Here is a 56,294-nt window from a genome sequence, read left to right on the forward strand (position 1 = left end):
TCCTGGGCTCCCCAGCCGTTGAAGGTCCAGTCGACGGCCGCGAGTTCACCGGCGTCGTTGGTCACGAAGGTCGGGCCGATGTCGCGCATCCAGGCGTCGTCGAGCTCCTGCTCGACGAGCTGCACGTCCTGGCCGACGATCGCGCGGGCGCTCTCGGCGTCACCGGGCGCGACCACGAGGGTCACGGGCTCGAAGGCGCGCACCGCCCGGGCCACCGCGCCCCAGGCCTCGCGGGCCTCGGCAAGTTCCTGCGCGTCGGTGAAGGTCGGGTTGGGGCGGGGCCAGGCCATCCAGGTGCGCTCGTGGGGGGTCCACTCGGCGGGCATCCGGAAGCCGTGGTCGGCGGGCTTGGTCATGGCGAATCCTTACGGGCAGTGCCGGCTTACAGGAAGTACAGGCGGTTGAGGGAGACCGATTCGGCGGCTTCGGAGCGCAGGGGTTCCCCGTCGAGGGAGACCAGCCCGCTGCGCGCGTCCACGTCGACCGCGCCCACCCGGGAGTTGAGGAGCAGGTCGCCGGGGCCGATGCCGCGGGTGCCGCGGACGGCGACCCGGCGCCGGCGGGTGGGCATCTCGTCGCTGCCGAGCGCCGCGGCGGCGGCCGAGACGAAGGCGACGGAGATGTCGGCGGCGGTGGCCCCGTACGAGCCGAACTGCGGTCCGAGGACGAGTGGTTCGCAGGTGTCGGTGGCGGCATTGGGGTCGCCGGTGACTCCGTAGGCGGGGAAGCCGGACTTGAGGACCAGCTGGGGTTTGGCGCCGAAGAACTGCGGGCGCCAGAGCACGATGTCGGCGAGTTTGCCGACCTCGATGGAGCCGATCTCGTGCGACAGGCCGTGCGCGATGGCCGGGTTGATGGTCAGCTTGGCGATGTAGCGCAGGACGCGGGCGTTGTCGTCGCCTGCGCCGTCGCCCTCCAGCGGGCCGAGTTCGCCCTTCATCTTCGCGGCCATGGCGAAGGTGCGGCGGATGGTCTCGCCGGCGCGGCCCATGCCCTGGGCGTCGGAGGAGGTGATCCCGATCGCACCGAGGTCGTGCAGGACGTCCTCGGCCCCCATCGTCCCGGCCCGGATCCGGTCGCGGGCCATCGCCGCGTCGCCCGGCAGGTCCGGCTTCAGGTCGTGGACCGAGACGATCATGCCGTAGTGCTCGGCGACCGCGTCCCGGCCGAAGGGCAGCGTCGGATTGGTGGAGGAGCCGATGACGTTCGGCACGCCCGCCATCTTCAGCACATTGGGCACGTGACCGCCGCCGCAGCCCTCGATGTGGAAGGCGTGGATCGTCCGGCCGTCCAGCACCCGCAGGGTGTCCTCGACGGAGAGGCACTCGTTCAGCCCGTCACTGTGCAGGGCGACCTGCACGTCGTGCTCCTCCGCCACCCGCAGCGCCGTGTCCAGCGCCCGGGTGTGCGCGCCCATGTCCTCGTGCACCTTGAAGCCGGACGCACCGCCTTCGGCCAGCGCCTCCACCAGGGGCGCCGCATCCGAGGAGGAGCCCCGGGCCAGGAAGCCGATGTTGACCGGCCATGCGTCGAAGGCGTTGAAGGCGTGCTTGAGGGCCCACGGGGAGTTGACCCCGACGCCCCAGACGGGGCCGAACTCCTGGCCGATGATCGTGGTGACGCCTGCGGCGAGCGAGGCTTCCATGATCCGTGGGGAGAGCAGGTGCACATGGGTGTCCACCGCTCCGGCGGTGGCGATCATGCCTTCGCCGGAGACGATCGAGGTGCCCGTGCCGACCACGACGTCGACTCCGTCGAGGGTGTCCGGATTGCCGGCCCTGCCGATCGCGTGGATCCGGCCCTCGCGGATGCCGATGGACACCTTGCGGATGCCGAGGACGGCGTCGATCACCAGGACGTTGCTGATGACCACGTCGCAGGTGTCCCGTACCGCGGCGGCCTTCAGGTGCAGCCCGTCCCGGGCCGTCTTGCCGAAACCGGCCAGGAACTCGTCGCCCGGCTTCTGCGCATCCGACTCCACCCGCACGGTGAGCCCGGAGTCGCCGAGCCGCACCCGGTCCCCGGCCCGCGGGCCGAAGACGGAGGCGTACTCGTGCGGGTCGATGTGCCGGCTGCCCGGTGCGCAGTGGTCGCTGTGCGGGGTCTTCCTGCTCACGCCTGTTCTCCGTCCGCGTGCTCGGTGGTGCCGGTGCCGGGGCCGGTGCCGGTGCCGGTCACCGGGCCGCCGTGGGGGTCCCGGTGGGGGGCCGCGCCCAGGTAGCCGCAGGCGGCGGCGCGCTCCAGTGCCAGCTCCCTGGCCCCGGGAGCGTCCAGGGGGCCGTCGACCAGTCCCGCGAATCCGACCGCGATGCGCTCGCCGCCGATCGGGACGAGGCCGACCTCGCCCTCGCCGTGCGGGTCGAACCGTACGGAGGAGCCCGCCGGGACGCAGAGCCGCATCCCGTAGGCGGCGGCGCGGTCGAAGTCGAGGCGCGGGTTGGCCTCGAAGAAGTGGAAGTGGGAGGTGACGCTGACCGGCACGGGGGCCGTGTTGCGCACGTGCAGGGTCACGACTGGTTCCGGCTGCGGGGCGCCGGGGCCGGGCAGGACCGCGCCGGGGGCGTCCTCGCCGAGCGGAGCGGCGCCCCGGACGGGTGAGGAGACCACCGCGAGGCGGGACCCGTCGTCGAAGACGGCCTCCACGTGCACCTCGGTGACCACGTCGGCCACGCCCGGCAGGACGTCACCGGGGCCGAGGACGCTGCAGGCCTCCTCGATGGCCTCCGCCAGCCGCTTGCCGTCACGGGCCGCCTCGCAGACCGTGTCCGCGATCAGCGCGGTGGCCTCCGGGACGTTGAGCCTGAGGCCCCGGGCCCGCCGGGCCCTGGCCAGTTCGGCCGCGCTGCGCAGCAGCAGGCGGTCGCGCTCCGTAGGGGTCAGCCGCACGCCGATCCACCACCTCTTGAGTCAATGGGTTAGAGCATCACTCTAACTCTTCATTTCCTCGCTGGGAATGATTGACCTGGCGGCAGGGCCTGCGTCACATTGAGTGTCGCTCAAACTTCTCGTACATCCCCGCCGCCCCGCCAAGGGAGTCCCCCTATGCCCATCGAACAGCGCGGAGTCGACACCATTCCCGAGGAGGAGCGGACGAGCGGTCCCCGCGACCTGGTCTCGATCCTCCTGGGCTCCAACCTCTGTCTCGGCGTGATCGTCTTCGGCTGGCTGCCGCCGTCCTTCGGACTCGGCCTGTGGCCCTCGGTCACCGCCATCGTGGCCGGTACGCTCGCCGGCATCGCCTTCACCGCGCCGCTCGCCCTGGTCTCCCTGCGTACCGGGACCAACCTCTCCACGTCCAGCGGCGCCCAGTTCGGCGTCCGCGGCCGCCTGGTCGGCTCCGTGGTCGGCCTGCTGCTCTCCCTCGGCTACACCGCCCTCACCCTGTGGATCGGCGGCGACGTGATGGTCGGCGTCCTCTCCCGGCTCACCGGGCTCCCCGACACCGGCCTCTCACGGTCGGCGATGTACGGGGCCCTGGCCGCCTGCACCGTGGTCGCGGCCGTCTTCGGCTACCGGCTGCTGCTGCGCATGAGCAAGATCCTCTCGATCGGCATGCTCGTGCTGCTGGCCGCCGGGGTCCTCGCCTACGCCGGGGACTTCACCACCGCCGCACCGCCGCAGACCCCGTACCTGCTCGGCTCCTTCTGGCCGACCTGGCTGCTGGCCGCCGTCGCCGCCGGGCTCAGCGGCCCGGTCGCCTTCATCACCCTGCTCGGCGACTACACCCGCTACATCTCCCCGCACCGGCACGGTTCCCGTACGGTGCTGTGGGCCACCGGCTCCGGTCTGCTCGTGGGTCTGCTGGTGCCCCAGCTGTTCGGCACCTTCACGGCACTGGCCGCGCGGGCCGGTGCCGAGTACGCCGGCCCGCTCGTGGACGCCGCACCGTTCTGGTACCTGGTGCCGCTGCTGGCTGCCGCCGCGGCCGGCTCGGTGGGCAACGCGGGGCTGATGCTGTACTCGATGGGCCTCGACCTCGACGCGATCGTGCCGAGGGCGACCCGGACCACGGCCACGCTCGTCGCCGCGGCCGTCGCCACCGCCTTCGTCTTCGTCGGCTCCTTCGAGTGGGACGTGCAGTCGGCGATGACCTCGTTCGTCCTGGTGCTGACCGCGCTCGGCACCCCGTGGGCCGTGATCACCCTCATCGGCTACGTGCGCTGCCGCGGGGTCTACGATCCGGATGCGCTCCAGGTGTTCAACCGTCGGGCCCGCGGCGGCGTCTACTGGTACAGCGGCGGCTGGAACCTCCGCGCCACCGCCTCGTGGGCGGCCGGCGCGGCCGTGGGACTGGCGGCCGTGTCCTCCCCGGTGTACGAGGGTCCGCTGCTGGGCCTGACCGGCGGGGTGGACTGCAGTTTCATCCTGTCGGGGCTGGTCGGCGGTGCGCTCTACTCCGCGCTGGCGATCCGGCCGCAGGCGGCTCCCGCCGCCGGTCCGGCAGGGCAGACAGCGGTGGCGGCCGACTAGTACGGGCCACCGGGAACGACACGGGGAGGCGTCGTGGAAGAGCTCGCATATGTGGCGACGAAGATCGTCAAGGGGGTCGCAGGCCTGGCCTACGCGTTCGGTGACACCCTCACGGCCCTGGGCGGCCCCGACGCGGCGGACGCGCAGCGCCGGAAGAAGCCGGAGGGCGGGACTGCCGAGGACCACGGGCGGGACGAGGCCCAACGGCCGGACGGGCCGGACGGGGCAGGCGGGGCGGACGGGGCAGGCGAGGCGCCCGAGGCCGACCGGAAGCACTGACCCGGCGCCCGGAGGCCCCCCGGGCAGTGGGTACGCGGGGGGCCTGCGGGTACTGCGGCCGTGTGGGCCGGGCGGCTCTAGCCGAGCGGGTGCATCCAGCCGTGCGGGTCGGCGGCGTGGCCGGTCTGCAGCTCCAGCAGGGCCTTGCGCAGGCGCATGGTGACCTGGCCGGGCAGGCCGTCGCCCTGGATCCAGTCGGCGCGCTCGGACTTGACCGAGCCGACCGGGGTGATGACGGCGGCGGTGCCGCAGGCGAAGACCTCGGTCAGGGTGCCGTTCTCGTTGTCGCGCTTCCAGTCCTCGGTGGTGATGCGGCCTTCCTCGGCGGTGTAGCCGAGGTCCCGCGCGATGGTGAGGAGGGAGTCGCGGGTGATGCCGGGAAGGAGCGAGCCGGTCAGCTCGGGGGTGACGATGCGGTCCCCGTACACGAAGTACAGGTTCATGCCGCCCATTTCCTCGATCCAGCGGTGCTCGACGGCGTCGAGCCAGACCACCTGGTCGCAGCCGTGCGAGGCGGCCTGGGCCTGCGCGACCAGGGAGGCGGCGTAGTTGCCGCCGGTCTTGGCCGCGCCGGTGCCGCCCTTGACCGCACGCACGTAGTCCTCGGACAGCCACACGGAGACGGGCTTCACGCCGCCGGGGAAGTACGCGCCGGCGGGCGAGGCGATGACGATGAAGAGGAACTCGTTGGCCGGGCGGACGCCGAGGCCGACCTCGCTGGCGAACATGAACGGCCGCAGGTACAGAGAGGCTTCGCCCGAGTCCGGGACCCAGGCGCGGTCCTGCTTGATGAGGGCGTCGCAGGCCTCGATGAACAGCTCGGCGGGCAGCTCCGGCATCGCCATGCGGCGGGCGGAGGTCCGGAAGCGCTCCGCGTTGGCCTCGGGGCGGAAGGTGGCGACGGTGCCGTCGGGCTGTCGGTAGGCCTTGAGGCCCTCGAAGATCGTCTGCGCGTAGTGCAGCGTCATGTTCGCGGGGTCGATCGACAGCGGGGCGTACGGGACCAGCTCGGCGTCGTGCCAGCCGCGGCCCTCGGTCCACTTGATCGTCACCATGTTGTCGGTGAAGTGGCGGCCGAAGCCGGGGCTGGCCAGGATCGCCTCGCGCTCCGCGTCGGACAGCGGGTTCGAGGAGGGCTTGAGCTCGATCGTGGGCGTCGTCATGAGTGCTTGTCCTTCACCGGTTGTGTATGGCGGACCGCGCTCACGGCGTACCAGGACGTCCGAGCTTCCCCGCATTCCGCGGCCTCGCGTTCGATTATCGCGCGCAGGGAGGCTTCGGTGAAACGGGGGATGCGGCCCAGGGGAGATGGTGGCACCCGGGGCCGCACAGGAAAAGCCGCCGGGCAATTTGTTGCCTGGCGGCTTTCCCGAGGTGGAGCTGCCAGGGTCAGCCGGCTACTCGCGCGGCGAGGGCGTCGCCGATCTCGTCGGTGGAGCGGAAGCTGCCGTCGCGTGCGGCCAGGTCCGCGGAGACCGCGTCCTCGATGCGGACGGCCTGCTCCTCGTAGCCGAGGTGGCGCAGCAGGAGGGCGACCGAGAGGATCGTCGCGGTCGGGTCCGCCTTGCCGGTGCTGGCGATGTCCGGGGCCGAGCCGTGGACGGGCTCGAACATGGACGGGAAGGCGCCGGTCGGGTTGATGTTCCCGGAGGCGGCGAGGCCGATGCCGCCGGTCACGGCAGCGGCGAGGTCGGTGAGGATGTCACCGAAGAGGTTGTCCGTCACGATGACGTCGAAGCGCTCCGGCTGGGTGACGAAGAAGATCGTCGCGGCGTCGACGTGCAGGTAGTCGGTGGTGACCCCGGGGTACTCCCGGGCGACCTGGTCGAAGGTGTTCTTCCACAGGTGGCCGGCGTACACGAGGACGTTGTTCTTGTGGACCAGCGTCAGCTTCCTGCGGGGGCGGGCGTTCGCCCGCTCGAAGGCGTCGCGGACGACGCGCTCCACGCCGTAGGCCGTGTTGACGCTGACCTCGGTGGCGACCTCGGCGGGGGTGCCGGTGCGCAGGCTGCCGCCGTTGCCGGTGTACGGGCCCTCGGTGCCCTCGCGGACCACGACGAAGTCGATCTCCGGGCGGCCGGCGAGCGGGGTGGCCGTGTTGGGGAACAGCTTCGACGGGCGCAGGTTGATGAAGTGGTCGAAGGCGAAGCGGAGCTTGAGCAGCAGGCCGCGTTCCAGCACGCCGGACGGGACCGAGGGATCGCCGATGGCGCCCAGGAGGATCGCGTCGTGGTGGCGCAGGGATTCGAGCTCCGCGTCCGGGAGGGTCTCGCCGGTGCGGTGCCAGCGCTGGGCGCCGAGGTCGTACTGCCGGGTCTCCAGCTTCACGTCCTGGGGCAGGACCGCGGTAAGGACCTTGAGGCCCTGAGCCACGACTTCCTGGCCGATGCCATCACCGGGGATCACTGCGAGATTGATGCTGGTCGACATGGCGAAACCGTACTCCGTGTATCAGCCCTCAGACACATGGCGTCCACTATTCGGACCAACGGGTCCTGCGGCCGGCGCTGCCGACGGGCCCGGGAGGCTGTGGAAGCGGGGAGCCGCACGGCCCGCGGGATCCGGTGGATCCCGCGGGACGCAGGACGTCGGGGCGGCCGGGTGGTGGGTCAGTGGCCGGTCGAGCCGCCGTTGTCACGGCGGTCCAGGGCCCGCTGGAGGGCGGCGGCGGCGTTCTTGCGGTCGGCGTCGGCCGTGGAGGAGTGGCGGATGCGGCGGACGGCAGCGGTGGTGGGGGTCATGTGGATCGACTCCTTGAGATCACGGCGTGGCGGGGCCACGGATGAGGGGTTCCTTCAAGGCGCCGGAAGAGGCGGGGAGCCGTGCGCCGCAGGGGTTGCCTGCCAGGGGCGCGCGCTCTCGACCGCCATTCGCCTGATCGGCGAGACGTTCGGCTTCTACCAAGCTAGGCCAGGTCCTGCTGGATGTCCTCGCAATTACTCGGACTTCCTACTATCTGAGACGCGGATCGCCCCGGAACGACCCCTTCCACGGCTCCTCTTACCCCCACTTCGAGGGTGAATTCGCAGGTCAGACCCGGTCCAGAGGAAGTCGACCCGGATTCCACCGCAGTGACGTATCCCACCCGTCCCGGGCGCCCCGAGCGGCCCATGGCGGCGGTGCCGGAGGCCTGCGGGCGCGGTGCCCGGGCCGGCTCGCAGCCGCGGCTACAGCACGTCCCCGTTGCGCCAGTCGAAGTCGAGCCGTCCCGCGGGGTCCAGCCGGATCCCGCCGGGCGGGGCCCACACATAGGTGCTGCCCTCCTCCTCGGGGAGCCGCAGCGGCCCGTCCGGCGAGAGGGTCCCGATCCGCCCGTCCCACGGCCGCCAGCCGCGGCTCTCGTAGAGGGCCGCGCCCGCCTCCGAGGCCGACAGCGCGCCGAGTTCGTACGCCCCCGCCACGATCCGTTCGAGCGCGGCCACCACCCGTCCGCCGAGCCCCTGCCGCCGCAGGCCGGCCCGTACCCCCACCGCCTCGACGTACCCGGTCCGCAGGGCGCGGCCGCGGTGCACGACCTGACGCTGCACCACGCTGCCGTGCGCGACGAGCACCCCGCCCGCGTCGCGGACCAGCACGTGCATCCCGCCGAGTGCGTGCGCGAAGTCCTCGTCGCCGAAGTCCCCGTCGAAGGCCTCGTCGAGCAGGCCCCGGATCTCCTCCGGCTCGCCGCCGGACAGCTCCGAGGTGTGCACGGTCCGTGTGCCCATGGCTGCTCCCGCCGGTCGGTGTACCGGGCCCGGCCCGGCGCGCGCGGGGCCGCCCGTGCGGCGCCCGCGTCCCACGGGCCCGTAGCCGGACCGTACCAAGGGCCGCCGCCCGGGGGCCGGTCCCGGCATGCGGACGCCAAGGGGCATGCACCGGCCGGAATCGGCCGAAGCGGCTCTGGCGGGCCCGGGCGCGGCCTCGGCACACTCGGCCCATGTCACCCGAGACCACGCAGTGGACGCCCACCCACGGCCAGCCGTACCGACCCGTCGCCTACCAGCCCGCCCGCATGCCGGGGCCGGAATCCCTGGCGCGGGCCGCCGCGTTGCGGGCCCGGATGGACGAGCGGCGCACCGTACGCCACTTCTCGCCCGACCCGGTGCCCGAGCAGGCCGTCCGGGACGCCATCGCCTGCGCCGCGACCGCTCCCTCCGGCGCGCACCAGCAGCCCTGGACCTTCGTCCTGGTCAAGGACCCGGCCGTGCGGGCCCGGATCCGCGCCGCCGCCGAGCAGGAGGAGCTGCTGTCCTACGACGGACGGCTCGGCGACCAGTGGCTTGCGGCCCTGCGCCCGCTGGGCACGGACGCGGTGAAGACGCACCTGACCGACGCCCCGGCGCTGATCGTGGTCTTCCAGCAGCGGTACTGGCTCGGCCCCGACGGTGCGAAGCGCAAGCACTACTACGTCGACGAGTCGGTCGGCATCGCCGTCGGCATGCTCCTGTCCGCGCTCCACCTGTCGGGCCTGGCCGCGCTGGTCCACACGCCGAGCCCGATGCGGTTCCTGTCGCAGGTCCTGGGGCGCCCGGAGAACGAGAAGGCCTTCGCGGTCGTCCCGGTCGGGTACCCGTCGGAGGACTGCGAGGTACCGGACCTGCTCCGCAAGTCCCTCGACCAGGTCATCGTGGAGGTGTAGGGGCCGGGACCGACGGGGCCTCAAGCACCGCGGCCCGGGACCGGCGCCCCGGAATGGAGACCGCCCCCGCTCCGGACTTGGGGGTACCGGGGCGGGGGCGGGGCTCGGCGGGGCGGAGGTCAGCCCATGTGGGGGTAGCCGTACTCGGTCGGCGCGACCAGGGTCTCCTTGATGGACCGGGTCGAGGTCCAGCGCTGGAGGTTGGTCGCGGCGCCGGCCTTGTCGTTGGTGCCGGAGGCGCGGCCGCCGCCGAAGGGCTGCTGGCCGACCACGGCGCCGGTCGACTTGTCGTTGATGTAGAAGTTGCCCGCCGCGAAGCGGAGCTTCTCCATCGCATCGGCGGCCGCGTAGCGGTCAGCCGCGATGATCGAACCGGTCAGGGCGTAGGCCGAGACCGACTCCATCTGCGCGAGCATGGCGTCGAAGTCCGCGTCCTCGTAGACGTGGACCGCAAGGATCGGGCCGAAGTACTCGGTCGTGAAGACCTCGTTCTCCGGGTCGGTGCAGGCGATGACGGTCGGGCGGACGAAGTAGCCCTCCGTGTCGTCGTAGCTGCCGCCGGCCACGATCTCGCAGGTCGGGTCGGCCTTGGCGCGGTCGATCGCGGCCTTGTTCTTCGCGAAGGAGCGCTCGTCGATGACGGCGCCGATGAAGTTGGTCAGGTCGCGGACGTCGCCCATGGCGATGCCGTCGACCTCGGCCGCGAAGGCCTCCTTGAAGCCGTCGTTCCAGATCGAGGCCGGGATGTAGGCGCGCGAGGACGCCGAGCACTTCTGGCCCTGGAACTCGAAGGAGCCGCGGGTCAGGGCGGTCTTCAGGGTGGCGCGGTCCGCGGACGGGTGCGCGACGACGAAGTCCTTGCCGCCGGTCTCGCCGACCAGGCGCGGGTAAGACCGGTACTTCTCGATGTTGTTGCCGACCGTCTTCCACAGGTACTGGAAGGTCTTGGTCGAGCCGGTGAAGTGGATGCCGGCCAGCTCGGGGTGGTTCAGGGCCACCTCGGAGACCGCGATGCCGTCGCCGGTGACCAGGTTGATGACGCCCTTGGGGAGGCCGGCCTCCTCCAGGAGCTCCATCAGGAGGACCGCGGAGTGGGTCTGCGTGGGGGACGGCTTCCAGACGACCACGTTGCCCATGAGGGCGGGGGCGGTCGGCAGGTTGCCCGCGATGGCCGTGAAGTTGAACGGCGTGATCGCGTAGACGAAGCCCTCCAGCGGCCGGTGGTCGCTGCGGTTCCACACGCCGGCGGAGTTCGCGACCGGCTGCTCGGCCATGATCTGGCGGGCGAAGTGGACGTTGAAGCGCCAGAAGTCGACGAGCTCGCACGGGGTGTCGATCTCGGCCTGCTGCGCCGTCTTCGACTGGCCCAGCATGGTGGAGGCGGCGAGCTTCTCGCGCCAGGGACCGGACAGCAGTTCGGCGGCGCGCAGGATGATCGCGGCGCGGTCGTCGAAGGCCATCGAGCGCCAGGCCGGGGCGGCGGCCAGGGCGGCGTCGACGGCCTCCTGAGCGTCGGCCCGGGTGGCGTTGGCGTAGGTGCCGATGACGGACTTGTGGTCGTGCGGCTGCACCACGTCGAAGCGCTCGCCGGCGCCCATCCGCTTGACACCGTTGATCGTCATCGGGAGGTCGATGGGGTTCTCGGACAGCTGCTTGAGCTGTGCTTCGAGGCGCGCGCGCTCCGGGGTGCCGGGGGCGTACGAGTGGACCGGCTCGTTGACCGGCGCGGGGACCTGGGTCACAGCATCCATGGGGCTGGTAACTCCTTGAGCTAGTGGGGTGCCTAGTTCTTGGTGATCATCGAGCGGAGGAAGAACAGGAGGTTGGCGGGCTTCTCCGCGAGGCGGCGCATGAAGTAGCCGTACCAGTCCGTCCCGTACGCGGTGTAGACGCGCATCCGGTGCCCCTCCGCGGCCAGCCGCAGGTGCTCCTCGCTGCGGATGCCGTACAGCATCTGGAACTCGTACTCGTCCGGCTTGCGGCCGGCCTGCCGGGCCAGCTCCTGCGCGATGGCGATCAGGCGCGGGTCGTGGGAGCCGATCATCGGGTAGCCCTCGCCGTCCATGAGGATCCTCATGATGCGGACGTACGCCTTGTCGATCTCGGCCTTGTCCAGGTACGCGACCTCGGCGGGCTCCTTGTAGGCGCCCTTCACGATCCGGACGCGGCTGCCGGCGGCGGCCAGGCGGCGGGCATCGGCCTCCGTGCGGAAGAGGTACGCCTGGATCACGCAGCCGGTCTGCGGGAAGTCCCGGCGCAGCTCCTCGTGGATGGCGAACATGGAGTCGAGGGTGGTGTGGTCCTCGGCGTCCAGGGTGACGGTGGTGCCGATCGCGGCGGCCGCCTCGACGACGGGGCGGACGTTGGCGAGGGCGAGCTCGTGGCCGCCCTCCAGCGCCTGGCCGAACATCGACAGCTTGACCGACATCTCGACGGTCTCGCCGAGGCCCAGGGCCTCCAGGCGGCCGATGAGCTCCAGGTAGGCGTCGCGCGCGGCGTGCGACTGCTCCACCGTGGTGATGTCTTCGCCGACGACGTCGAGGGTGACTTCGAGGCCCTTGCGGGTGAGCTCCTCGACGATCGGGATCACCTGGTCAACCGTCTCGCCGGGGATGAACCGGGTCACCACGGGCTTGGTCACCGGGGCGGCAGAGACGATGCGGCGCATCTTGTCGCTGCGCGAGGCGGCGAGGATCACGGGACCCAGCACGGGGGCACCTCCAACGGGTGGCAGAAGCGGGCGGACGGTCCGCCGCCGGTCGGGCGGGGCCGTCAGGGAAACGCAAGTAAAACCACCGTGAAACCTAAGGATCGCTTTGATCCTCTGCCATCGACAGCTGTCACGCATCCGTGGTCGCGATCTCATACACATGTCTGAAGGGGCCCGCGGCGGATGGGAGAATGGCCGGGTGAAAGGCGATTACCAGGACCTGGTGGACGAGATCTCGGCGCTGCTGGGCGCGCCGGCGACGCTGGAGAACCGCGACTTCCGCCTCATCGCCTTCGGCGCACACGACAGCGACGACGACGCCGTCATGGACCCCGTCCGCACCCGCTCCATCCTGACCCGGCAGTCGACGGCCGCCGTCCGGTCCTGGTTCGAGGCCTTCGGCATCGCCCGGGCCACCGGCCCCGTGCGGATCCCCGCCGCCCCGGAGGCCGGAGTGCACCGGGGACGGATCTGCCTGCCGGTGCGCTTCCGCGAGGTCGTCCAGGGCTACGTGTGGCTGCTGGACCAGGAGCCCGGCCCCGGGCCGCAGGCGCTGGCCGCGGCCATGGAGGTGGCGCGGCGGATCGGGGTGCTGCTCGCCGAGGAGGCGAAGGCGGGGGCCGACCTGTCGCGGGAGTTCCTTGCCGTGCTCACGGCGGGGCGGGGCTGGCAGCAGGACATGGCGGTGGCCGCGCTGCGGGTCGCGCTCGGCGCGGGCGGCGAGGGCACGCACGCGGTGGTGTGCCTGGCCCCCTGGTCGGGCGAGGCCCTGCAGTCGGTGCCGGGGGCCGCAGCCGTGTGCGTGGCGCCCTGGCGGGCTTCGGGCGGGGCGGAGGCCGGCCCGGGCCAGGAGGGCGGCCGCGGCGCCGGACGGGCCCTCGCGGTCCTGGTCAGGCTCCGCTCGACGGACACCCTCACCCCGGCCGTGAACCTGGCCTCGCGGCTGCTGTCGCAGGCTGCACCGGCTGCCGGCGGCGTACCGGCAGCGGGGGGCGCGGCCGGGATCACGGCAGGGGTCGCGGAGCCGGTCAGGGCCCTCACGGAGCTGTCCGCCGGATGGCGGCAGGCCGCGGCGGCTGCCCGGGCGGCTGCGGCGCAGCCCCGGCTCGGCCCCGTCGCCCAGTGGTCGGGGATCGGCCCGTACCGGATGCTGGCCGACCTCGCCTCGGACCCGGCCGGCGACCCCTCGGCCCGCCCCCTGCTGGCGCCGGCGCACCGGGAACTCGCCCGGACCGCCGAGGTGTTCCTGGACTGCGCCGGCCAGGCCGGCCGCGCGGCCGCCGCCCTGGGCATCCACCGCCAGACCCTGTACTACCGGCTGGGCCGGGTGGAGCAGCTGACCGGCCTCGACCTGGACGCGGGCGAGGACCGCCTGCTGCTGCACATGGCGCTGAAGGCCTCCCGCCTCCAGGCCTGACCGGGCGCGGCCTGCCCGGGCCCGGTCAGGTCTGCTGCGCCGGGTCCGCCGGGGTCCGTCCGGCCAGCTCCACCGCCCGGCGCATGCCTTCGGTGAACTCCTCCGCGCCCGCCGCCGACGAGGGGTCGAACAGCCACTGCATCATCAGGCCGTTGAGCAGCGCCTGGTAGAAGGCGCCCAGGGTGCGCAGGTCCCGCTCGGTGAGCTCCTCCTCCGGCGTGCCGGTCAGCATGGAGACCAGCCCGCGGCGCCCCTCCCCCTGCGAGGCGGCGAGCTGCGCCCGCAGTTCCGGCATCCGCTCCCCGCTCAGCGCGACCTCCAGGCCGGCCGCCCAGACGGGCCCCGAGGCCGGCTGCCGGGCCACGACGGCCTCCCAGAACGCGCGGAACCGCTCCAGCGAGCCGCCCTCCCCGGTCAGGCCGGCCTGGAAGCTCTCGCCCCACTCCTCCACCAGGGCGACGTACGCCTGGGCGAGCAGTGCGTCCTTCGAGCCGTAGTGGTAGCCGATGGAGGCCAGGTTCGTCCCCGAGGCGCTGACCACGTCGCGCGCCGTCGTCCGCGCGAACCCCTTCTCCAGCAGGCACGTCTTGGCACCTTCGAGCAGATCTTCACGATGTCCCATGCCGTCACGGTAGCAAGACAGCTGTCCTAGACGGTAGTTCAATACATTCGTCATAGACAGCCGTATTAAACGGCTGTACATTCCTCTCCATGACGCACCCCGCCGCCACGGCGCACCTCGCCGGCCGCCGCGAATGGACCGCCTTCACCGTCCTGCTGCTGCCCCTGCTCCTGGTCTCCATGGACGTCTCCGTCCTCTACTTCGCCGTCCCCGCCATCTCCCGGGAGCTGGACCCCAGCGCCACCCAGCAGCTGTGGATCTTCGACAGCTACGCCTTCGCGCTCTCCGGCCTGCTGATCACCATGGGTTCGCTCGGCGACCGGATCGGCCGGCGGACCCTGCTGCTGATCGGCGCGGCCGCCTTCGGCCTGGCCTCGGTCGGCGCCGCGTACGCCACCAGCGCCGAGATGCTCATCGCGGCCCGCGTCCTGCTCGGCGTCGGCGGCGCGACCCTGATGCCGTCCACGCTCGCCCTCGTACGGAACCTCTTCCAGGACGACGCACAGCGCAGCCGGGCCATCGCCCTCTGGTCCGGGGCCATGACGGGCGGCATCGCCCTCGGCTCGGTCATGAGCGGACTGCTGCTGAACCACTTCTGGTGGGGTGCGGTCTTCCTCGTCAACGTTCCGGCGATGCTGCTCCTGCTGGTCCTCGTGCCGCTCCTGGTACCGGAGTTCAAGGACCCGGCCCCCGGCCGCTTCGACCTGCTGAGCGTCCCGCTGTCGATGGCCGCCGTCCTGCCCGTGGTCTACGGCCTCAAGGAGATCGCCGCCGACGGCTTCACACCGCTGCGCGCCGGCTTCCTCGCCGCCGGACTGGCCTTCGGGTACCTGTTCGTCCGCCGCCAGCGCACCCGGGACGACGCCATGGTCAACCGGGTCCTCTTCGCGAAACGCGGATTCGCCGCGGGCGTCGGGCTGAACACCGTCGCCGCCTTCGCCATGATGGGTTCGGCCTACTTCACCACCCAGTACCTCCAGTCGGTGCTCGGCATGGGCACCCTGGAGGCCGCCCTGTGGAGCCTCGCCCCTTCGGTGGTCATCGGCGCCGCGGCCCCCGCCTCCGCCGCCCTCGCCCGGAAGGTCGACCGGGCCCGGGTCATCGCCGGCGGATTCGTCCTCGCTGCGGCCGGGTTCGCCCTCCTCGCCCTGGTGGACACCGACGCACTCTGGCTGCTGCTGGCCGGCGCCGGGGTCCTCGCCTCGGGGATCGTCGCCGTCATGTCCCTGGTCTCCGACATGGCCCTGGCCTCCGCCCCCGCCGAGAAGGCCGGCTCCGCCGCCTCCCTGCTGGAGACCGGCACCGAGTTCGGCGGCGCCCTCGGCATGGCCGTGCTGGGCAGCCTGGGCGCCGCCGTCTACCGCTCGGACCTGGCCGGCGAAGAGCCCGCCGTACGGGAGACGCTGGGCGGGGCCGTCGCCACCGCCCGGCAGCTCGGCGGCCCGGCGGGCAGCCACCTGCTGGCCCTGGCCCGCGAGGCCTTCGTCCACGGCATGCAGTACGCGGCCTGGGGCGGCGCAGCGCTGCTGCTCGGGACGGCGCTGCTCGCCGCGGTCCTGCTGCGCCGGCCGGGGACCCCGGACCCGGCCCCGGACCCGGCCGATCACGCCCCGTCCGCCGGAGTCCCCGCGCAGCAGGGCGCGCTGCACCGGGCGGGGTGAGCGCCGCAGACGGCATGCGAAAGGGCCCGGGGTCTCCCCCGGGCCCTTCGCCGTCCTGCCCCGCCGCGCGGGTCAGCCGAGGGTGACCGTACGCGCGGAGACCGCGCCGATCTCTGCGGCGATGTCCGCGAGGACACCGCTCGGGACCTCGGCGTCGACGGTGAGCACCGCGAGGGCCTCGCCGTGCGCCTCGGCGCGGGCGACCTGCATGCCGGCGATGTTCAGACCGGCCTCGCCGAGCAGCTGGCCGACCTTGCCGACCACGCCCGGGCGGTCGGCGTAGCGCAGCACGACCATAAAGTCGGCGAGCGCCAGGTCCACGTCGAACTCGCCGATGCCGACAATCTTCTGCAGGTGCTTGGGACCGGCGAGGGTGCCGGAGACCGAGACGTCCTGACCGTCCGACAGGGTGCCGCGCACGGTCACCACGTTGCGGTGGTCCGGGGACTCCGAGCTGGTGGTCAGGCGGACTTCGACGCCGCGCTCCTGCGCGAACAGCGGGGCGTTGACGTAGGAGACCGTCTCGTCGACGACGTCCTCGAAGACGCCCTTGAGCGCGGAGAGTTCGAGCACCTTGACGTCGTGCTGGGTGATCTCGCCGCAGACCTCCACGTCGAGGCGGACCGCGACCTCGCCCGCGAGGGCGGTGAAGATGCGCCCGAGCTTCTCGGCGAGCGGCAGGCCCGGACGGACGTCCTCAGCGATGACGCCGCCCTGGACGTTGACCGCGTCCGGCACGAGCTCGCCGGCCAGCGCGAGGCGCACCGACTTGGCGACCGAGACGCCGGCCTTCTCCTGGGCCTCGTCCGTGGACGCGCCGAGGTGCGGGGTGCAGACGACCTGGTCCAGCTCGAAGAGCGGGGAGTCGGTGCAGGGCTCCTTGGCGTACACGTCGAGCCCGGCGCCCGCGACGCGGCCCTCCTTGATGGCCGTGTACAGCGCGGCCTCGTCGACGATCCCGCCACGGGCGGCGTTGACGATGCGGACGGACGGCTTGACCTTGTGCAGGGCCTCGTCGCCGATGAGACCGAGGGTCTCGGGGGTCTTGGGCAGGTGCACGGTGATGAAGTCGGCGACCTCGAGGAGCTCGTCCAGGGTCAGCATCTTGACGCCCATCTGGGCGGCGCGCGCGGGCTGGACGTAGGGGTCGTAGGCGACGATCTTCATGCCGAAGGCCGACATGCGCTGGGCGACCAGCACGCCGATGCGGCCGAGGCCGACGACGCCGAGGGTCTTCTCGCTGAGTTCGACACCCGTGTACTTGTTCCGCTTCCACTCGCCGTTCTTCAGGGCGGTGTTGGCCTGCGGGATGTTGCGTGCCGTCGCGACGAGCAGGCCGCAGGCGAGCTCGGCGGCGGTCACGATGTTCGATGTCGGGGCGTTGACGACCATGACGCCGGCCTTGGTGGCGGCGGAGACGTCGACGTTGTCCAGACCGACGCCGGCGCGGGCGACCACGCGCAGCTTCTTGGCGGCGGCGATGGCCTCGGCGTCGACCTTGGTGGCGGAGCGGACGAGGATCGCGTCGACGTCGACGATCGCGGGCAGCAGCTCCGCGCGGTCGGCTCCGTTGACGTGCCGGATCTCGAAGTCCGGGCCGAGCGCGTCCACCGTGGCGGGCGACAGCTCTTCGGCGATGAGTACGACAGGTTTCGAGCTCACGTGGGTCCTCACAAGTCCAGTGCGGACGGCCGTCCCGACGGCCGCAGGCGGTGGAGGGGGTAGCCGCGTGGAAGACGCACGACACTGTGGGCCTGACGCGTATGTGTTGAGCAGTGTAGTGGCGCGGACGGTCCGGATTTCCGCCTGTACGGAAGGATCACCCGTCCGTGGTTGGCCGAGGTGGACAAGGAGGGTGCGGCGGGCGCCCCGTTCCGTGCCTCCGGGCGGCCCGCGGCGGTCGGGCGCCCGGGCGCGGCGGGGCCGGGGCACAGTGCCCCGGCCCCGCCGCGCACGCGATCAGCTCTCGTCGTTGTCGACCCAGCTCATCAGCTTGCGCAGCTTCTTGCCGGTGGTCTCCAGCAGGTGGGCCTCGTCGGCCTTCTTGTACTCGTTGTACTTCGGCAGGCCGGCCTTGTACTCGGCCATCCAGGTGTTGGCGAACTCGCCGGACTGGATCTCCGCGAGGACCTTCTTCATCTCGGCCTTGGTGGCGTCCGTGATGATGCGGGGACCGGTGATGTAGTCGCCCCACTCGGCGGTCTCGGAGACCGACCAGCGCATCTTCTCCAGGCCGCCCTCGTACATGAGGTCGACGATGAGCTTCAGCTCGTGGAGGCACTCGAAGTAGGCGATCTCCGGCTGGTAGCCGGCCTCGGTCAGGGTCTCGAAACCGGCCTTGACCAGCGCGGAGGCGCCACCGCAGAGGACGGCCTGCTCCCCGAAGAGGTCGGTCTCGGTCTCCTCGGTGAAGGTGGTCTTGATGACGCCGGCGCGGGTGCCGCCGATGCCGGCCGCGTACGAGAGCGCCAGCTGGAAGGCGGAGCCGGAGAAGTCCTGCTCGACGGCGGCGATGCAGGGCACGCCGCGGCCTTCCTCGTACTGGCGGCGGACCAGGTGGCCCGGGCCCTTCGGGGCGACCAGGGCGACGTCCACGTTGGCCGGGGGCTTGATGAAGCCGTAGCGGACGTTGAAGCCGTGGCCGAAGAAGAGCGCGTCGCCCTCCTCGAGGTGCTCCTTGACGGACTCCTCGTAGATCTCGGCCTGCAGCGGGTCCGGAGCCAGGATCATGATGACGTTCGCCCAGGCGGCGGCCTCGGCCACCGGGACGACCTTCAGGCCCTGCTCCTCGGCCTTGGCCTTGGACTTCGAGCCCTCCTTCAGACCGACGACGACGTCGACGCCGGAGTCACGGAGCGACAGCGCGTGGGCGTGGCCCTGGCTGCCGTAACCGATGACCGCGACCTTGCGGCCCTGGATGATGGACAGGTCGGCGTCGTTCTCGTAGAACAGCTCGGCCACTGGGATATCTCCTTGGTGCGCTGGTGTTGCTCCCACCGTACGGCGGGGAACGGAATCAGAGTTTCCTGGTCTCGCTATGCGAGCGGTACAGACTTGAGGCGGTCAGGCGCTGCGGTCGAGCGCCCGCAGGCTGCGGTCCGTGATGGACCGGCCGCCGCGCCCTATGGCGATCGTGCCGGACTGCACGAGTTCCTTGATGCCGAAGGGCTCCAGCATCTTCAGCATCGCGCCGAGCTTGTCCGTGCCCCCGGTGGCCTCGATGGTGACGGCCTCCGGGGAGACGTCGACCGTCTTGGCCCGGAACAGCTGGACGATCTCGACGATCTGCGAGCGGGTCTCGTTGTCGGCGCGGACCTTGACGAGGACGAGCTCGCGTTCGATCGCGTTGTGCGGCTCCAGCTCGACGATCTTGAGGACGTTGACCAGCTTGTTGAGCTGCTTGGTCACCTGCTCCAGCGGGAGGTCCTCGACGTTCACGACGATGGTGATGCGGGAGATGTCGGGGTGCTCGGTGACGCCGACCGCGAGGGAGTCGATGTTGAACCCGCGGCGGGAGAACAGCGCGGCGATCCGGGCGAGGATGCCGGGCGTGTTCTCGACCAGGACGGAGAGCGTGTGCTTGGACATGTGAGGCGTTCTCTCTCTCGGCTCTCTCGGCTCAGTCGTCTTCGTTGTCGCCGAAGTCGGGACGGACGCCCCGGGCGGCCATGACCTCGTCGTTGGAGGTGCCGGCGGCGACCATCGGCCACACCATGGCGTCCTCGTGGACGATGAAGTCGATGACGACGGTGCGGTCGTTGATCGCGTTGGCCTCGGCGATGACCCGGTCCAGGTCGGCGGGGTCCTCGCAGCGCAGCGCCACGCAGCCCATGGCCTCGGACAGTTTGACGAAGTCGGGGACGCGGGTTCCCTTGCGGGGGGCGACGGACTCGCCGAGCTGGGAGCCGACGGTGTCGTGGCCGGTCTCGTCCGCGTGCAGCACGGTGTTGGAGTACCGCTGGTTGTAGAAGAGGGTCTGCCACTGGCGGACCATGCCCAGCGCGCCGTTGTTGATGATCGCGACCTTGATCGGGATGTTGTTCAGCGCGCAGGTGACCAGTTCCTGGTTGGTCATCTGGAAGCAGCCGTCGCCGTCGATCGCCCAGACCGTGCGCTCGGGCATGCCGACCTTGGCGCCCATCGCGGCCGGGACCGCGTAGCCCATGGTTCCGGCGCCGCCGGAGTTCAGCCAGGTGCGGGGCTCCTCGTACTTGACGAAGTGCGAGGCCCACATCTGGTGCTGGCCGACGCCCGCCGCGTAGATGGTGCCCTGGGGAGCGAGTTCACCGATGCGCTCGATGACCTGCTGCGGGGACAGCATGCCGTCCGCGGGCAGGTCGTAGCCCAGCGGGTACGTCTCCCGCCAGCGGCTGAGGTCCTTCCACCAGGCGGAGTAGTCCCCGGCGTTGCCCTCGGTGTGCTCGGCCTGGACGGCCTGGATCAGGTCGGCGATGACCTCGCGGGCGTCACCGACGATCGGGACGTCCACCGCGCGGTTCTTGCCGATCTCGGCCGGGTCGATGTCCGCGTGGATGACCTTGGCGAAGGGGGCGAAGCTGTCCAGCTTGCCCGTGACGCGGTCGTCGAAGCGGGTGCCGAGGGCGATCAGCAGGTCCGACTTCTGCAGCGAGGTGACACCGGTGACGCTGCCGTGCATGCCCGGCATGCCGACGTGCAGGGGGTGGCTGTCGGGGAAGGAGCCCAGCGCCATCAGGGTGGTGCAGACCGGGACGCCGGTCAGCTCGGCGAGGACCTTCAGCTCGGCGGTCGCGCCGGACTTCATGACGCCGCCGCCGACGTACAGGACCGGGCGCTTGGCCTGGCAGATGAGCTTGGCGGCCTCGCGGATCTGCTTGGCGTGCGGCTTGGTGACCGGGCGGTAGCCGGGCAGGTCCTGGGCCGGCGGCCAGCTGAAGGTGGTCTTCGACTGGAGGGCGTCCTTGGCGATGTCGACCAGGACCGGGCCGGGGCGGCCGGTGGAGGCGATGTGGAAGGCCTCCGCGATCGTCCGCGGGATGTCCTCGGCCCGCGTGACCAGGAAGTTGTGCTTCGTGATCGGCATGGTGATGCCGACGATGTCCGCCTCCTGGAAGGCGTCGGTGCCGATCGCCTTGGAGGAGACCTGACCGGTGATCGCGACCAGCGGCACGGAGTCCATGTGCGCGTCGGCGATCGGGGTGACCAGGTTGGTGGCGCCCGGGCCGGAGGTGGCCATGCAGACCCCGACCTTCCCGGTGGCCTGCGCGTAGCCGGTGGCGGCGTGGCCGGCCCCCTGCTCGTGGCGGACCAGGATGTGCCGGACCTTCTTCGAGTCCATCATCGGGTCGTACGCGGGGAGGATGGCACCGCCGGGGATGCCGAAGACGGTGTCGCACCCCACCTCTTCGAGAGAGCGGATGAGGGACTGCGCACCCGTGACGTGCTCAACTGCGGCGGTCTGGTGTCCGCCGGAACGGGGCCGCGGCTGCGGATGGTGGGCCCCGGTGGCCTGCTCGGTCATCGGCATTCTCTTCTCGAAGCTGAGGGTTTTACAAAGGTTCGACTCTGTGCCAGTGCAACAAAAAACCCCTCGTGCCGGGAGGCAGGCGAGGGGAGCGCGTCGGGTGCGTTGAGCGGGGACATGCAGGCCCCAGCTTCAGCCGACGCGCTTTCCACGTACGAGAATTCGGGTGCGCATGACACTGACCCTCCCTCCGGCGTGAGGTGGATGTCAAGTAGGTGGGACGGGCGTCTCATTATGTGAGCCTCTGCGGATGACCATCGAGCCTCCGGTGGAGCCTCCGGCCAAGGCCGGCTGGGCTGCTCCGCCCGGTACCGGGAACGTACCGCGCACCAGCGCCCGCCGCAGCCTGTACTCGTCGAGGGGGCCAGAAAATGCCACTCCCTGCCCGTGTGTGCACCCCATCGCACGCAGTGCCATGACCTGCTCCGGCAGGTCGACCCCGTCGGCCACCGACTGCATGCCCAGGTCGTTCGCAATCCGCAACAGCCCCGCGGTGATCTTGTGGAGGCGGGCGGACTCCGCGACCCCCTCCACCAGGCCCCGGTCGAGTTTGAGCATGTCGACGGGGAGGCGGCGCAGGGCGCTGATGGCCGCGTACCCGCTGCCGAAGCCGTCCAGGGCGATTCCCACCCCGAGCCGGTGCAGGGCCGCCAGGCGCCGCTCCAGGTCCTCGAAGGGCACCCTGGGGTCGGAGACGGCAAGCTCCAGGATCAGCGCGCCGGAGGGCAGCCCGTGCCTGGTCAGGAGGGCTTCCACGGAGCCCGTGGGTACGGCCCGGTCCAGGAGCCGCTGGGCGGTCATGCGGACGGACACCGGTACGTCGTGCCCGGCCCGGTGCCGGTCGGCAGCCTGCTCCACGGCCTCCTCCAGCAGCCAGCGCCCCAGCTCGGCGGTCCGGGAGGCGTCCGGTCCGGCGGGGGCGCAGCCGCCGCCCTCGGCGACCCGGAGGAACTCCGCGGGGGTGAACAGGATCCCCTGGGCCGACCGCCAGCGGGCCTGCGCGGCGACGGCGGAGACCTCACCGGTGGCCAGCGACACCACCGGCTGGTGCAGCAGGGCGAACTCCCCCTCGTGCAGGGCGGTCCGCAGCCTGCCCGCCAGCTCGGCCCGGCGCACCACCTCGGCCTGCATCTGCGGGGCGTACATCTCGACCCGGTTCTTGCCCCCGGCCTTGGCCCGGTACATGGCCAGGTCCGCGTTGCGCATCAGGTCCGAGGGGGTGATGCCGGGGTCGGCGAAGGCCACGCCGATGCTGGCGGCGACCCGGACCTCGCTGCCCGCGATCCTGTACGGCTGGGACAGGGTGGTGCGCAGCCGGTCGGCGATCTCGTGGACCTGGTACTCGCGGGCACTGCGGTCCCGGCTGCCGTCGCCGAGGATCAGGGCCGCGAACTCGTCCCCGCCGAGCCGGGCCGCGGTGTCCCCGGCCCGGACGGAGTCCTGGAGGCGGCGGGCGGCCTCGACGAGCAGCTCGTCGCCGGCCTGGTGGCCGATCGTGTCGTTGACCGCCTTGAAGCCGTCGAGGTCGATGAAGAGCACGGCGGTGCTGTGGTCGCCGGCCCGGCGCCCGGTGAGGGCCTGGCGGACGCTGCGGGTGAACAGGGCCCGGTTGGGCAGGTCGGTCAGCGCGTCGTGCTCGGCGCTGTGCTGGAGCTGCGCCTGGAGCCGGACCCGCTCGGTGACGTCGCGGCTGTTGAGGATGAGGCCGCCCTGGTGGCGGTTGACGGTGGACTCCACGTTGAGCCACTCGCCCTCGCCGGACTTGAACCGGCACTCGATGCGGGTGGTGGGCTCCTCGGCCGGCGGGGCGGCGAGGAAGCGGCGCACCTCGTGGACCACCCGGCCGAGGTCGTCGGGGTGGATGAGGGCGGCCAGCTCGGTGCCGACCAGCTCCTCCGCCTCGCGCCCGTACACCCCGGCGGCCGCAGGGCTGACGTAGCGCAGGGTCCCGGTGGGCGCCGCGATCATGATGACGTCGCTGGAGCCCTGCACGAGCGAGCGGAAGTGGTTCTCCTTCTGCGCCAGCTCCTGGGTCAGGGCGATGTTGTCCAGGAGCATGATGCCCTGGCGGATGACGAGGGCCAGCACGACGGTGCAGCCGGTGAAGACGACCATCCGGTCGACCTTCCGGCCGTCCACGACGTTGTAGAGGATGCCGAGGGTGCAGACGGCCGCCGCGAGGTACGGGACGAGGGCGGGCAGGGAGCCCGTGATGGGCCGGCTGTGCCCCCGCTCCCCGCGCGGGTGGCCGAGGGGTTCGAGGCCCGGGTGGAGCCGGCGGGCACCCCAGGGCGCGTAGGCCAGCAGCAGGGAGCCGGCGAACCAGCCGGCGTCGAGCAGCTGGCCGGACTGGTACTCGGCGCTCAGCAGCGGGGAGGTGAACAGCGCGTCGCTGAGCACGGTCAGCGCGAGGGCCGCGATGGCGGTGTTGACGGCGGAGCGGTTGGTCTCGGAGCGCCGGAAGTGCAGGACCAGGACCATCGAGACGAGCGCGATGTCGAGCAGCGGGTAGGCGAGCGAGAGGGCGGCGCGCGGAACGCTGCCGGGGGCTCCCGACTGGGCGGTCTGCGCGGCGTGCGCGAGGGCCAGGCTCCAGGAGAGGGTGAGCAGGGATCCGCCGATGAGCCAGGAGTCGAGCCCCAGGCAGACCCAGCCGGCGCGGGTCACGGGCCGTTTGGCGAGGACGAGGAGGCCCACGATGGCGGGCGGGGCGAAGCACAGGAAGGCGAAGTCGGCGACGGAGGGTTTGGGCACTTCCACGCCGAGGACGACCTCGTACCAGCCCCAGACCGCATTGCCGGAGGCCCCCATGAGGGAGGAGAAGGCGAAGAGCAGCCAGGCGGGCCGTTCGCGGCTGTCGATCGACCGCGCATAGGAGTAGCAGGAGACCGCGGCGAGCAGTCCCGCCGCGCTCAGTCCGAAGTCGCCCATGACCTCGGCGACTTCCTCGGAGCCCCAGTTGAGGGCGGCGCCCACCGCGTACCCGCCGCTGACCACGGCGAGGAGCAGCTGCATCGCCAGTCCCCTGCCGCCGGTCGCGCCGGGCGGCCGGTTCAGGAGCGCCGCCCCCGGGGCACTCACCGGTCCCCCTCGCCTACGGGTTCGGGGGCACCCCATCGTCGCCTGCGGCGGCTGTGCCGCGTCGGATCCTTCGTCCATTGGCCGTGCATCGCCCGTCGCCCCCCAAAGTGTCCGATCACTCCCCAGCGCCAGACGTTCGCGGCGCAGCCCCTTCTTCCGGACGATACACCACTTTCGTCACTCAGGGACATACCTTCTCTACTCTCCGTTACCACGCGGGGAGTTGGGGGCACAGCGTGCATCCGGATGACTGCGGAGCGTACCGGCTGCGGGTGTCAGCCGGTGGTCAGCACCGTGTGCTCCACGGGTTCTCCCTGGGCGAACCGGGTCAGCTGGCGGGCGAGGAGGCGCTTGGCCCGCGGCTCGAACGCGGTGCTGCTGCCGCCCACATGGGGGGTGATCAGGACGTTCGGTGCGTGCCAGAGCGGATGGCCCGCCGGGAGCGGTTCCGGGTCGGTGACGTCGAGGGCGGCGCGCAGCCGGCCCGATTCCAGCTCCGCCAGCAGGGAGTTGGTGTCGACGACGGGTCCGCGCGCGACGTTCACCAGCAGGGCGCCGTCCTTCATGCGGCTCAGGAAGCCGGTGCCGACCAGGCCGCGGGTGTCCTCGGTGAGGGGGGTGCACAGGATCACCACGTCGGCGTACGGGAGCAGTCGGGGCAGCTCGGCGAGGGCGTGCACCGGACCGCGCGCGGTGGTGCGCGCCGTGCGGGCGACCCGTGCGACGGGTCCGCACTCGAAGGGCACGAGCCGGTCCTCGACGGCCGAGCCGATCGACCCGTACCCGACGATCAGGACGGACTTGTCCGCGAGGGCGTCGTAGAACCCGCCCCGCCACTCCTCCAGGTCCTGGCCGCGGACCATTGCGGGGATGCCGCGCAGGGAGGCCAGGACCAGGGTGAGGGCGAGTTCGGCCGTGCTGGCCGTGTGCACACCCGCGGCATTGCACAGCCGTACGCCGGGACGCAGGCCCCCGAGGGCGCCGCGGACGTGGTCGATGCCCGCGGTGAGGGTCTGGACGACCTCGACGGCGCCCATCGCGGCCAGCGGCCGTGCGGTGACCTCGGCGGACTTCATGTACGGGGTCACGTAGAAGACGCAGTCGGCCGGATCGGCGGGGAACTCCTCCTCTCCGTCCCAGTGGCGGTACCGGAAGGAGGCGGGGAGGCCGGGGACCTCGGCGGCGGGGAAGGGGAGCCAGACGTCCCCGGTGGTTGCAGTCATGATCGAGAGGCTATGCGAGGCCGTCCGGGGCGAGCCGTTAGTTTGGGGGCGGCAGCGGGAGGGGGACGCAGGAGTGGAGCGCAGGTCGATCGGGGCCGGGGCCTTGTCGGTGGGGGCCGTCGGGCTCGGCTGCATGCCGATGAGCTGGGGGTACGCACCGTCGTTCCGGCAGGGCCATGAATCGGTGGCCGCCGTGCACGCGGCGCTGGACCTGGGGGCGAACCTCCTGGACACGGCGGACCTGTACGGGCCCTACACCAATGAGCTGCTGCTGGGCCGGGTGCTGCGCGGACGGCGTTCCGAGGCGTTCGTCTCGGCCAAGGTGGGGCTGCGGGCGGGCGACCAGCACGTGGTGGCCGACGGCAGGCCGGGGTACGTGCGGCGGGCCTGCGACGCCTCGCTGCGGCGGCTGCGGACCGATGTCATAGACCTCTACCAGCTGCACCGGGTGGACCCGGACGTGCCGGTGGAGGAGACCTGGGGCGCCATGGCGGAGCTGGTGGGCGCGGGCAAGGTCCGGGCGCTGGGCTTCTGCGCGCTGGGCGCCGGGGCGGGCCCGGGGGCGGGGCGGCGCGGGGACCGGGCGTACGGGACCACCCTGCGGCACCTGGAACGGGTGCAGCAGGTGTTCCCGGTGAGCGCGGTGCAGGCGGAGCTGTCGGTGTGGTCGCCCGAGGCCGCGTGGCAGCTCCTGCCGTGGTGCGCGGCGCGGGCGGTCGGGTTCCTGGCCGCGATGCCGCTGGGCAGCGGGTTCCTGACCGGGACGCTGACGCCGGGCCAGGGTTTCGAATCCCAGGACGTCCGAGCGCGCCACCCCCGGTTCACGGCGCACGCGATGGCCTCGAACCAGGAGCTGGTGGCGGGGCTGCGGCGGGTGGCCCGCAGGCACGGGGCCGAGGTCACGGCGGCGCAGGTGGCGCTGGCCTGGGTGCTGGCGCAGGGGCCGCAGGTGGTGCCGGTGCCGGGGGCCGACCGGGCGCACTGGGCGGCGGAGAACGCCCGGGCGGCCGAGGTGCGGCTGACGGCCGGGGACCTGGCCGAGATGGCGGCCCTGCCGGCGGCGGTGGGAGCCTGGGACTGACGGGCGCCGCCCCAGGACCACTCGATCGGGTGTACGAGTGGCGGAACTTCGCGATGCGCTCCAGCGGTTGAGACGGATGAGGGGCAGGTTCGGAGGACCGGAAGGGAGCAGGGCGATGCGATACGGACGGATGGTGCGCACGGGGCACGGGGCGGCGGGGGCTCCGGTCCCCGGCGGTGCGGGCGGCGGCAGTGCGGGGGCGGGCGGCGGCGCGGGCGGGTCCGGCGGGTCGGGTGTGCGGCGCCGGAGTGTGCTGGCCGCGGTGGCGCTGGCCGGGTGCGGCGCCCTGCTGGCCGGGTGCTCGCAGGGGGCGGGCGGCGCATTCGACGGGGGCGGGCCACCGGGCACGGCGCCACCGGGGAGCGGTTCCCCGGCTCCCTCCGGGAGCGCCTCCGCCTCAGCCGGGGCGGCCGCCCCGCCGGCCAAGGGCTCGGTGACGGTGACGGGCGAGGTCGCCAAGGGGCTGGAATCACCGTGGGGGGTGGCGCCGCTGCCCGGCGGGGACCTGTTGGTCGCCTCCCGGGACAAGGGGACGATCAGCCGGGTCGCGACGGGGTCGGGCGCGGTGACGCAGATCGGGAAGGTGCCCGGGGTGGCGCCGGGCGGGGAGGGCGGCCTGCTGGGCCTGGCCCTGTCCCCCTCCTTCGCCACGGACCATCTGGTCTACGCGTACTTCACCACCGAGTCCGACAACCGCATCGCGCGGCTGCGCTATGACGAGAAGAGACCGGCCGGGCAGCAACTGGGCGCCCCCGACACGGTGTTCCGGGGCATCCCGAAGGGGCTCGTCCACAACGGCGGCAGGATCGCCTTCGGCCCGGACAAGATGCTCTACGCGGGCACGGGCGAGACGGGCGAGACCGGGCTCGCGCAGGACAAGGGCTCCCTGGGCGGGAAGATCCTGCGCATGACCCCGGACGGCGAGCCGGTGCACGGCAATCCGGAGGCGGATTCGGTCGTCTACTCCCTCGGGCACCGCAATGTGCAGGGGCTCGCCTGGGACCAGGACAAGCGGCTGTGGGCGGCGGAGTTCGGCCAGAACACCTGGGACGAGCTGAACCTGGTGGAGCCCGGCGGGAACTACGGCTGGCCGGAGGCCGAGGGGAAGGCGGGCAGGCCCGGCATGCGGGACCCGGTGGCCGTGTGGAAGACCGACGAAGCCTCGCCGAGCGGGATCGCCGTGGCGCAGGGCTCCGTGTGGATGGCCGGTCTCAAGGGCAGCCGGTTGTGGCGCATCCCGCTGGCGGGAGCCGTGCCGGTGGCCGAGCCCGAGGCCTTCCTGGAGGGGAAGTACGGCCGGCTGCGCTCGGTGGTGGCCCTGGGGGGTGACGCGTTGCTGCTGGTCACGAGCGAGACGGACGGGCGCGGGTCGCCGGAAGCGGGCGACGACAGGATCCTGACACTGACGGTGCGGTAACCGGCACGGCCCCCGGACGGGGGGCGGAAGGCGCGTGGTGCGGTGTTCAACATGATCGAGCAGTTGTTCAGTCCGGGGCGGGGGCACACGGAGGAGGAGAAGAAGCGGCTGGAGCTGACCCGGGTCGACCTCAGCGACGGGGACCCGGGGCGGGGGCCGATAGACCTCGAGTCCGGCACGGTCGTCATACGCCCTGCGGAGCAGCCTCCGGCCGACGGCTGACGGGCACGGGCGCCGGGGCGAAGAGGCGCAGCCGGTGGGCGAGGGCGGCCGCCTCGCCACGGCCGGAGACGCCCAGCTTCGCCAGGATGTTCGAGACGTGCACGCTGGCGGTCTTCGGTGAGATGAAGAGCTCCTCGGCGATCCCGCGATTGGTGCTGCCCGCCGCGACCAGGCGCAGCACGTCCCGCTCGCGGCTGGTCAGGCCGAGTGCCTCGACGGGGTCGGTCGCGGGCGGGGCCGGGGTCTCGTCGGCCGCGGTGAGGGAGATCCGGGCGCGCTGCGCCAGCAGGGCCAGGTCCTCGCACAGCCTGCGGGCGCCGAGCCCGTCGGCGGTGGCGTGCGCCTCGCGGAGCAGGCAGGCCGCCGGCTCCCGGTCGGCGCCGGCGGCCAGCAGGGCCTCGGCGAGCCGGTGCTGTACCCGGGCCAGCAGGTAGGGGCGCTCCAGCGGCCGGACGGCCTGCTCCACGCCGGTCCAGTCGGCGACGGTGTCGGCGGCTTCGGCCCGCAGCAGTTCGGCCCGCAGGTATGCGGCGTGGGCGGTCCACAGCGGTCCCGGGGCGGGCAGCGGGCGGGCTGCGGTGCGCAGCAGGTCCAGGGCCTCCCCCCGGCCGGCTTCGGCGGCGGGCAGGCCGCGGGCGTCGGCCTCGGCGGAGGCGGCGGCGAGCAGCAGGGGCCAGGCGTAGCGGTGCTGTCCGAGGGCGAAGCCGAAGGCGACGGCCCGGGCGGCCTCGATGCGGACGTCGCCAAGCCGGCCTTCGCCCGCGGCCACGCCGACCGCGAGGCGGAAGAGCGGCAGGCGGTGCTGGGGCTGGGTCTCGTGGGTGCCGAAGTGGGCGTGCGCGGCGTCGAGTTGCTGGGCGGCCTCGGCCAGTTCACCGCGGGCCAGGGCCAGGTAGGCGAGTCGGGCGGAGGCGGCGCCGCGGGGCGCGGCGCTCTGGCCGACGAGCAGGGTGCGCCGGGCCGCTTCGGCTGCCTCGTCCCAGCGGCCGAGGCTGTACAGGCTCTCCGCGAGGTTGCCCCGCACCCAGGCTTCCGAGTCGAACAGCCGCGAAGTGCGGACGAGTTCGGCTCCGATCTCGGCCAGCTCCACGGCTTCGTGGGAGCGGCCCATGCTTTCCAACTGAGAGGTGAGGTTGATATGAGCACGTCCCGCCAGCGCCGTGAGGCCCAGTTCGGCGGCGCGGTCCTTGACCGCGTGCAGCTCGGCGATGCCGCCCTCTGCGTCGCCCGCGTCGGTGAGCAGGGCGCCGACCGTGATCCGCGCATTGAGTTCGATGTCCTCCGCACCGAGCATCCGCGCGTACTCGACGGCGCGTTCGGCGGCGGCGAGGTTCCCGGGCCCCGGGTCGTGGAGCATCCCCCAGCCGGCGGCCCGCACCAGGACCTCGGCGTGCACCTGGGACGGGGGAAGCCCCCGGACGAGCTCCTGCGCCCGGGCGATCTCCTCCCAGCCGTCGCCGCGGGCCAGGCTGGACACCAGCCGGGAGCGCTCGGTCCAGAACCACGCGGCCCGCAGCGGGTCCGGGTCCTCCTCCAGGTGCCGCAGCGCCATCTTGGTGATCTTCAGGGCGCGTTCGCGCTCCCCTCCGTAGCGGGCGGCCACGGTGGCCTCGGCGAGGAGGTCCAGGCGCCGCAGCGGGGTGGTGGCCGGATCGCAGCCGCACGGCGGGTACACGTCGGTGTAGTCCGCCGGGCGCAGCGACGCGCGGATCTCTGGCGGGACGCTCTCCCACAGGTCCATGGCCCGTTCCAGCAGGCGCAGCTGCTCGGAGTAGGCGTGCCGGCGGCGGGCGGCCACGGAGGCGGCGAGGACCGCGGGCAGGGCTTTCGCCGGGTCGTTGGCGTGGTACCAGTAGCTGGCCAGCCGGATGGTCCGCTCCTCGGCGCGGATCAGGGTGCCGTCGGCCTCCATCGCCTCGGCGTAGCGGCGGTTGACGCGGGCGCGTTCGCCGGGCAGCAGGTCGTCGCTGACGGCTTCGCGGACCAGCGAGTGCCGGAAGCGGTAGCCGTCGCCGTCCGGGGTCGGAAGCAGGATGTTGGCGCCGACGGCGGCCCGGAGCGCCTCGATGAGCTCGTCCTCGGTGAGCCCGGCGACGGCGCGCAGCAGGGGGTACTCCACGGTGGAGCCGCCTTCGGCGACGATGCGCACGACGCGCTGGGCGGCGTCGGGCAGCACCTCGACGCGGACGAGGAGCAGGTCGCGCAGGGATTCGGTGAGGCCGGCCCGGCAGCCGTTCGCGCGGGAGGCGACGAGTTCCTCGACGAAGAAGGCGTTGCCGTCGGAGCGGTCGAAGACGGAGTCCACGAAGGCCTCGTCGGGCTGGGAGGCGAGGATGCCCGCGAGCTGGCGGCGTACCTCGGCCCGGTTGAACCGGGGCAGCTCGATGCGCTGGACGGTGCGCAGCCGGTCGAGTTCGGCGAGGAGCGGGCGCAGGGGGTGGCGGCGGTGGACGTCGTCCGCGCGATAGGTGGCGACGACGACGAGCCGGCCGCTGGCGAGGGTGCGGAAGAGGTAGGAGAGCAGGTGGCGGGTGGAGGTGTCCGCCCAGTGCAGGTCTTCCAGGACGAGGACGACCGTGCGGTCGGTGGCGAGCCGTTCGAGCATGCGGGCCGTCAGCTCGAAGAGGCGGGCGGTGCTCTCCTCGTCGTGGGGTCCGCGCGGGGTCTCGCCGAGTTCGGGGAGGATGCGGGCGAGTTCGTCCTCCTGTCCGGCGGCCGCGGCGGCCAGTTCCTGCGGGAGGTGGCGGTGCAGGGTGCGCAGGGCCGTCGAGAACGGGGCGAAGGGAAGTCCCTCCGCCCCGATCTCCACACATCCTCCGACGGCGACCACGGCGCCGCGGCGGGCCGCCTCGCAGAGGAACTCCTCGGTGAGGCGGGTCTTGCCGACCCCGGCCTCTCCCCCGACGAGCAGGGCCTGCGGCTCCTGTCCGGCAGCGCGGGTCAGGGCGTCGGTGAGTACGGCCAGTTCGTCGGCGCGGCCGACGAACACCGGGCTGACAGATCTGGTCTCCACACCGCCGAGGATCGCACAGGCGTCCTGGTCGGCGGCACCGGATTTCCGTACGCCGCTCATCACGGGTCAGTCCGCGCGGATCGCGACGCGGGTCACGCGGCGGGGGTGAAGCGGCTGTGGACTCCCCTCACCGACCCTTCGGGTTCCTGGCTGCGCGAGGCGCGGCCCGCCTTGCGCGCCTTGCGGGCCTCGCGGACCATGCGGTACGCGTCGGCCTCGCGGATCAGCTCGGCGCGGCGGACGGCGGCCATCTCGTACTCGAACATCTCGTTCTCCCTCGTTGCTCTTCCCGGCACCTCGTTCGGTGTGATCCAAGATTCGCTTCCCAGGGGGTCCCGGCACATCGGGAGCATGCCGCATCTGCGGGCGGCCGGGGGCCTTAGTCCGGGGCCGCACCGGCCCGTATGGGCCCTAAGGCCCCTCACAGGTGGCCCGCCCGGCGGGCTGCGCGGGCCGGCGGCCGGCCCGGGGCAGGTCGTGGGTGAAGGCGTAGGCGACGGATGCCTCGCCGTGCCGGGCGGTGAAGGAGCCGGAGCCCGTGAGGCCCGCGAGGTCGCCGGTGGCGCTGCCGGGGACCACCTCGAATGTGCAGCGGGTGGTGCCGGAGGCGTCGAAGGTGCCGCGTTCCTCCAGGACGAACGCCCCCGTGCGGCCGCCGACAGAGCCGGCGACCAGTTCCATCCCGGCGAAGCTCCCGCTGTTCCCCGCGGCGTAGGCGATGGTGTAGGCGCAGTGCGTCCGCGCGGCCTCGATGCCGCCGGTGAACGTGTTGCGGACCTGGGCGCGGGCGAGGCGCGGGGAGGCGTCGGCCGCGCCGACCGGGGACTCCTCCCAGTCGGCGAAGGTGAAGGTACCGCTCGTGGAGGTGGGCATGCCGGTGCTCCTGGTTCTCGACGCCGGGCGGGACCTCCGCCCGGCGTCCCCACAGCTTCGGCGCCGTACCTGACACCTCCTGTCAGGTATGGGCCACGATGGCCCCATGCGCGCCGACCGCCTCCTGTCCCTCCTGCTCCTGCTGCAGAACCGCGGCCGGATGACCGCACCCGGTCTCGCCGCCGAGCTGGAGGTGTCCGTCCGCACCGTCTACCGGGACATCGAAGCCCTCAGCGCGTCCGGGGTCCCCGTCCGCGCCGACCGGGGGCCGGCCGGCGGGTACCGGCTGATGGACGGCTACCGGACCCGGCTCACCGGGCTCACCGACGCCCAGGCCGGCTCGCTCTTCCTCGCCTCGGTCCCGGGGCCCGCCCATGACCTCGGCCTGGGCGCGGACCTGGCCGCCGCCCGGCTCAAGCTCCAGGCCGCGCTGCCCGCCGGGATGGGCGCGCGCGCCCGGCAGGTGCAGGACCGCTTCCACCTCGACGCCCCGGCGTGGTTCCGCGACGCCGACCCCGTACCGCACCTCGGCCCGATCGCCCGGGCCGTGTGGGAGGAGCAGGTCCTGCGTGCCCGCTACCGGCGCCGGGGCGGTGAGGCGGACCGTGAGCTGCATCCGCTGGGCCTCGTCCTCAAGGGCGGCATCTGGTACCTCGTCGCGCGGGGCGGCGAGGCCGTGCGCACCTACCGCGTCAGCCGGTTCCTGAGCGTGGAGGTCCTGGCCCAGGGGTTCGAGCGGCCGGCGGGTTTCGTGCTTGCGGCCCACTGGGCGGAGTCCGCCGGGCGTCTGGAGGCCGCCGCCCTGCCGACGCGGATGGCCCACCTCAGGCTGTCGCCGCGCGGCCGGAAGCTGCTGCCCATGCAGTTCGGTGCGGCAGGGAGCCGGGCCCTGGCGGAAGCCGAGGCGGCAGGGGAGCGCGCGGATGCCGAGGGCCGGCTCAGCGTCCGGCTTCCCGTCGAGGCGGGCGCGCTCGCCGTGGGCGACCTGCTCCGCCTCGGCGGCGAGGCGGAGGTGCTCGGCCCGCCGGAGCTCCGCCGGGCCGTGGCCGAGGCGGTCGCGGCGCTGGCGGAGCTGTACGGGCCCCCGGCCCGGGGCGCGTAGCCCGACCCCGCCCGGCCGGGCCGGGCCCGCGCTGCCCCGCCGGGACGGCCTAGGCGGGCACCTTCGGGAGGGGGAGGAAGTAGAGGAAGCCGAAGACCAGGACGCCGACGGCGCCGAGTACCACCGCGGCCCAAGCGACGGCCCGGACCCAGGCGGGGAGGGTGCGGGCGGGCGTGCCGAAGGCGGGGCGGGCCAGGACGAAGACGGCGATCAGCAGGGCCACGGTGGACACGGCGCCGTTGACGAGGGCGGTGAGCTGCCAGCCGTCGCCGTAGAGGGCCGCGATCTGCTCGGCGGGCGGGGCGGTCTTGTCCCCGCCGATCTGGCCTACGAGGCCCTGCCGTTCGGCCAGGAGGCGGGCGGCCCAGCTGCCGCTGAGGGCGATGAGGGAGAGTCCGGCGGCCACGATCGCGGAGGCGGCGGCGCCGACGCCGCCGGTGCGCTCCGCCCCGTCGGCCGGGTCCTCGTCGACCTCCTCGTCGAACTCCTCGTCGAAGTCCGCTCCGTCCGGGTGTTCGCCGGCGGCTCCGTCCGCGGGTTCGGTGCCGGGCGCCGGCTCGGTACGGGGCTCGGGCGCGCCCTCGGGTTCGGCGGACGGGGCGCCCCCGGTCTTGCGGAGGTCGGCCGGGGTGGTGTCCGCCTCGGGGGCGTTCGGGGCAGGGGTCTTCGTGGTGTCCATGCCTGGCACCGTAGGGGTCCCGGATGAGAGGTTTCTGAGAACGCGGTGACGGGAGGGACACGGGCCTCGCCGGTGCCGGGTCCGTCCCGGGACTGCGCGGTGCGGGCGGGTCCCGTGCAGGCCGCCCCGGCAGGCCGTCCGCGCCCGCCCGGCCCGGGCGGTACCCCCGCCCCGGGCCGCGCCCGGGCGCCCGGGCGTCACCGGAAGCGGGTGGCAGCCCCGGCCCCGGCTCCGTCCTCGGCCCCGTCCCCGGCCCCGGTTCCGTCCTCGGCCCCGCCCCCGGTTCCGTCCTCGGTCGCGGTGGGGTGCGGACCGGGACGCTGGGGCGGGATCGCCGCGGACGGGCGGAGTTCCGCGGGCTCGATGCTGATCCTCGGCAGGAGCCGGTCGAGCCAGCCGGGCAGCCACCAGTTCGCGCCGCCGAGCAGGTGCATCAGGGCCGGGACGAGCAGGGTGCGCAGCACGAAGGCGTCCAGGGCCACGGCTGCGGCGAGCGCGATGCCGAACAGGGCGATGATCCGGTCGCCGCTCAGCACGAAGGCCAGGAAGACGCAGATCATGATGACGGCCGCGGAGTTGATCACCCGGCTGGTCTCGGCGAGGCCGACGCGGACGGCCCGCCGGTTGTCGCCGGTCTCCAGCCACTCCTCGTACATCCGGCTGACCAGGAAGACCTGGTAGTCCATGGACAGCCCGAAGAGGACCGAGACCATGATCACCGGCAGGAAGGGCTCGATCGGCCCGGCGCTGCCCAGGCCCAGCAGCTCGCTGCCCCAGCCCCACTGGAAGACCGCCACGACGACGCCGAAGGAGGAGGCCACGGCCGCCACGTTCATGGCGGCGGCCTTGACGGGGATGCCCAGGGAGCGGAAGGCCAGCAGCAGGAGCAGGCAGCCGAGGGCGATGACCACCCCGACGAACAGCGGCAGCTTCCCGACGACCACCTCGGCGAAGTCGTCGTAGCCCGCGGTGACCCCGCCGACGTACGCCTGCACGGAGCTGCCCCGCAGGGCGTCCGGGACGACCTGCTCGCGGAGCCGGTCGACGAGTGCGCTCGTGGCCCGGGACTGCGGGGCGGAGTCCGGGACGACGGTCACCACGGCCGTGTCCCCGCTGCGGTTGAGGACGGCCGGTCCGGCGGAGGCCACGCCCTCGGCGGTACGCAGTTCCCCGGCCAGGCGGTCGACGGCGAGCCGGTCCCCGGCTCCTTCGAGGCGGGCGACGACGGCCAGCGGGCCGTTGGTGCCCGGCCCGAAGCCCTCGGCCAGCAGGTCGTAGGCCTTCCTGGTGGTGGAGGTGGCCGGGTTGTTGCCCTGGTCGGAGGTGCCCAGGTGGAGGGAGAGCGTGGGCAGCGCCAGTACCAGCATGACCGCCGCGGCGAAGGCGCCGAGGAGCTTCGGGTGCCGCTCCACGAAGGCGGACCAGCGGACGGCGAAGCCGGTGGCCTCCTCGGGTTGCGGGCCTTCGGCGGCGAGTCGGCGGCGTTCGCGGCGGGACAGGGCGCGCGGCCCGATGTACGAGAGGAGGGCCGGCAGCAGGGTGACCGAGGCGGCGACCGTCAGCACGACCGTCACGGAGGCGGCGATCGCAACGCCGTTGAGGAAGTTCAGCCGCAGCACCAGCATGCCGAGGAGGGCGATGCAGACGGTGGCCCCGGCGAAGACCACGGCCCGGCCGGTGGTGGCGACGGCGCTGACGGCCGCGTCCGCGACGGGCAGGCCGCGCAGCAGGGCCTTGCGGTGGCGGGTGACGATGAACAGGGCGTAGTCGATGCCGACGCCGAGGCCGACGAGGGTGCCGAGCATCGGCGCGAAGTCGGCGACCGGCATGGCGTGCCCGAGGAGGGTGATGCCGAAGTAGGCGGTGCCGACGCTGACCAGGGCGGTGGCGATGGGCAGCAGGCTCGCCGCGAGCGAGCCGAAGGCGAGGAAGAGCACGAGCGCCGCCACGGCCACGCCGATGACCTCGGCGAGGTGGGCGGTGGGGGCCTCGGTCAGGCCCACGGCGCGGCCGCCGAGTTCGACCCGGAGGCCGTCGGCCTCGGTGGCCGGGTTCTTCGCCGCGTCGACCACGGCCCGGGCCTGGGCCCCGGGTACGGCGTCGGCCTGCCGGTCGAAGGTCACCACGGCGTAGGCGGTGCGCCCGTCGGGGCTGATCTGCGCGGCGCTCTGCGGGCCTGGCCCGTACGGGCCGGCGACCGATCCGACGCCGGGGAGCGCCGCGATGGTGTCCAGGGCGCGCGTCATGCGCTGTTCGACGTCCGGGGTGCGCACGCCCTGCGGGTACCGGCTGCCGTCCCGCCCCGCGCCGCCGTCCCGGCCCGCGCCGCCGTCCCGGCCCCCGCCGCCGTCCCGGCCCCCGCCGCCGTCCCGGCCCGCGCCGTCGGTCTGCGTCCCGGCCGGGCGGTCGGGGACCCGCCACACGACGGTGTCGGTGTCCCCGCCCTGGCCGTGGAAGCCCTGCCGCAGGAGGTCGGCCGCCTTGCCCGACTCGGTGCCCGGGACCGCGTAGTCGTTGGAGAAGGCCGCCCCGGTGGTCCCCGCGGCGGCCGCGGTCGCGCCGAGGGCGAGCAGCCAGATCAGGACGGCGAGGAGGCGGTGGCGCAGGCACCACCGCGCGATTGTTGCCAACGGACGTGCTCCCTGGGTGGTTCGGATCTTTACCGGGAGACAGCCCGTCGCAAAGACGCGTGAACGCGTGCAGACCCGGGCCGGCGGCCGGGGGATTGCCCCGGGGTGGCGGCCCTGGGTCTGCATCCTCAAGGATTCCAGCGAACCGTGATCGTCGGCCCCTTTCGTGTGCATCGTCACAGGGGCGCGGACCGGTCCGGGACCTGCGTCAGGGCTGCTCGGGCTGATCGGCCCGGTAGCCCGGGACGGAGGGCCAGCGGACGGTGAGGACCACCGCCTCCTCCTCCGCGTACCAGGAGTGGTCGACGCCGCGTCCCCACAGGACGTAGTCCCCCTGTTCGGCGAGGACCACGGTCCGTCCGGGGAACTCCAGCCGGAAGCGTCCGCTGATGAGCACCAGCAGCGCGGTGCGCCGCTCTCCCGTCGCCCAGCGCTCCCGGGCGTCGCCCTTCGGATGGACCCCCCATTTGATCTCCACGTCCTCGCTGTGGCGGGGGTCGCCGGGATCCTTGAAGTGGCCGAGGAGCCAGCCGCGGTCGGCGGCGGCGTCGGGGCCGGCCTTGCCGGTGTAGATGGTGGAGTCGTCGTTCACGCAGGTGAGGCTAATGCAGTTGTGCAGCCGGTCCGGACCCTGTCAGCTGGGCCGATGACGATGCGCGCAGACGAGCTGCTGAGGATACGGGAGCGCTACGACGCCGAGATGCGCCGCGGCGCGCAACCCGACGCCGAGGGGGCCCGGGTGGAGCGGGTGGGCGCGGTCGTGCGGCAGACGGCCCCCGGAGCCGGCGGGAACACCGTCCTGTGGTCGGACCTCGGCGAAGAGGACGCGGACGCCGAGATCGCGGCGCAGCTGGCGCACTTCGCCGGCCGCGGGGGCCCCCGCGGCTTCGAGTGGAAGCTGTACGCGCACGACCGTCCGGCCGACCTCGGGCAGCGGCTGCGGGCGGCCGGTCTCGTCCCCGAGCCGGCCGAGACGCTGATGGTGGCGCGGGCGGCCGATCTGGCGGGGCCGCCGGTGGAGCCGCCGGAGGGGATCACGCTGCGGGTGGTCACCGACGCGGCGGGGGTGGACCTCATGGAGCAGGTCCACGCGGGGGCCTTCGGCCGCAGGAGCCCGCACATCGCGGAGCAGGTCCTCAGCCTCCTCACGCACCGGCCCGGGACCATCGCCGCGGTCCTCGCGATGGCGGGCGACACCCCGGTGAGCGCAGCCCGGATGGAGATGCCGCCGGGCGCCTCCTTCGCCGGCCTCTGGGGCGGCGGCACGCTCCCGCAGTGGCGGGGCAGGGGCATCTACCGGCTGCTGGTCGCGCACCGGGCGCGCATCGCGGCCGCACGCGGCATCCCTTACCTCCAGGTGGACGCGTCCGAGGACAGCCGTCCGATCCTGGAACGCCTCGGCTTCGGCGTCCTCGGCGTGACGACCCCGTACGTGTGGACCGCTCCGTAACCGACCCGACGGGCGGTCTCGGACCCCCGCCCCCCTGTGCGCGCCACGCGCCGAACGACAAGGACCTTCCGATGGAACGCACCGGACCGCCGCTCACCGGCACCGAACGCGAGACCCTGCGCGCCTACCTCGACTTCCACCGGGCCACCCTCGCCTGGAAGTGCGAGGGCCTGACCGACGAGCAGCTGCGGCGCGCGGCGTCGCCGCCCTCGACGCTGACCCTGCTGGGCCTGGTCCGGCACATGGCGGAGGTGGAGCGGCACTGGTTCCGACGCGTCCTGGACGGCGAGGACCTGCCGCACCTGTGGTCGGACGACCACGACTTCCAGGCCGCCTACGACGCCTCCGGCTCCACCCGCGCGGAGGCGTTCGCCGCCTGGGAGGCCGAGGTGGCCGAGGCCCGCCGGGTCGAGGCCGCGGCCGCGTCCCTGGACGTGACGGCTTTCGTACCGCGCTGGGAGAGGGAGGCCTCGCTGCGGGTGGTGATGCTGCACCTCATCCACGAGTACGCCCGGCACAACGGGCACGCGGACTTCCTGCGCGAGGCGATCGACGGAACCACCGGAGCCTAGTGCGGTGACCGCCGCGCCGTGCCCGGCGAGGCCGGGCACGGGCGAGGGGCCGTGCCCGGGTCTCCCCGGGCACGGCCCCTCGCCGTCCTGTGCTGCGGGATCAGCCCTCGGTGACGCCCAGGCGCTCCAGGATGAGCTCCTTGACGCGCGCGGCGTCGGCCTGGCCGCGGGTGGTCTTCATGACCGCGCCGACCAGCGCGCCGACGGCGGCGACCTTGCCGCCGCGGATCTTGTCCGCGATGGCCGCGTTGCCCGCGATGGCCTCGTCCACGGCCGCGCCGAGCGCGCCCTCGTCGGAGACCACCTTCAGGCCGCGCTTCTCGACGACCTCGTCCGGACCGCCCTCGCCGGCGAGGACGCCTTCGAGGACCTGGCGGGCCAGCTTGTCGTTGAGTTCGCCGGCCGCGACGAGCGCCGCGACCCGGGCCACCTGGGCCGGGGTGATGGGCAGCTCGTCGACGACGACGCCCTGCTCGTTGGCGTTGCGCGCCAGCTCGCCCATCCACCACTTGCGGGCGGCCGCCGAGTCGGCGCCGGCCTCGATCGTGGCGACGATGGAGTCCACCGCGCCCGCGTTGAGGATCGACTGCATGTCGTGCTCGGTGACGCCCCAGTCCTCGCGGAGCCGGTTGCGGCGCACGCGCGGCATCTCGGGCAGGCCGCCGCGCAGTTCCTCGACCCAGGCGCGGGCCGGGGCGACGGGGACCAGGTCGGGCTCCGGGAAGTACCGGTAGTCCTCGGCGTTGTCCTTGATGCGGCCGGCCGTGGTGGAGCCGTCCTCCTCGTGGAAGTGCCGGGTCTCCTGGACGATGGAGCCGCCCGAGGTGAGCACCGCGGCGTGCCGCTGGATCTCGAAGCGGGCGGCGCGCTCGACGGAGCGCAGCGAGTTGACGTTCTTGGTCTCCGAACGGGTGCCGAAGGGCGCCTCGGGGCTGGGGCGCAGCGACAGGTTCACGTCGCAGCGCATCTGGCCCTTGTCCATGCGGGCTTCGGAGACGCCGAGCGCCTTGATGACCTCGCGCAGCTCGGCCACGTACGCCTTGGCGACCTCGGGGGCCCGCGCGCCGGCGCCCTCGATGGGCTTGGTGACGATCTCGATGAGCGGGATGCCGGCGCGGTTGTAGTCCAGCAGTGAGTGGGACGCGCCGTGGATGCGGCCGGTGGCGCCGCCGACGTGCAGCGACTTGCCGGTGTCCTCCTCCATGTGGGCGCGCTCGATCTCCACGCGGAAGATCTCGCCGTCCTCCAGCTGGACGTCCAGGAAGCCGTTGAAGGCGATGGGCTCGTCGTACTGGGAGGTCTGGAAGTTCTTCGGCATGTCCGGATAGAAGTAGTTCTTCCGGGCGAAGCGGCACCACTCGGCGATCTCGCAGTTCAGCGCGAGGCCGATCTTGATGGCGGACTCGACGCCGATCGCGTTGACGACCGGCAGGGAGCCCGGCAGGCCGAGGCAGGTCGGGCAGGTCTGCGAGTTGGGCTCGGCGCCCAGCTCGGTGGAGCAGCCGCAGAACATCTTGGTCCTGGTGCCGAGCTCGACATGGACCTCAAGGCCCATGACGGGGTCGAACGAGGCGAGAGCGTCCTCGTACGACATCAGTTCGGTGAAGGTGGTCACGGTGAAACTTTTCCCTCTCAGCCCAGCAGGACGTCGTCGTCGCCCAGGCGCTTCAGCTCGCGGTACAGGATCGCGAGGCCGGTGACGATGGCGGCGGCGGACACGGCGGCGTCGACCAGCTTCAGCATGTCGTTCTCGCTGCGGGCCTTCCTGACCTGCTTGATCACGCTGATGGCGCCGAAGGCGGTGGTGCCGATCGACAGGTAGGTGCCGGTCTTGGACTTCTTGAAGCCCTTGGCCTTGGACAGTGCACTGGTGCTCACAGCGACGGTGCCTCCTCAAGCAGCGGGTGACCCCAGCGGGCGACGAAGGCGGCCTCGACGGCCGCGCCGACCTTGTACAGCCGGTCGTCCTTCATCGCCGGGGCGATGATCTGCAGTCCGACCGGCAGACCGTCCTCCGGGGCCAGGCCGCAGGGGAGCGACATGGCGGAGTTGCCGGCCAGGTTGGTCGGGATGGTGCACAGGTCCGCGAGGTACATCGCCAGCGGGTCGTCGGTGCGCTCACCGATCGGGAAGGCGGTGGTCGGGGTCGTCGGGGAGACGATCACGTCTACCTGCTCGAAGGACTTCTCGAAGTCTTTCGTGATGAGCGTGCGGACCTTCTGGGCGGAGCCGTAGTACGCGTCGTAGTAGCCGGAGCTGAGCGCGTACGTGCCGAGGATGACGCGGCGCTTGACCTCGTCGCCGAAGCCGGCTTCGCGGGTCAGTGCGGTGACGTCCTCGGCGGACCTGGTGCCGTCGTCGCCGACGCGCAGGCCGTAGCGCATGGCGTCGAAACGGGCCAGGTTGGAGGAGCACTCGGACGGCGCGATCAGGTAGTACGCGGCCATCGCGAGGTCGAAGGAGGGGCAGTCCAGCTCGACGATCTCGGCGCCGAGCTCCTTGAGGAGCTCCACGGACTCGTTGAAGCGCTGGACGACGCCGGCCTGGTAGCCCTCGCCGGCGAACTGCTTGACCACACCGATGCGCATGCCGGCGACGGAGCCGTTGCGGGCGGCCTCGACGACCGGCGGGACCGGGGCGTCGATGGAGGTGGAGTCGAGCGGGTCGTGGCCGGCGATGACCTCGTGCAGCAGCGCCGCGTCCAGGACCGTGCGGGCGCAGGGCCCGCCCTGGTCGAGGGAGGAGGAGAAGGCGACCATGCCGTAGCGGGAGACGCCGCCGTAGGTGGGCTTGACGCCGACGGTGCCGGTGACGGCGGCGGGCTGGCGGATGGAGCCGCCGGTGTCCGTGCCGATGGCGAGGGGCGCCTGGTACGCGGCCAGCGCGGCCGCGGAGCCGCCGCCGGAGCCGCCGGGAATCCGGGTGAGGTCCCAGGGGTTGCCGGTGGGGCCGTAGGCGCTGTTCTCGGTGGAGGACCCCATGGCGAACTCGTCCATGTTGGTCTTGCCGAGGATGACGACGTCGGCTTCCTTGAGGCGGCGCGTCAGCGTGGCGTCGTAGGGCGGGATCCAGCCTTCGAGGATCTTCGAGCCCACGGTGGTCGGGATGCCGACGGTGGTGAAGATGTCCTTGAGGGCGAGCGGTACGCCGGCCAGCGGGCCGAGCTTCTCGCCGGCCGCGCGCTTGGCGTCGACGGCGCGGGCCTGGGCCAGCGCCCCGTCGCGGTCGACGTGCAGGAAGGCGTGGACCTTCTCGTCGGTCGCGTCGATGCGGGCCAGGTGGGCCTCGGTGACCTCGACGGCCGTCAGCTCGCCGGAGGCGATCTTCTCGGCGGTCTCGGCGGCCGTGAGCTTGATGATGTGGGTGTCAGCCATGGTGGTTAGTCCTCCCCCAGGATCTGCGGCACCTTGAATCGCTGCTGCTCCTGGGCGGGAGCGCCGGAGAGCGCCTGCTCGGGGGTGAGCGAGGGACGGACCTCGTCGGCGCGCATGACGTTCGTCAGCGGCAGCGGGTGGGAGGTCGGCGGGACGTCTTGGTCGGCGACCTCGGAGACACGGGCGACCGCGCCGATGATGTCGCCGAGCTGTCCGGCGAAGTGATCCAGCTCGTTGCTGGACAGCTCAAGGCGCGCCAGCCGAGCGAGGTGGACGACCTCCTCGCGCGTAATGCCAGGCATGCAGCGATCCTCTGGGGTGGGTGGACGTGTGGTTTCGGGCCCAATCCTAGGGGGACGGGCGCCCCACCCGTGAAACGGTTTGCCGTGACGGCGGCGCGCGGCGGCGGGGCTCCCGCCGGGGCGGTCCGGCGGAGCCCTCCCGGGCGGCCCGGCGGAGCCCTCGCGCGGGGCCCGTCAGACGGCGTCGGCCTCGGCCGCCGCCAGTTCGGCGGTGATGTCCGCCGGGCGGCGCCAGCCGCGTTCGCCGCGGGCCAGCAGCCAGGCGGTGGCCTCCTGCGGCGGCATCGCGGCGGCGACCAGCCAGCCCTGTACGGCGTCGCAGCCCAGGTCGCGCAGGCGCTCCCAGGTCTCGTCGTCCTCGACGCCCTCCGCCACGACCAGCAGTCCCAGCGAGTGGGCGAGGTCCACCGTGCAGCGGACGATCTCCGCGTCCTGGGCGTCGACCGCGAGGCGGCCGACGAAGGACCGGTCGATCTTCAGCTCGCTGACCGGCAGGCGGCGCAAGTGGACCAGGGAGGAGTAGCCGGTGCCGAAGTCGTCCAGGGACATCTTCACGCCGTGTCCGGTGAGGCCGGCCATGGTGTCGGCCGCCCGCTGCGGGTCCTCCAGGAGCACGTGTTCGGTGATCTCCAGCTGGAGGCCGCTCGCCGGCACCCCGTGCCGGGCCAGCCGGGCGGCCACCGCGCCGGCGAAACCGGGGGTGTGGACGTCGCGCGGTGAGACGTTGACGGCGACGGGGACCTTCAGGCCCTGGGCCCGCCACCGCGCGACCTGGGCGAGGGCGGTCTCCAGGACGTACTCGGTCAGGTGGGGCATCAGCCCGGAGGTCTCGGCGATGGCGATGAACTCGTCCGGCGGCACCCGGCCGCGCTCCGGGTGGACCCAGCGCACCAGCGCCTCCAGCCCGGCGACCTGGCCGTCGAAGCGCACCTTGGGCTGGTAGTGGAGCTCCACTTCGCCGGCGTCCAGGGCCCGGCGGAGGTCGCCGAGGAGGCCGAGCCGGTCGGGGGTGTTGCTGTCCCGCTTGGACTCGTACACCTCCACGCCGGTGCGGTCCCGTTTGGCCTGGTACATCGCCACGTCGGCGCGGCGCAGCAGCCCCTCCGCGTCGAGGGCGTGGTCGGGGAAGACGGCGAGGCCCGCGCTGGCCTCCAGGACGAGGGTCAGCCCGTCCAGGTCCAGCGGGGAGCTGAGTTCCGCGACGAGGTGGCGGGCGACCCGCTGGGCGCTGGTGGTGGAGTCGGCGACGGGGAGCAGGACGGCGAACTCGTCGCCGCCGAGCCGGGCCGCCTCGGCGTCCGGGGGCAGGGCCTGGCGCAGCCGGTCGGCGATCTGGAGCAGCAGCCGGTCGCCGGCGAGGTGGCCCAGGGTGTCGTTGACGGCCCGGAAGCGGTCCAGGTCGATGAGTACGAGGGCGGAGCGGGTGCCGGAGCGTTCGGCCTCGTCCAGGGCGCTCCAGGCCCGTTCCAGCAGCCACTGCCGGTTCGGCAGCCCGGTCAGCGGGTCGCGCAGCTGCTCCTCGGCGCGGGCGCGGGCGATCCACAGGGTGGAGTCCAGTGCGATCAGCGGTACGGCGAACAGCGGCAGCAGGACGGGCTGGGCGACGGCGACCACGCAGATCAGGGGGGCGATGCCGAGCAGGGCGACGGCCACCAGGGCCTGCCGGAGCAGGGCCGTACGGGCCACGGTGGGCAGGCCGCTGCCGCGCGCGGACGTCGCCAGCCACAGCAGGGCGCGGGTGACGAGCAGGTAGGCCACGGCCACCAGGACGATCTCGGGGACGGCTGCAAGGCTCCAGCCTGCGGGTCGCCAGGGGTCCTCGACGGTCGGCGCCTGCCCGAAGGCGGCGAGGACGAGGGCGCCCGCGCCGATGCCGAGGATGTCGACGGAGCCGTGCAGCAGCCCCTGCCGCCAGCGGTGCCTGCGCGCGGCGCCGACGAGGGAGACCACGGCCAGCGAGACGAGCCCGGCGGGCACCCATCCGTAGAGGAGCAGGACGCCGAGGGTCAAGGTGGTGCCCGATCCGGTGCCGCCCCACCAGCGGTCGCGGCCGAGCGCGACGAGGTGGCCGACGATGACCCCGGTGAGGAGGGCGAGTGCCCAGCCCACCGACCCGCCGGGGAACAGGGCATGACGGTCCATCAGTGCGGCGGCGATGCCCGCGGCGAGCACGGCGACGGCCAGGCCCACGAGGACGAAGGGCAGCGCGGTGGGGCGCTTTGCCCCGCCCGCGCCGGGTGCGGTCGGCCCGGCCTGCGGGGTCCTGGCACCCGGGAGGGCGAACGGGCCCGTCCGCAGGGGCGGGGGTTTCCCGCCGAACTCGGGTGACGGGTCGGCGCTTTCGGTGGGTTTCATGCCCGTCCCTCTCAGAGCCGGCGATGCCGTGTCACGCGATGGCCCCGGTGTCATGCCCTCACGGCTGGAATCGCACCACGCAGCCGTGCACGACGGGCGCACCCCTCAACAGTAGGACGCAGGAGGGTCCCAGGGGCAGCGGTCGGCGGCGGTTGCCCGAATGCGACCCGGCCATCCTCATCAGTACGGTATCCGCCGAACGGGTGAGTCCGGACCAGGACCCCGCTGTCACCCGACCGATGATCCGACAGGTCACCGCCCTGCGACCAGCCCTGTACCAGCCGTTTACCACCGGCCACCGCGCCTGGCGTGCGCCCGCCCGTACGGCCGCACGCCACGCATCCGTTCACCCCGGCCGCTCCTGCGCAGGGCTTCCCCTCGCGGGGCTACTACTCCCCCGCGGGTGCACCGTCCACCGGAAGCGCCGCCTCGCGCGCCGCGTCCGGCCCCTCTTCGAGCAGCACGGCGAAACCGGCGTCGTCGAGGACGGCGAGCTTCAGCTGCACCGCCTTGTCGTACTTGGACCCGGGGTTGTCGCCCACCACGACGAAGGAGGTCTTCTTCGACACGGAGCCGGTGACCTTGGCCCCGCGGCTCTGCAGGGCCTCCTTGGCCCCGTCCCGGGTGTGGTTCTGCAGGGTGCCGGTGACGACGACGGTCAGGCCCTCCAGGGGCCGCGGCCCCTGGTCCTCGGCGGAGCCCTCCTCCTCCATCCGGACGCCCGCCTCCCGCCACTTGCGCAGGATCTCCTCGTGCCACGGCTCGGCGAACCACTCCTTGAGGGAGGCCGCGATGATGGCGCCGACCCCGTCGGTGGCCGTCAGCTCCTCCTCGGTGGCGTTGCGGATCGCGTCGATCGAACGGAACTCGCGGGCCAGGGCCTCGGCCGCGACCGGGCCGACATGGCGGATCGACAGCCCGTTGACGATGCGGGCGAGCGGGCGCTCCTTGGCGGCGGCGATGTTCTCCAGCATGGCGAGGGCGTTCTTCTTCGGCTCGCCCTTCTGGTTGGCGAAGACCGTGACGATCTTCTCCTCGCCCGTCTTCGGGTCCCGCTTGGGCAGCCCGCTGTCCGGGTCCAGGACGTACGCCTTGATGGGCAGCAGGTCCTCGATGGTCAGGTTGAACAGGTCGCCCTCGTCGAGGAGCGGCGGCCGGGCGGGCTCCAGCGGGGCGGTCAGGGCGGCCGCAGCCACCATGCCGAAGTTCTCGATGTCCAGGCTCTGCCGACCGCCGAGGTAGAAGAGGCGCTCGCGCAACTGGGCGGGGCAGGTCTGCGCGTTGGGGCACCGGACGTCGATGTCCCCCTCCTTCATGGGCCGCAGCGCCGTCCCGCACGCGGGGCACTCGGACGGCATCGCGAAGGGCCGCTCGGTGCCGTCCCGCAGGTCCACGACGGGGCCGAGGATCTCGGGGATGACGTCGCCGGCCTTGCGCAGGACGACGGTGTCCCCGATGAGGACGCCCTTGGCCTTGACGACCTCCTGGTTGTGCAGCGTCGCGAACTCGACCTCGGATCCGGCCACGGTCACCGGCTCCACCTGGGCGTACGGGGTCACCCGCCCGGTGCGCCCGACGCCGACCTTGATGTCGATGAGCTTGGTGTTGACCTCTTCGGGGGCGTACTTCCAGGCGATGGCCCAGCGCGGGGCGCGGGCGGTGGAGCCGAGCCGGCCCTGGAGGGAGACCTCGTCGAGCTTGACGACCACGCCGTCGATCTCGTGCTCCACCGAGTGGCGGTTCTCGCCGAAGTGGGAGATGAACGCGCGGACCTCGTCGAGGGTGGAGAGCACCTTGTTGTGCCGGGCGGTGGGCAGGCCCCACTCGTGCAGGAGCTCGTACGCCTGGGACTGGCGGTCGATGTCGAAGCCCTCACGGGCGCCGATGCCGTGGACGACCATGTGCAGCGGTCGGCTCGCGGTGACCTTCGGGTCCTTCTGGCGCAGCGAACCGGCCGCCGCGTTGCGCGGGTTGGCGAAGGGCTTGCCCTCGGCCTCGACGAGGCGGGCGTTGAGCTCCTCGAAGGCTTCCATCGGGAAGTACACCTCGCCGCGGATCTCGACGAGCGCCGGAATCCGGTCCCCCCGGAGCCGGTCCGGGATCTCGGCGATCGTGCGGACGTTGGGCGTGATGTCCTCACCGGTGCGGCCGTCGCCGCGGGTGGCGGCGCGGGTCAGGCGCCCGTTCTCGTAGGTGAGGTTGACGGCGAGGCCGTCCACCTTGAGCTCGCACAGGTAGTGGTAGTCGGAGGTGTTGACGTCACGGGCCACCCGCTCGGCCCAGGCGGCGAGTTCCTCGTCGTCGAAGGCGTTGTCGAGGGAGAGCATCCGCTCGCGGTGCACGACGGCGGCGAAGTCCGTCGCATACGCCCCGGCCACCTTCTGGGTGGGCGAGTCGGGCGTGCGCAGTTGCGGGTACTGCTCCTCCAGCGCCTCCAGCGAGCGCAGCAGCATGTCGAACTCGGCGTCGCTGACGACCGGCTGGTCGTTCACGTAGTACCGGAAGCGGTGCTCCTCGACCTGCTCGGCCACGAGCGCGTGCTGCTCGCGCACCGCCGCCGGTACTGCCGTGTCCTGCTGTTCGGCTGCCATGCCGTGTCCTCCCGTGGCCCGTCCCGACCGTCACTCAGGGTTGTCGGCGAGCGACCTCGCCGCCCTGACGCAGTGCGCCTGCACCGCGCGGGCATAAGCGGGCGAAGCACCCGCCAGACCGCACGACGGGGTGACCACGACGGACTCCGCCAGAGTCCCCGGGGCCAGCCCCAGCCTGCGCCAGAGCTTCCTGACACCCATGACGCTACCGGCAGGGTCCGACAACGGGCCGTCGGTGCCGGGCACCACTCCGGCGAAGAGTTTCGTGCCGCCCTCGACGGCTTCGCCGACGGCGTCGTCCTCGCGCTCGGTGAGCAGCGAAAAATCGAACGAGATGCCCGAGGCCCCGGCCCTGCGCAGCAGACCGAAGGGCACCTCGGGCGCGCAGGAGTGCACGACGACCTCTCCGTCGTGGACGGCGAAGAGCTCGCGGAGGGTGCCTTCCACCACCTGCCGGTCCACGGCGCGGTAGGTGCGGTAGCCGCTGGCGGACCGGACCCGGCCCAGCAGGACGGCGGTCAGCGAGGGCTCGTCGAACTGGAGGACCACCTCGGCGCCGGGGATCCGCCTGCGGACGTCGGCCAGGTGCCCGCGCAGCCCTTCGGCGAGCGAGCCGGCCAGGTCCCGGCAGGCGCCCGGGTCCTGCAGCACCGCCTCGCCGCCGTGCAGCTCCAGGGCGGCGGCCAGCGTCCACGGGCCGACGGCCTGCACCTTGAGGCGGCCCGTGTAGCCCTGGGTGAACTCCTCCAGGGCGTCCAGGTCCTCACCGAGCCAGGACCGGGCCCGGCGGGTGTCGCGTCCGGGGCGGTCGCTGATCCGCCAGCCGCTGGGCTCGACGTGGGCGTACATCTCGACCAGCAGTCCGAGGGAGCGGCCGATCATGTCGGCCCCTGGCCCCCGGGCGGGCAGCTCGGCCAGGTACGGGAACTCCTCGAAGGACCCGGTCACGGTCTTGGCCGCCTCCCGGGCGTCGCCGCCGGGCAGCGAGCCGATCGCGGTGGCTCCCGTGCTCATCGGCCGGGCCTGACGCTCAGGTCGTTGACCTCGGCGTCGCGGGGCAGGTCCACGGCCATGACGACCGTGGTGGCCACCGACTCGGGGTCGATCCACTGCGCGGGGTCGTACTCCCTGCCCTCCTGGGAGTGCACCTTGGCCTGCATGGGGCTGGCGGTGCGGCCCGGGTACACGGAGGTGACGCGGATCCCGTGCGGCTTCTCCTCGGCGCGCAGCGCGTCGGCGAGGGCCTTCAGCCCGTGCTTGGAGGCGGCGTACGCGCTCCAGTCGGCGTGGGCCTGGAGACCGGCGCCGGAGTTCACGAAGACCACGGTGGCCCGCGAGGCCCGCAGGGTGGGCAGCAGCAGGCGGGTGACCTCGGCGGGGGCGATCAGGTTCACGTTGAGCTGCTGGTGCCAGGTCTTGGGGCGCAGCTCGCCGACGGGTCCGAGGTCGACGATCCCTGCGATGTGCAGGAGCGAGTCGATGCGCTCGGGGACCGGCTGCTTCGAGAAGGCCCACGAGAGCCGGTCGGGGTCGGCGAGGTCGCCGACGAGCGTGCGGGCGCCGGGGTAGCGCTCGACGAGCTGCCGGGCGCGGCCGGCGTCGCGGGCCAGGAGGACGAGGTCGTCGCCGCGGGCGTGCAGGCGGGCCGCGACGGCCGCCCCGATGCCGGAACCGGCACCGGTGATCAGGTGAGTAGCCATGGCCCCATGCTCGCACCCGTCAGCAGCCGCCGGCCGCGCGGTACGCCGCCCCGATCGTCTCCCGGGCGGCGGCGGCGAGCCCCGCCGTGACCGGCGGCGGATGCCCCAGCCCGACCAGGGCGCAGGGCGCGGCCCGCTCCCCGGCCGCGGGCGGCGCGTACCGGTCCAGGGCCCAGTCCCGTACTCCGGCCAGTGCGGCTGCGGGGTCCGGCGCGGGCGCCAGGAAGCGGCCGGGGGCGGCCCGGGCGTGCTCGCTCCAGCGGTCCTCCCAGAACTCCACGGTCCAGCCGGGCCAGCGCGCGGGCACCCGTTCGGCGTGCTCCTGGGCGCCGGTGAGCCACCAGCCGACCCGGCGGCGCTGCGGGTCGACGTGGATCCCGGCGTCCGCATGGCCGCCGTAGGTGAGGTGGCGGGGCACCGAGCGCAGCCGCTCCAGCAGGGCGGGCCCCTCGGTGACGGGGTGCTCGTTGACGCCGTCGAGGACGTGGCAGCGGTCCGGGCCGACGGTGGCCACGGCGGCCGGGGCTCCGGCGAGGCCCGGCGCCGGGCACACGAAGGAGCCGATCGGCCCGCTGAGGTCCTGCTCGGGGTCCAGGCCGAGGTAGCCGCGCAGGCCGGTCTGGCCGGCGTAGGACCAGCGCACGTCCCAGCCGGGCCAGGCACCGCGCAGGAGGGCGAGGGCGGCGGCGCGGGTGGGTGCGGAGGCGGACGGCGCGTCCCACGCGAAGAACAGCAGGACCTTGCGGTCGGGGTCGACGACGGCGCCGCCGTGGGCCTCGTCGTCCGGGTACCAGCCGTCCGGACCGGGGGCGGCGCCCAGGCGGTGCAGGAGCGGCAGGAGGACGTCCGGTCCGGCCATCAGGTCGAGGTCCAGTCCGATGGCCCCCCAGGGGTCGCGTCCGTACCGGTAGCCCTGCGGCCCGCCCAGTGCGTAGGCCACGGGGTACATCAGAGGCCCTCGGCCTCGCGCTCGCCGTGCACGAGGGAGCGGCCCCCGGAGGGGTCCGTGGTGGTCCGGGTCCGCTCGATGCCGCGCAGGACGTCCTCGTGCACCGTCCCGGGCCGGACGTGGGCGATGGCGTACACGGTCATGGCTTCCTCCCCTGTCAACCCTCCCGGTCCACCGGGCTGTTGATCACATCCTGCCCGAGGCGGCGGCCGGGGGCGATGACCTCCGCGGTCATGCCGGGACGGTCTCGGACGCCCCCTCCGGGGCGTGGGGGCGGAAGGTGCGCCGGTAGGCGATCGGGGAGGTCCCCAGGTTCGTCCGCATGTGCTGGCGCAGGGAGTTGCCCGAGCCGAAGCCGGAGCGGTGGGCGACCAGGTCGACGGGCAGGTCGCTGGATTCCAGCAACTGGCGTGCGGTCTCCAGGCGTTGGGCGGTGAGCCATTGGACCGGGGTCATGCCGACCTCGTCGCGGAAGCGCCGGGTGAAGGTGCGCAGGCTCATCCTGGCGTGGGCGGCGAGCTCCGCGAGGGTGAGCGGTTCGCCGAGCCGTTCCAGGGCCCAGGCGCGGGTGGCGGTGGTGGTGGCGACGGTGGGCTCGGGCACGGGCCGGTCGATGTACTGGGCCTGTCCCCCGTCACGCCAGGGGGGCACCACGCACATGCGGGCGGCGCGGTTGGTGACGGCCGCGCCGTGGTCGCGGCGGATCAGGTGCAGGCACAGGTCGACGCCCGCGGACACCCCGGCGGAGGTCAGGATGTCGCCGTCGTCGACGAAGAGGACGTCCTCGTCGAGCTGGACCCGGGGGTAGGCCCGCCGGAACTCGGGAGCGAGGTTCCAGTGGGTCGTCGCGGGCCGGTCGTCGAGGAGTCCGGCGGCCGCGAGCACGTAGGACCCGGTGCAGATCGAGACCAGGCGGGCGCCGGGGCGGATGCCGGCGACGGCTGCGGCCACCTCGGGCGGCAGCGGTCCGCCGCGGGCCAGCTCGGGCATGGCGTGCGTGGGCGGGATGATCACGGTGTCCGCGGCGGCCAGCGCCTCGGGTCCGGCGGCGGGCTGGATGGTGAATCCGGCGTCGCTGACCACGGGGCCGCCGTCGGCGGTGCAGACCACGACCTCGTACAGGGCCTCGCCGGCCTCGTCCACGGCGCTGCCGAAGACCCGGGAGGGGATGCCCGTCTCGAACGGCGGGAAGCCGGGCAGGGCCAGGACCGCGACCAGGTGCCGGCCGCCCGCGCCGCTCCCGGACCGGGCCGCGGGCCCGCTGTGCTCCTGCGCCTCACTCATGGCCAGATCCTGTCACATAGTGGCCAAACAGCCAACACCGTCGGGGGGCCCGGTGCCCGAGTCTGGAGACGTCGCCGGGCAAGGGCCCGGAAGCGACCCCGACCGATGGGAAAGAGGCAGACAGAGATGCGCGCGATCGTCGTGAACGAGTGGGGCGGCCCGGAGCACCTGGTCGAGCAGGAGATCGAACGCCCCGAGCCGGGCCTGGGCGAGGTCCTGGTCCGCGTCCACGCCGCCGGCGTGAACCCGGTCGACTGGAAGACCCGGGCCAGCGGCGGCCTGATCACCTGGGGCGAGGTCCCGGTCCTGGGCTGGGACGTCTCGGGCACGGTCGAGGCGGCCGGCCCCGGCGTCACCCTCCACGCCCCGGGCGACGAGGTGTACGGGATGCCGCTCTTCCCGCGGCAGGCGGCCGGCTACGCCGAGTACGTGGTGGCGCCGGCCCGGCACTTCGCCCGCAAGCCCGCCTCCCTCGACCACGTGCAGGCGGCGGCGCTGCCGCTGGCGGCCCTGACCGCCTGGCAGGCGCTGGTGGACACCGCCGGCGTCACGGCCGGCCAGCGGGTGCTGGTGCACGCGGCGGCCGGCGGCGTCGGCCACCTGGCGGTGCAGATCGCCAAGGCGCGCGGGGCGTACGTGATCGGCACGGCCAGCGCGGGCAAGCACGACCTGCTGCGCGAGCTGGGCGCCGACGAGGTCGTCGACTACCGCTCCACGGACTTCGAGGACGTCGTCCGCGATGTGGACGTGGTGCTGGACGCGGTCGGCGGGGACCACGGGCAGCGCTCGCTGAAGGTGCTCAAGCCGGGCGGACACCTGGTGACCCTGCCGGGCCCGGACGGCGTCCCGGCCGACGCCGACGGGGTGCACGCCGTCTGGCTGCTGGTGGAGCCCGACCTGAAGGGCCTGGAAGAGATCGCGGCCCTGGTCGACCAGGGCCTGCTCAAGCCGCTGGTGGACACGGTGCTGCCGCTGGAGCAGGCGGCCCGGGCCCACGAGATCGGCGAGCAGGGCCGCACCACCGGCAAGATCGTCCTGACGGTGGCCTGACCCGGCCCGGCCGGCCCGTCGGCTGCTGGTGCCCGCCCGGCCCGCCCGCGCGCCGCGGCCCCCCGGCTCAGACCGAGGCGGCCGCGGCGCGGGTGGTCGTGGCGATGGTGGCGGAGCCGACCACGCGGGTGCCGTCGTAGAGCACGATGGCCTGGCCGGGGGCCACGCCGCGGACCGGCTCGGCGAAGGACACCCGCAGCTCGCCGTCGACGACCTCGGCGAAGACCTCGCTCTCGCCGCCGTGGGCGCGCAGCTGCGCGGTGTACGTACCGGGGGCGGCGGCCACGGCCCCGCACCAGCGGGGGCGGATCGCGGTGAGGGCGGTGACGTCGAGGGCCTCGACGGGGCCGACGGTGACGGTGTTGTTCACCGGCGAGATGTCGAGGACGTAGCGCGGCTTGCCGTCGGGCGCGGGGTGGCCGATGCGCAGGCCCTTGCGCTGGCCGATGGTGAAGCCGAAGGCGCCCTCGTGCGTGCCGACCGTCCGCCCGGTCTCGTCGACGATATCGCCCTCGGCCTTGCCGAGGCGGTCCGCGAGGAAGCCCTGGGTGTCGCCGTCGGCGATGAAGCAGATGTCGTGGCTGTCGGGCTTCTTCGCCACGGCCAGACCGCGCTCCTCGGCCTCGGCGCGGATCTCCTCCTTGGTGGTGAGGGTGTCGCCGAGCGGGAAGAGCGCGTGGGCGAGCTGCTTCTCGTCGAGCACGCCGAGGACGTACGACTGGTCCTTGGCCATGTCGCTGGCGCGGTGCAGCTCGCGGGTGCCGTCCTCGGTGAGGACGACGGTGGCGTAGTGGCCGGTGCAGACGGCGTCGAAGCCGAGGGCGAGGGCCTTGTCGAGCAGCGCGGCGAATTTGATCTTCTCGTTGCAGCGCAGGCAGGGGTTGGGGGTGCGGCCGGCCTCGTACTCGGAGATGAAGTCCTCGACCACGTCCTCGCGGAAGCGCTCGGCGAGGTCCCAGACGTAGAAGGGGATGCCGATGACGTCGGCGGCCCGCCGGGCGTCGCGGGAGTCCTCGATGGTGCAGCAGCCGCGGGCGCCGGTCCGGAAGGACTGCGGGTTCGCGGAGAGCGCGAGGTGGACGCCGGTCACGTCGTGCCCGGCGTCGACCGCGCGGGCGGCGGCGACGGCGGAGTCCACGCCGCCGGACATGGCGGCCAGGACGCGGAGGGGGCGGGCGGTGTGCGGCAGGTTCTCAGTCATAGCACCGTCCAGGGTACGGGGGAACCGCACGGCGTCACAGCGCGTTGTCGGAGGCAGGGGGTGGATCACATGGCGGGTGAGGAAGCGAAGAGCGGGAAGTCCGGGCGCAGACCGGGCCGGACCCGCCGGGCAGTGCTGCTCGGGGGGCTCGGGGTTGCCGCGGCGGCGGCGGTCGCCGGGCGGGACGAGCTCGGCCGGGCCTGGTGGCTGCTGCCGGGGGTCTCCAAGCCCCGCAAGGAGGGCGAGCTGGACCATGCGGGCGCGAGCTGGACCGCGGCCTCGCCGGCGAACTGGCGGCTGGCGGACCGGCCCGACGACTACCGGGTGGACCGGATCGTGGTGCATGTCACCCAGGGCGGTTTCGCGTCCTCGGTGGACGCCTTCAAGAACCCGTGGCACAAGGCGTCGGCGCACTACATCGTCCGCCAGGACGGCCACGTCGAGCAGATGGTGCGCGAGCTGGACGTCGCCTTCCATGCGGGCAGCCGCTCCATGAACGAACGCAGCGTGGGCATCGAGCACGTCGGGTTCGTGGACCGCCCGCGGGACTTCACGGACGCGATGTACGCGGCGTCGGCGCGGCTGGCCGCCGGCATCTGCCGCCGGTACGGCATACCGGCGGACCGCAGGCACATCCTGGGGCACTCGGAGGTCCCGGGCGCCGACCACACCGACCCGGGCCCCCACTGGGACTGGGACCGGTACGTGCGTTTGGTCGGCGCGGAGCTGAAGGCGGCCGGGGCTAGCTGAGGCCGGCCGTGCGGGCCCGTTCCACCGCCGGTCCGATGGCACCGGCCAGAGCGGCGACGTCCTGCGCGGTGGAGGTGTGCCCGAGCGAGAAGCGCAGGGTGCCGCGGGCCAGCCGGGGGTCCGAGCCGGTGGCGAGCAGGACGTGGCTGGGCTGGGCGACGCCCGCGGTGCAGGCGGACCCGGTGGAGCACTCGATGCCCTGGGCGTCGAGCAGGAGCAGCAAGGAGTCGCCTTCGCAGCCGGGGAAGCTGAAGTGGGCGTTGGCCGGGAGGCGGTCCACGGGGTCCCCGCCGAGGACGGCGTCCGGCACGGCCGCGCGTACGGCCGCGACCAGCTCGTCGCGCAGGGCGCCGACCTCGGCGGCGAAGCGCTCGCGCCGTTCGGCGGCGAGGACCGCGGCCACCGCGAAGGCGGCGATCGCGGGGACGTCGAGGGTGCCGGAGCGGACGTGCCGCTCCTGGCCGCCGCCGTGCAGGACGGGTACGGGGCTCTGGTCGCGGCCCAGGAGCAGCGCGCCGATGCCGTACGGACCGCCGATCTTGTGGCCGCTGACGGTCATGGCCGCGAGGCCGCTGTCCCCGAAGCGGACGTCGAGCTGGCCGAAGGCCTGGACGGCGTCGGAGTGCAGCGGGATGCCGTACTCCCCGGCGACGGCGGCCAGTTCGCGGACCGGCAGGACGGTGCCGATCTCGTTGTTGGCCCACATGACGGTGGCCAGGGCCACGGTGTCGGGGGCGCGTTCGACGGCTTCCCGGAAGGCGCCGGGGTGCACCCGCCCGAAGGGGTCCACGGGAAGGTACTCGACCTGTGCGCCCTCGTGCTCGGCGAGCCAGTGGACGGCGTCGAGGACGGCGTGGTGCTCCACGGGGCTGGCGAGGATCCGGGTGCGGGCGGGATCGGCGTCGCGGCGGGCCCAGTAGAGGCCCTTCACGGCGAGGTTGTCGGCCTCCGTGCCGCCGGCGGTGAAGACCACCTCGCTGGGGCGGGCGCCGAGCGCCTCGGCGAGGGCCTCGCGGGCCTCCTCGACGGTGCGGCGGGCGCGGCGGCCGGCGGCGTGCAGGGAGGACGCGTTTCCGGTGGCGGCGAACTGCGCGGTCATCGCCGCAGCGGCCTCCGGCAGCATCGGCGTCGTGGCGGCGTGGTCGAGGTAGGCCATGATCCCCCGATTCTACGAGTCCGCCGGGCGACGGATGCCCTCGGTGCACCGGAAGCCTCCGGGGCCCGGGGCGCACGCCGCCCGGCGGGGCCGCTCAGCCCTGCCGCGGCGCGCGGGCCAGCTGGCGGGACTGGGCCACCAGGTGGTCGGCCGAGTCCCAGACCTCGGCGTCCTCCTCCAGGAAGCCGCCGGCCAGGTTGCGGGTGGTGATGGCGACCCGGAGCGGGCCCGGGGCGGGCCGCCTGCGGACGTGCGTGGTGAGTTCGACGGTCGGGGTCCAGCCGATGAGGCCGAGGTCGAAGGCGGTGGGCGGCAGTGCGTCCACCGCGAGGAGCAGGGAGAGCGGGTCGGCGTCGCGGCCGTCTGCCAGCTCGAACCAGGCGCGCATCTCCCCCTTGCCCGAGGGGGCGCCGACGGCCCAGCCCGCCGTGGCCGGGTCCAGCCTCAGGCGCAGCCGGTCCACGATGGCGGAGCTGCCGGGGATCGGGGCCGGGCCCGCCTCGGCGCCGAGGCAGTCCTGGTAGGCGGGCATGGCCGGGGGCAGCGCGGAGGTGCGCACCTCGTCGGACAGGGCGGAGAGGTCTCCGTAGGAGGCGAGGACGCGGATGCGTTCGACCTCGGCGCCGCTCTCGTCGTACTGGAACAGCGAGGCCTGGCCGGTGGAGAGGGTCCGGCCGACGCGGACGGTCTGCGTGCGGATCACGGCGGGTCCGGGCACCGAGGAGGTGAGGTAGTGCGCGGAGACGGTGAAGGGGTCCGGGTGCGGCAGGGCCGCCGACAGGGCCCGGCCGACCAGGGCCAGCAGGTATCCGCCGTTGACGGCGGTGATGATGGTCCATCCGGCGGAGAGTTCCGCGTCGTACACCCCGGGCTCGTCCGTCCGCGGGACGAGGGCGGTGTCGCGGTCGAACTCGCTGTCGCCGATGGATGCCTGGGCCGCTTGCTGTGACATGGAA

General features: G+C 73.2%; 49 protein-coding genes (1 of these 49 running past the window's edge). 13 read left to right on the forward strand and 36 right to left on the reverse strand.

Annotated features, from left to right (window positions below):
- The 3 genes in view from ACLJTM_RS02960 to ureA are tightly spaced (at most 26 nt apart) and all read right to left on the reverse strand, a layout consistent with a single transcriptional unit that may run on beyond the window.
- Positions 1-356 carry the 5' portion of an agmatine/peptidylarginine deiminase gene (locus tag ACLJTM_RS02960; RefSeq protein ID WP_411101727.1) on the reverse strand. 679 nt of this gene lie to the left of the window's left edge, so 356 of the gene's 1,035 nt are visible here — the first part of the coding sequence; the start codon lies at positions 354-356; its stop codon lies beyond the left edge, outside the window.
- 26 nt (positions 357-382) lie between these two features.
- A complete protein-coding gene (locus ACLJTM_RS02965; RefSeq protein ID WP_411101728.1) occupies positions 383-2,116 on the reverse strand; it encodes an urease subunit alpha in 1,734 nt (577 codons plus the stop codon).
- Positions 2,113-2,886, reverse strand: coding sequence for an urease subunit gamma (gene ureA, locus ACLJTM_RS02970; protein ID WP_411101729.1), 774 nt, complete (start codon positions 2,884-2,886; stop codon positions 2,113-2,115). Before ureA ends, ACLJTM_RS02965 begins: the two co-directional genes overlap by 4 nt.
- Positions 2,887-3,042: 156 nt before the next feature.
- Here ureA and ACLJTM_RS02975 point away from each other — a divergent pair, with 156 nt between their 5' ends.
- Both ACLJTM_RS02975 and ACLJTM_RS02980 read left to right on the forward strand, forming a co-directional pair.
- Positions 3,043-4,470 carry a cytosine permease gene (locus ACLJTM_RS02975; RefSeq protein ID WP_411101730.1) on the forward strand — a complete coding sequence of 476 codons (1,428 nt, stop codon included), beginning with the start codon at positions 3,043-3,045 and terminating at the stop codon, positions 4,468-4,470.
- 33 nt (positions 4,471-4,503) lie between these two features.
- Positions 4,504-4,749, forward strand: coding sequence for a hypothetical protein (locus ACLJTM_RS02980; RefSeq protein WP_411101731.1), 246 nt, complete (start codon positions 4,504-4,506; stop codon positions 4,747-4,749).
- A 77-nt stretch (positions 4,750-4,826) separates the two neighbouring features.
- Here ACLJTM_RS02980 and ACLJTM_RS02985 read toward each other — a convergent pair whose 3' ends face one another.
- The 4 genes from ACLJTM_RS02985 to ACLJTM_RS03000 form a co-directional block, all read right to left on the reverse strand.
- Positions 4,827-5,912, reverse strand: a complete 1,086-nt coding sequence (locus ACLJTM_RS02985; protein WP_411101732.1) for a branched-chain amino acid aminotransferase — start codon at positions 5,910-5,912, stop codon at positions 4,827-4,829.
- A gap of 226 nt (positions 5,913-6,138) precedes the next feature.
- Entirely contained in the window at positions 6,139-7,179 is a 1,041-nt protein-coding gene (locus ACLJTM_RS02990) for a 3-isopropylmalate dehydrogenase (RefSeq protein WP_411101733.1), read from the reverse strand.
- Between the two features lie 179 nt (positions 7,180-7,358).
- Positions 7,359-7,490 carry a hypothetical protein gene (locus tag ACLJTM_RS02995; RefSeq protein ID WP_267886449.1) on the reverse strand — a complete coding sequence of 44 codons (132 nt, stop codon included), beginning with the start codon at positions 7,488-7,490 and terminating at the stop codon, positions 7,359-7,361.
- 426 nt (positions 7,491-7,916) lie between these two features.
- On the reverse strand, positions 7,917-8,456 hold the full coding sequence (locus ACLJTM_RS03000) for a GNAT family N-acetyltransferase (protein WP_411101734.1): 540 nt from the start codon (positions 8,454-8,456) through the stop codon (positions 7,917-7,919).
- Positions 8,457-8,668: 212 nt separating this feature from the next.
- Between ACLJTM_RS03000 and ACLJTM_RS03005 the strand changes: the two genes are divergently transcribed.
- The gene (locus ACLJTM_RS03005; RefSeq protein ID WP_411101735.1) at positions 8,669-9,370 is read left to right on the forward strand and encodes a nitroreductase family protein; all 702 of its coding nucleotides are present in this window, start codon (positions 8,669-8,671) and stop codon (positions 9,368-9,370) included.
- Positions 9,371-9,489: 119 nt separating this feature from the next.
- On the opposite strand, the gene pruA is transcribed toward ACLJTM_RS03005, so the two are convergent.
- Positions 9,490-11,121 carry an L-glutamate gamma-semialdehyde dehydrogenase gene (pruA, locus tag ACLJTM_RS03010; protein WP_411101736.1) on the reverse strand — a complete coding sequence of 544 codons (1,632 nt, stop codon included), beginning with the start codon at positions 11,119-11,121 and terminating at the stop codon, positions 9,490-9,492.
- A gap of 32 nt (positions 11,122-11,153) precedes the next feature.
- Positions 11,154-12,080: a proline dehydrogenase family protein gene (locus ACLJTM_RS03015; RefSeq protein ID WP_411101737.1), complete on the reverse strand. Its 927-nt coding sequence runs from the start codon at positions 12,078-12,080 to the stop codon at positions 11,154-11,156.
- Positions 12,081-12,279: 199 nt separating this feature from the next.
- Here ACLJTM_RS03015 and ACLJTM_RS03020 point away from each other — a divergent pair, with 199 nt between their 5' ends.
- Entirely contained in the window at positions 12,280-13,497 is a 1,218-nt protein-coding gene (locus ACLJTM_RS03020) for a PucR family transcriptional regulator (RefSeq protein ID WP_411101738.1), read from the forward strand.
- A gap of 25 nt (positions 13,498-13,522) precedes the next feature.
- On the opposite strand, the gene ACLJTM_RS03025 is transcribed toward ACLJTM_RS03020, so the two are convergent.
- The gene (locus tag ACLJTM_RS03025; protein WP_411101739.1) at positions 13,523-14,119 is read right to left on the reverse strand and encodes a TetR/AcrR family transcriptional regulator; all 597 of its coding nucleotides are present in this window, start codon (positions 14,117-14,119) and stop codon (positions 13,523-13,525) included.
- Between the two features lie 89 nt (positions 14,120-14,208).
- Here ACLJTM_RS03025 and ACLJTM_RS03030 point away from each other — a divergent pair, with 89 nt between their 5' ends.
- Positions 14,209-15,780 carry an MFS transporter gene (locus tag ACLJTM_RS03030; protein WP_411101740.1) on the forward strand — a complete coding sequence of 524 codons (1,572 nt, stop codon included), beginning with the start codon at positions 14,209-14,211 and terminating at the stop codon, positions 15,778-15,780.
- 72 nt (positions 15,781-15,852) lie between these two features.
- On the opposite strand, the gene serA is transcribed toward ACLJTM_RS03030, so the two are convergent.
- The 6 genes from serA to ACLJTM_RS03060 form a co-directional block, all read right to left on the reverse strand.
- Entirely contained in the window at positions 15,853-17,442 is a 1,590-nt protein-coding gene (serA, locus tag ACLJTM_RS03035) for a phosphoglycerate dehydrogenase (RefSeq protein ID WP_411101741.1), read from the reverse strand.
- Between the two features lie 297 nt (positions 17,443-17,739).
- Positions 17,740-18,741, reverse strand: coding sequence for a ketol-acid reductoisomerase (ilvC, locus tag ACLJTM_RS03040; RefSeq protein WP_411101742.1), 1,002 nt, complete (start codon positions 18,739-18,741; stop codon positions 17,740-17,742).
- 102 nt (positions 18,742-18,843) lie between these two features.
- Positions 18,844-19,368 carry an acetolactate synthase small subunit gene (gene ilvN, locus ACLJTM_RS03045; RefSeq protein WP_069922074.1) on the reverse strand — a complete coding sequence of 175 codons (525 nt, stop codon included), beginning with the start codon at positions 19,366-19,368 and terminating at the stop codon, positions 18,844-18,846.
- A 31-nt stretch (positions 19,369-19,399) separates the two neighbouring features.
- Positions 19,400-21,286: an acetolactate synthase large subunit gene (locus tag ACLJTM_RS03050; RefSeq protein WP_411101743.1), complete on the reverse strand. Its 1,887-nt coding sequence runs from the start codon at positions 21,284-21,286 to the stop codon at positions 19,400-19,402.
- A 204-nt stretch (positions 21,287-21,490) separates the two neighbouring features.
- On the reverse strand, positions 21,491-24,364 hold the full coding sequence (locus ACLJTM_RS03055; protein ID WP_411101744.1) for a putative bifunctional diguanylate cyclase/phosphodiesterase: 2,874 nt from the start codon (positions 24,362-24,364) through the stop codon (positions 21,491-21,493).
- 275 nt (positions 24,365-24,639) lie between these two features.
- Complete coding sequence (locus ACLJTM_RS03060; protein WP_411101745.1) at positions 24,640-25,587, reverse strand: 2-hydroxyacid dehydrogenase; 948 nt, start codon at positions 25,585-25,587, stop codon at positions 24,640-24,642.
- Positions 25,588-25,660: 73 nt separating this feature from the next.
- Between ACLJTM_RS03060 and ACLJTM_RS03065 the strand changes: the two genes are divergently transcribed.
- The 3 genes from ACLJTM_RS03065 (at position 25,661) to ACLJTM_RS03075 (ending at position 28,307) form a co-directional block, all read left to right on the forward strand.
- Positions 25,661-26,668 carry an aldo/keto reductase gene (locus ACLJTM_RS03065; RefSeq protein WP_411101746.1) on the forward strand — a complete coding sequence of 336 codons (1,008 nt, stop codon included), beginning with the start codon at positions 25,661-25,663 and terminating at the stop codon, positions 26,666-26,668.
- A 115-nt stretch (positions 26,669-26,783) separates the two neighbouring features.
- Positions 26,784-28,085 (forward strand): PQQ-dependent sugar dehydrogenase, encoded by a 1,302-nt coding sequence (locus ACLJTM_RS03070; protein ID WP_411101747.1) that lies wholly within the window; start codon positions 26,784-26,786, stop codon positions 28,083-28,085.
- Between the two features lie 42 nt (positions 28,086-28,127).
- Positions 28,128-28,307 (forward strand): DUF6191 domain-containing protein, encoded by a 180-nt coding sequence (locus ACLJTM_RS03075; protein WP_411101748.1) that lies wholly within the window; start codon positions 28,128-28,130, stop codon positions 28,305-28,307.
- Here ACLJTM_RS03075 and ACLJTM_RS03080 read toward each other — a convergent pair.
- The 3 genes from ACLJTM_RS03080 to ACLJTM_RS03090 all read right to left on the reverse strand — a co-directional run bounded on the left by ACLJTM_RS03080 (position 28,270) and on the right by ACLJTM_RS03090 (position 32,193).
- On the reverse strand, positions 28,270-31,332 hold the full coding sequence (locus ACLJTM_RS03080) for a helix-turn-helix transcriptional regulator (RefSeq protein WP_411102261.1): 3,063 nt from the start codon (positions 31,330-31,332) through the stop codon (positions 28,270-28,272). The two genes, ACLJTM_RS03075 and ACLJTM_RS03080, sit on opposite strands and share 38 nt — an antisense overlap.
- 80 nt (positions 31,333-31,412) lie before the next feature.
- Positions 31,413-31,586, reverse strand: coding sequence for a hypothetical protein (locus ACLJTM_RS03085; RefSeq protein WP_411101749.1), 174 nt, complete (start codon positions 31,584-31,586; stop codon positions 31,413-31,415).
- Between the two features lie 145 nt (positions 31,587-31,731).
- Positions 31,732-32,193, reverse strand: a complete 462-nt coding sequence (locus ACLJTM_RS03090) for a DUF3224 domain-containing protein (RefSeq protein WP_411101750.1) — start codon at positions 32,191-32,193, stop codon at positions 31,732-31,734.
- A 106-nt stretch (positions 32,194-32,299) separates the two neighbouring features.
- On the opposite strand from ACLJTM_RS03090, the gene ACLJTM_RS03095 reads away from it, so the two are divergent.
- Positions 32,300-33,295, forward strand: coding sequence for a helix-turn-helix transcriptional regulator (locus tag ACLJTM_RS03095; protein WP_411101751.1), 996 nt, complete (start codon positions 32,300-32,302; stop codon positions 33,293-33,295).
- Positions 33,296-33,344: 49 nt separating this feature from the next.
- On the opposite strand, the gene ACLJTM_RS03100 is transcribed toward ACLJTM_RS03095, so the two are convergent.
- The 3 genes from ACLJTM_RS03100 to ACLJTM_RS03110 form a co-directional block, all read right to left on the reverse strand.
- On the reverse strand, positions 33,345-33,974 hold the full coding sequence (locus ACLJTM_RS03100) for a hypothetical protein (protein ID WP_411101752.1): 630 nt from the start codon (positions 33,972-33,974) through the stop codon (positions 33,345-33,347).
- Between the two features lie 197 nt (positions 33,975-34,171).
- Positions 34,172-36,604 carry an MMPL family transporter gene (locus tag ACLJTM_RS03105; protein ID WP_411101753.1) on the reverse strand — a complete coding sequence of 811 codons (2,433 nt, stop codon included), beginning with the start codon at positions 36,602-36,604 and terminating at the stop codon, positions 34,172-34,174.
- A 208-nt stretch (positions 36,605-36,812) separates the two neighbouring features.
- Entirely contained in the window at positions 36,813-37,196 is a 384-nt protein-coding gene (locus ACLJTM_RS03110; protein WP_411101754.1) for a signal peptidase I, read from the reverse strand.
- Positions 37,197-37,256: 60 nt separating this feature from the next.
- On the opposite strand from ACLJTM_RS03110, the gene ACLJTM_RS03115 reads away from it, so the two are divergent.
- Positions 37,257-38,054, forward strand: a complete 798-nt coding sequence (locus tag ACLJTM_RS03115; protein ID WP_411102262.1) for a GNAT family N-acetyltransferase — start codon at positions 37,257-37,259, stop codon at positions 38,052-38,054.
- 71 nt (positions 38,055-38,125) lie between these two features.
- The gene (locus ACLJTM_RS03120; RefSeq protein ID WP_411101755.1) at positions 38,126-38,626 is read left to right on the forward strand and encodes a DinB family protein; all 501 of its coding nucleotides are present in this window, start codon (positions 38,126-38,128) and stop codon (positions 38,624-38,626) included.
- A 100-nt stretch (positions 38,627-38,726) separates the two neighbouring features.
- On the opposite strand, the gene gatB is transcribed toward ACLJTM_RS03120, so the two are convergent.
- The 11 genes from gatB to ACLJTM_RS03175 form a co-directional block, all read right to left on the reverse strand.
- A complete protein-coding gene (gene gatB / locus ACLJTM_RS03125; protein ID WP_411102263.1) occupies positions 38,727-40,220 on the reverse strand; it encodes an Asp-tRNA(Asn)/Glu-tRNA(Gln) amidotransferase subunit GatB in 1,494 nt (497 codons plus the stop codon).
- Between the two features lie 38 nt (positions 40,221-40,258).
- Positions 40,259-40,504, reverse strand: coding sequence for a hypothetical protein (locus tag ACLJTM_RS03130; protein WP_030708351.1), 246 nt, complete (start codon positions 40,502-40,504; stop codon positions 40,259-40,261).
- Positions 40,501-42,000, reverse strand: a complete 1,500-nt coding sequence (gene gatA, locus ACLJTM_RS03135; RefSeq protein WP_411101756.1) for an Asp-tRNA(Asn)/Glu-tRNA(Gln) amidotransferase subunit GatA — start codon at positions 41,998-42,000, stop codon at positions 40,501-40,503. The genes ACLJTM_RS03130 and gatA overlap by 4 nt, the downstream gene beginning before the upstream one ends.
- Positions 42,001-42,005: 5 nt before the next feature.
- Positions 42,006-42,302 (reverse strand): Asp-tRNA(Asn)/Glu-tRNA(Gln) amidotransferase subunit GatC, encoded by a 297-nt coding sequence (gatC, locus tag ACLJTM_RS03140; RefSeq protein ID WP_030010586.1) that lies wholly within the window; start codon positions 42,300-42,302, stop codon positions 42,006-42,008.
- A gap of 174 nt (positions 42,303-42,476) precedes the next feature.
- Positions 42,477-44,657, reverse strand: coding sequence for a putative bifunctional diguanylate cyclase/phosphodiesterase (locus tag ACLJTM_RS03145; RefSeq protein WP_411101757.1), 2,181 nt, complete (start codon positions 44,655-44,657; stop codon positions 42,477-42,479).
- A 389-nt stretch (positions 44,658-45,046) separates the two neighbouring features.
- Positions 45,047-47,248 (reverse strand): NAD-dependent DNA ligase LigA, encoded by a 2,202-nt coding sequence (gene ligA / locus ACLJTM_RS03150; protein WP_411101758.1) that lies wholly within the window; start codon positions 47,246-47,248, stop codon positions 45,047-45,049.
- Positions 47,249-47,278: 30 nt separating this feature from the next.
- Positions 47,279-48,262 (reverse strand): methionine synthase, encoded by a 984-nt coding sequence (locus ACLJTM_RS03155; RefSeq protein WP_411101759.1) that lies wholly within the window; start codon positions 48,260-48,262, stop codon positions 47,279-47,281.
- Complete coding sequence (locus tag ACLJTM_RS03160) at positions 48,259-48,948, reverse strand: SDR family oxidoreductase (protein WP_411101760.1); 690 nt, start codon at positions 48,946-48,948, stop codon at positions 48,259-48,261. Before ACLJTM_RS03160 ends, ACLJTM_RS03155 begins: the two co-directional genes overlap by 4 nt.
- 19 nt (positions 48,949-48,967) lie before the next feature.
- Complete coding sequence (locus ACLJTM_RS03165) at positions 48,968-49,888, reverse strand: hypothetical protein (RefSeq protein ID WP_411101761.1); 921 nt, start codon at positions 49,886-49,888, stop codon at positions 48,968-48,970.
- A gap of 8 nt (positions 49,889-49,896) precedes the next feature.
- Positions 49,897-50,040 (reverse strand): hypothetical protein, encoded by a 144-nt coding sequence (locus ACLJTM_RS03170; RefSeq protein WP_411101762.1) that lies wholly within the window; start codon positions 50,038-50,040, stop codon positions 49,897-49,899.
- Positions 50,041-50,128: 88 nt separating this feature from the next.
- On the reverse strand, positions 50,129-51,181 hold the full coding sequence (locus tag ACLJTM_RS03175) for a GlxA family transcriptional regulator (protein ID WP_411101763.1): 1,053 nt from the start codon (positions 51,179-51,181) through the stop codon (positions 50,129-50,131).
- Between the two features lie 126 nt (positions 51,182-51,307).
- Here ACLJTM_RS03175 and ACLJTM_RS03180 point away from each other — a divergent pair, with 126 nt between their 5' ends.
- Positions 51,308-52,231, forward strand: a complete 924-nt coding sequence (locus tag ACLJTM_RS03180; protein ID WP_411101764.1) for an NADP-dependent oxidoreductase — start codon at positions 51,308-51,310, stop codon at positions 52,229-52,231.
- 67 nt (positions 52,232-52,298) lie between these two features.
- On the opposite strand, the gene mnmA is transcribed toward ACLJTM_RS03180, so the two are convergent.
- Complete coding sequence (gene mnmA, locus ACLJTM_RS03185; protein ID WP_411101765.1) at positions 52,299-53,432, reverse strand: tRNA 2-thiouridine(34) synthase MnmA; 1,134 nt, start codon at positions 53,430-53,432, stop codon at positions 52,299-52,301.
- Between the two features lie 69 nt (positions 53,433-53,501).
- On the opposite strand from mnmA, the gene ACLJTM_RS03190 reads away from it, so the two are divergent.
- On the forward strand, positions 53,502-54,182 hold the full coding sequence (locus ACLJTM_RS03190) for an N-acetylmuramoyl-L-alanine amidase (protein WP_411101766.1): 681 nt from the start codon (positions 53,502-53,504) through the stop codon (positions 54,180-54,182).
- On the opposite strand, the gene ACLJTM_RS03195 is transcribed toward ACLJTM_RS03190, so the two are convergent.
- Together ACLJTM_RS03195 and ACLJTM_RS03200 are read right to left on the reverse strand one after the other, a co-directional pair.
- Entirely contained in the window at positions 54,175-55,338 is a 1,164-nt protein-coding gene (locus ACLJTM_RS03195; protein WP_411101767.1) for a cysteine desulfurase family protein, read from the reverse strand. The genes ACLJTM_RS03190 and ACLJTM_RS03195 overlap by 8 nt on opposite strands.
- A gap of 94 nt (positions 55,339-55,432) precedes the next feature.
- Positions 55,433-56,290 carry a thioesterase family protein gene (locus tag ACLJTM_RS03200; RefSeq protein WP_411101768.1) on the reverse strand — a complete coding sequence of 286 codons (858 nt, stop codon included), beginning with the start codon at positions 56,288-56,290 and terminating at the stop codon, positions 55,433-55,435.
- Between the last annotated feature and the right edge of the window lie 4 nt (positions 56,291-56,294).

Source organism: Streptomyces sp. cmx-4-9 (assembly GCF_046548835.1).
GTDB lineage: Bacteria > Actinomycetota > Actinomycetes > Streptomycetales > Streptomycetaceae > Streptomyces.

Bases quoted from the DNA above. Each gene is read 5' to 3' on its own strand.
- ACLJTM_RS02975 (WP_411101730.1), top strand. From the start codon at position 3,043: ATGCCCATCGAACAGCGCGGAGTCGACACCATTCCCGAGGAGGAGCGG.
- ACLJTM_RS02985 (WP_411101732.1), bottom strand. From the start codon at position 5,912: ATGACGACGCCCACGATCGAGCTCAAGCCCTCCTCGAACCCGCTGTCC.
- ACLJTM_RS02990 (WP_411101733.1), bottom strand. From the start codon at position 7,179: ATGTCGACCAGCATCAATCTCGCAGTGATCCCCGGTGATGGCATCGGC.
- ACLJTM_RS02995 (WP_267886449.1), bottom strand. From the start codon at position 7,490: ATGACCCCCACCACCGCTGCCGTCCGCCGCATCCGCCACTCCTCCACG.
- ACLJTM_RS03000 (WP_411101734.1), bottom strand. From the start codon at position 8,456: ATGGGCACACGGACCGTGCACACCTCGGAGCTGTCCGGCGGCGAGCCG.
- ACLJTM_RS03005 (WP_411101735.1), top strand. From the start codon at position 8,669: ATGTCACCCGAGACCACGCAGTGGACGCCCACCCACGGCCAGCCGTAC.
- pruA (WP_411101736.1), bottom strand. From the start codon at position 11,121: ATGGATGCTGTGACCCAGGTCCCCGCGCCGGTCAACGAGCCGGTCCAC.
- ACLJTM_RS03025 (WP_411101739.1), bottom strand. From the start codon at position 14,119: ATGGGACATCGTGAAGATCTGCTCGAAGGTGCCAAGACGTGCCTGCTG.
- ACLJTM_RS03030 (WP_411101740.1), top strand. From the start codon at position 14,209: ATGACGCACCCCGCCGCCACGGCGCACCTCGCCGGCCGCCGCGAATGG.
- ilvN (WP_069922074.1), bottom strand. From the start codon at position 19,368: ATGTCCAAGCACACGCTCTCCGTCCTGGTCGAGAACACGCCCGGCATC.
- ACLJTM_RS03050 (WP_411101743.1), bottom strand. From the start codon at position 21,286: ATGCCGATGACCGAGCAGGCCACCGGGGCCCACCATCCGCAGCCGCGG.
- ACLJTM_RS03060 (WP_411101745.1), bottom strand. From the start codon at position 25,587: ATGACTGCAACCACCGGGGACGTCTGGCTCCCCTTCCCCGCCGCCGAG.
- ACLJTM_RS03070 (WP_411101747.1), top strand. From the start codon at position 26,784: ATGCGATACGGACGGATGGTGCGCACGGGGCACGGGGCGGCGGGGGCT.
- ACLJTM_RS03085 (WP_411101749.1), bottom strand. From the start codon at position 31,586: ATGTTCGAGTACGAGATGGCCGCCGTCCGCCGCGCCGAGCTGATCCGC.
- ACLJTM_RS03090 (WP_411101750.1), bottom strand. From the start codon at position 32,193: ATGCCCACCTCCACGAGCGGTACCTTCACCTTCGCCGACTGGGAGGAG.
- ACLJTM_RS03095 (WP_411101751.1), top strand. From the start codon at position 32,300: ATGCGCGCCGACCGCCTCCTGTCCCTCCTGCTCCTGCTGCAGAACCGC.
- ACLJTM_RS03100 (WP_411101752.1), bottom strand. From the start codon at position 33,974: ATGGACACCACGAAGACCCCTGCCCCGAACGCCCCCGAGGCGGACACC.
- ACLJTM_RS03115 (WP_411102262.1), top strand. From the start codon at position 37,257: ATGCGCGCAGACGAGCTGCTGAGGATACGGGAGCGCTACGACGCCGAG.
- ACLJTM_RS03120 (WP_411101755.1), top strand. From the start codon at position 38,126: ATGGAACGCACCGGACCGCCGCTCACCGGCACCGAACGCGAGACCCTG.
- gatB (WP_411102263.1), bottom strand. From the start codon at position 40,220: ATGTCGTACGAGGACGCTCTCGCCTCGTTCGACCCCGTCATGGGCCTT.
- gatA (WP_411101756.1), bottom strand. From the start codon at position 42,000: ATGGCTGACACCCACATCATCAAGCTCACGGCCGCCGAGACCGCCGAG.
- gatC (WP_030010586.1), bottom strand. From the start codon at position 42,302: ATGCCTGGCATTACGCGCGAGGAGGTCGTCCACCTCGCTCGGCTGGCG.
- ACLJTM_RS03145 (WP_411101757.1), bottom strand. From the start codon at position 44,657: ATGAAACCCACCGAAAGCGCCGACCCGTCACCCGAGTTCGGCGGGAAA.
- ligA (WP_411101758.1), bottom strand. From the start codon at position 47,248: ATGGCAGCCGAACAGCAGGACACGGCAGTACCGGCGGCGGTGCGCGAG.
- ACLJTM_RS03155 (WP_411101759.1), bottom strand. From the start codon at position 48,262: ATGAGCACGGGAGCCACCGCGATCGGCTCGCTGCCCGGCGGCGACGCC.
- ACLJTM_RS03160 (WP_411101760.1), bottom strand. From the start codon at position 48,948: ATGGCTACTCACCTGATCACCGGTGCCGGTTCCGGCATCGGGGCGGCC.
- ACLJTM_RS03170 (WP_411101762.1), bottom strand. From the start codon at position 50,040: ATGACCGTGTACGCCATCGCCCACGTCCGGCCCGGGACGGTGCACGAG.
- ACLJTM_RS03175 (WP_411101763.1), bottom strand. From the start codon at position 51,181: ATGAGTGAGGCGCAGGAGCACAGCGGGCCCGCGGCCCGGTCCGGGAGC.
- ACLJTM_RS03180 (WP_411101764.1), top strand. From the start codon at position 51,308: ATGCGCGCGATCGTCGTGAACGAGTGGGGCGGCCCGGAGCACCTGGTC.
- mnmA (WP_411101765.1), bottom strand. From the start codon at position 53,432: ATGACTGAGAACCTGCCGCACACCGCCCGCCCCCTCCGCGTCCTGGCC.
- ACLJTM_RS03190 (WP_411101766.1), top strand. From the start codon at position 53,502: ATGGCGGGTGAGGAAGCGAAGAGCGGGAAGTCCGGGCGCAGACCGGGC.
- ACLJTM_RS03195 (WP_411101767.1), bottom strand. From the start codon at position 55,338: ATGGCCTACCTCGACCACGCCGCCACGACGCCGATGCTGCCGGAGGCC.
- ACLJTM_RS03200 (WP_411101768.1), bottom strand. From the start codon at position 56,290: ATGTCACAGCAAGCGGCCCAGGCATCCATCGGCGACAGCGAGTTCGAC.